This is a genomic window from Streptomyces sp. NPDC057697 (assembly GCF_042799335.1).
In the GTDB taxonomy this organism is placed as follows: domain Bacteria; phylum Actinomycetota; class Actinomycetes; order Streptomycetales; family Streptomycetaceae; genus Streptomyces.
Map to the genome: position 1 here is coordinate 283,060 of NZ_JBHVJA010000007.1, position 55,664 is coordinate 338,723.

General features: G+C 71.4%; 53 protein-coding genes and 1 pseudogene (1 of these 54 running past the window's edge). 31 read left to right on the forward strand and 23 right to left on the reverse strand.

The annotated features are described in order from the left end of the window. The first annotated feature begins 138 nt into the window (after positions 1–138). Together ACFVFH_RS20560 and ACFVFH_RS20565 are read left to right on the forward strand one after the other, a co-directional pair. Entirely contained in the window at positions 139–1,026 is an 888-nt protein-coding gene (locus tag ACFVFH_RS20560; protein WP_383770550.1) for a Bax inhibitor-1/YccA family protein, read from the forward strand. Positions 1,027–1,163: 137 nt separating this feature from the next. Next, on the forward strand, positions 1,164–1,481 hold the full coding sequence (locus ACFVFH_RS20565) for a hypothetical protein (protein WP_383770553.1): 318 nt from the start codon (positions 1,164–1,166) through the stop codon (positions 1,479–1,481). A 73-nt stretch (positions 1,482–1,554) separates the two neighbouring features. Here ACFVFH_RS20565 and ACFVFH_RS20570 read toward each other — a convergent pair whose 3' ends face one another. From ACFVFH_RS20570 to ACFVFH_RS20580, 3 genes are all read right to left on the reverse strand, one after another. Beyond that, a complete protein-coding gene (locus tag ACFVFH_RS20570; protein WP_383770555.1) occupies positions 1,555–2,400 on the reverse strand; it encodes a hypothetical protein in 846 nt (281 codons plus the stop codon). A gap of 272 nt (positions 2,401–2,672) precedes the next feature. Beyond that, positions 2,673–3,893 (reverse strand): acetyl-CoA C-acetyltransferase, encoded by a 1,221-nt coding sequence (locus ACFVFH_RS20575; RefSeq protein WP_383770558.1) that lies wholly within the window; start codon positions 3,891–3,893, stop codon positions 2,673–2,675. A 212-nt stretch (positions 3,894–4,105) separates the two neighbouring features. Beyond that, positions 4,106–5,221 carry an SGNH/GDSL hydrolase family protein gene (locus ACFVFH_RS20580; RefSeq protein ID WP_383770760.1) on the reverse strand — a complete coding sequence of 372 codons (1,116 nt, stop codon included), beginning with the start codon at positions 5,219–5,221 and terminating at the stop codon, positions 4,106–4,108. A 155-nt stretch (positions 5,222–5,376) separates the two neighbouring features. On the opposite strand from ACFVFH_RS20580, the gene ACFVFH_RS20585 reads away from it, so the two are divergent. Further along, positions 5,377–6,783 carry a cystathionine beta-synthase gene (locus ACFVFH_RS20585; RefSeq protein WP_383770561.1) on the forward strand — a complete coding sequence of 469 codons (1,407 nt, stop codon included), beginning with the start codon at positions 5,377–5,379 and terminating at the stop codon, positions 6,781–6,783. Between the two features lie 369 nt (positions 6,784–7,152). Here the strand turns inward: ACFVFH_RS20585 and ACFVFH_RS20590 are convergent, their stop codons facing one another. Next, on the reverse strand, positions 7,153–7,998 hold the full coding sequence (locus ACFVFH_RS20590; protein ID WP_383770564.1) for a helix-turn-helix transcriptional regulator: 846 nt from the start codon (positions 7,996–7,998) through the stop codon (positions 7,153–7,155). Between the two features lie 349 nt (positions 7,999–8,347). Between ACFVFH_RS20590 and ACFVFH_RS20595 the strand changes: the two genes are divergently transcribed. After that, the gene (locus tag ACFVFH_RS20595) at positions 8,348–9,109 is read left to right on the forward strand and encodes an SDR family oxidoreductase (RefSeq protein WP_383770566.1); all 762 of its coding nucleotides are present in this window, start codon (positions 8,348–8,350) and stop codon (positions 9,107–9,109) included. A 38-nt stretch (positions 9,110–9,147) separates the two neighbouring features. On the opposite strand, the gene ACFVFH_RS20600 is transcribed toward ACFVFH_RS20595, so the two are convergent. Then, positions 9,148–9,561, reverse strand: a complete 414-nt coding sequence (locus tag ACFVFH_RS20600; protein ID WP_383770569.1) for a hypothetical protein — start codon at positions 9,559–9,561, stop codon at positions 9,148–9,150. Positions 9,562–9,834: 273 nt separating this feature from the next. Between ACFVFH_RS20600 and ACFVFH_RS20605 the strand changes: the two genes are divergently transcribed. From ACFVFH_RS20605 to ACFVFH_RS20615, 3 genes are all read left to right on the forward strand, one after another. After that, entirely contained in the window at positions 9,835–10,653 is an 819-nt protein-coding gene (locus ACFVFH_RS20605; RefSeq protein ID WP_383770762.1) for a MurR/RpiR family transcriptional regulator, read from the forward strand. A 138-nt stretch (positions 10,654–10,791) separates the two neighbouring features. Then, positions 10,792–11,415: a hypothetical protein gene (locus tag ACFVFH_RS20610; protein WP_383770572.1), complete on the forward strand. Its 624-nt coding sequence runs from the start codon at positions 10,792–10,794 to the stop codon at positions 11,413–11,415. Positions 11,416–11,671: 256 nt separating this feature from the next. Next, on the forward strand, positions 11,672–12,208 hold the full coding sequence (locus ACFVFH_RS20615) for a hypothetical protein (protein ID WP_383770765.1): 537 nt from the start codon (positions 11,672–11,674) through the stop codon (positions 12,206–12,208). A gap of 23 nt (positions 12,209–12,231) precedes the next feature. Here the strand turns inward: ACFVFH_RS20615 and ACFVFH_RS20620 are convergent, their stop codons facing one another. Further along, positions 12,232–12,696 (reverse strand): roadblock/LC7 domain-containing protein, encoded by a 465-nt coding sequence (locus ACFVFH_RS20620; protein WP_383770768.1) that lies wholly within the window; start codon positions 12,694–12,696, stop codon positions 12,232–12,234. 348 nt (positions 12,697–13,044) lie between these two features. On the opposite strand from ACFVFH_RS20620, the gene hutU reads away from it, so the two are divergent. From hutU to hutI, 4 genes are all read left to right on the forward strand, one after another. After that, positions 13,045–14,706, forward strand: a complete 1,662-nt coding sequence (hutU, locus tag ACFVFH_RS20625) for a urocanate hydratase (protein WP_383770574.1) — start codon at positions 13,045–13,047, stop codon at positions 14,704–14,706. Between the two features lie 239 nt (positions 14,707–14,945). After that, positions 14,946–16,220, forward strand: a complete 1,275-nt coding sequence (locus tag ACFVFH_RS20630) for an allantoate amidohydrolase (protein WP_383770576.1) — start codon at positions 14,946–14,948, stop codon at positions 16,218–16,220. Further along, positions 16,211–17,596, forward strand: a complete 1,386-nt coding sequence (locus ACFVFH_RS20635; protein ID WP_383770579.1) for a formimidoylglutamate deiminase — start codon at positions 16,211–16,213, stop codon at positions 17,594–17,596. The genes ACFVFH_RS20630 and ACFVFH_RS20635 overlap by 10 nt, the downstream gene beginning before the upstream one ends. A gap of 32 nt (positions 17,597–17,628) precedes the next feature. Continuing rightward, a complete protein-coding gene (gene hutI / locus ACFVFH_RS20640) occupies positions 17,629–18,801 on the forward strand; it encodes an imidazolonepropionase (protein ID WP_383770582.1) in 1,173 nt (390 codons plus the stop codon). A gap of 189 nt (positions 18,802–18,990) precedes the next feature. Here hutI and ACFVFH_RS20645 read toward each other — a convergent pair whose 3' ends face one another. Then, positions 18,991–20,019 carry an RNA polymerase sigma factor SigF gene (locus ACFVFH_RS20645; RefSeq protein ID WP_383770771.1) on the reverse strand — a complete coding sequence of 343 codons (1,029 nt, stop codon included), beginning with the start codon at positions 20,017–20,019 and terminating at the stop codon, positions 18,991–18,993. Between the two features lie 283 nt (positions 20,020–20,302). On the opposite strand from ACFVFH_RS20645, the gene ACFVFH_RS20650 reads away from it, so the two are divergent. From ACFVFH_RS20650 to ACFVFH_RS20675, 6 genes are all read left to right on the forward strand, one after another. Further along, positions 20,303–20,671: an STAS domain-containing protein gene (locus ACFVFH_RS20650; protein WP_383770585.1), complete on the forward strand. Its 369-nt coding sequence runs from the start codon at positions 20,303–20,305 to the stop codon at positions 20,669–20,671. A gap of 201 nt (positions 20,672–20,872) precedes the next feature. After that, positions 20,873–21,382: an ATP-binding protein gene (locus ACFVFH_RS20655; protein WP_383770588.1), complete on the forward strand. Its 510-nt coding sequence runs from the start codon at positions 20,873–20,875 to the stop codon at positions 21,380–21,382. A gap of 190 nt (positions 21,383–21,572) precedes the next feature. Then, complete coding sequence (locus ACFVFH_RS20660; protein WP_383770774.1) at positions 21,573–22,244, forward strand: peptidase; 672 nt, start codon at positions 21,573–21,575, stop codon at positions 22,242–22,244. Positions 22,245–22,291: 47 nt separating this feature from the next. Beyond that, positions 22,292–23,530: a hypothetical protein gene (locus ACFVFH_RS20665; RefSeq protein WP_383770591.1), complete on the forward strand. Its 1,239-nt coding sequence runs from the start codon at positions 22,292–22,294 to the stop codon at positions 23,528–23,530. Then, complete coding sequence (locus ACFVFH_RS20670) at positions 23,527–24,690, forward strand: hypothetical protein (RefSeq protein WP_383770593.1); 1,164 nt, start codon at positions 23,527–23,529, stop codon at positions 24,688–24,690. Before ACFVFH_RS20665 ends, ACFVFH_RS20670 begins: the two co-directional genes overlap by 4 nt. 38 nt (positions 24,691–24,728) lie before the next feature. Beyond that, a complete protein-coding gene (locus ACFVFH_RS20675) occupies positions 24,729–26,066 on the forward strand; it encodes a hypothetical protein (RefSeq protein WP_383770777.1) in 1,338 nt (445 codons plus the stop codon). A gap of 117 nt (positions 26,067–26,183) precedes the next feature. On the opposite strand, the gene ACFVFH_RS20680 is transcribed toward ACFVFH_RS20675, so the two are convergent. The 3 genes from ACFVFH_RS20680 to ACFVFH_RS20690 all read right to left on the reverse strand — a co-directional run bounded on the left by ACFVFH_RS20680 (position 26,184) and on the right by ACFVFH_RS20690 (position 30,121). After that, a complete protein-coding gene (locus ACFVFH_RS20680) occupies positions 26,184–27,548 on the reverse strand; it encodes an MFS transporter (RefSeq protein ID WP_383770780.1) in 1,365 nt (454 codons plus the stop codon). Positions 27,549–27,811: 263 nt separating this feature from the next. Next, positions 27,812–28,486: an ArsR/SmtB family transcription factor gene (locus ACFVFH_RS20685; protein ID WP_383770596.1), complete on the reverse strand. Its 675-nt coding sequence runs from the start codon at positions 28,484–28,486 to the stop codon at positions 27,812–27,814. A gap of 135 nt (positions 28,487–28,621) precedes the next feature. Next, positions 28,622–30,121 carry a peptide MFS transporter gene (locus tag ACFVFH_RS20690; protein WP_383770598.1) on the reverse strand — a complete coding sequence of 500 codons (1,500 nt, stop codon included), beginning with the start codon at positions 30,119–30,121 and terminating at the stop codon, positions 28,622–28,624. Positions 30,122–30,611: 490 nt separating this feature from the next. Between ACFVFH_RS20690 and ACFVFH_RS20695 the strand changes: the two genes are divergently transcribed. Both ACFVFH_RS20695 and ACFVFH_RS20700 read left to right on the forward strand, forming a co-directional pair. Next, complete coding sequence (locus tag ACFVFH_RS20695) at positions 30,612–31,289, forward strand: response regulator transcription factor (RefSeq protein ID WP_072488330.1); 678 nt, start codon at positions 30,612–30,614, stop codon at positions 31,287–31,289. Between the two features lie 15 nt (positions 31,290–31,304). After that, entirely contained in the window at positions 31,305–32,570 is a 1,266-nt protein-coding gene (locus ACFVFH_RS20700; protein WP_383770601.1) for an ATP-binding protein, read from the forward strand. A 480-nt stretch (positions 32,571–33,050) separates the two neighbouring features. Here ACFVFH_RS20700 and ACFVFH_RS20705 read toward each other — a convergent pair whose 3' ends face one another. Further along, positions 33,051–33,608: a GtrA family protein gene (locus ACFVFH_RS20705; protein WP_383770604.1), complete on the reverse strand. Its 558-nt coding sequence runs from the start codon at positions 33,606–33,608 to the stop codon at positions 33,051–33,053. 174 nt (positions 33,609–33,782) lie between these two features. Here ACFVFH_RS20705 and ACFVFH_RS20710 point away from each other — a divergent pair, with 174 nt between their 5' ends. The 3 genes from ACFVFH_RS20710 to ACFVFH_RS20720 are packed head-to-tail and all read left to right on the forward strand — an operon-like array spanning position 33,783 to position 36,658. Next, positions 33,783–34,922, forward strand: coding sequence for a 5-(carboxyamino)imidazole ribonucleotide synthase (locus ACFVFH_RS20710; RefSeq protein ID WP_383770607.1), 1,140 nt, complete (start codon positions 33,783–33,785; stop codon positions 34,920–34,922). Next, entirely contained in the window at positions 34,919–35,458 is a 540-nt protein-coding gene (purE, locus tag ACFVFH_RS20715; RefSeq protein WP_383770609.1) for a 5-(carboxyamino)imidazole ribonucleotide mutase, read from the forward strand. The genes ACFVFH_RS20710 and purE overlap by 4 nt, the downstream gene beginning before the upstream one ends. A 6-nt stretch (positions 35,459–35,464) precedes the next feature. Beyond that, on the forward strand, positions 35,465–36,658 hold the full coding sequence (locus ACFVFH_RS20720; RefSeq protein ID WP_383770611.1) for a dipeptidase: 1,194 nt from the start codon (positions 35,465–35,467) through the stop codon (positions 36,656–36,658). A 58-nt stretch (positions 36,659–36,716) separates the two neighbouring features. Here ACFVFH_RS20720 and ACFVFH_RS20725 read toward each other — a convergent pair whose 3' ends face one another. Next, a complete protein-coding gene (locus tag ACFVFH_RS20725; RefSeq protein WP_383770613.1) occupies positions 36,717–37,079 on the reverse strand; it encodes a VOC family protein in 363 nt (120 codons plus the stop codon). A gap of 332 nt (positions 37,080–37,411) precedes the next feature. Here ACFVFH_RS20725 and ACFVFH_RS20730 point away from each other — a divergent pair, with 332 nt between their 5' ends. Continuing rightward, entirely contained in the window at positions 37,412–37,927 is a 516-nt protein-coding gene (locus ACFVFH_RS20730) for a CGNR zinc finger domain-containing protein (RefSeq protein WP_383770615.1), read from the forward strand. Positions 37,928–38,239: 312 nt separating this feature from the next. On the opposite strand, the gene ACFVFH_RS20735 is transcribed toward ACFVFH_RS20730, so the two are convergent. Then, complete coding sequence (locus ACFVFH_RS20735; RefSeq protein WP_383770618.1) at positions 38,240–39,583, reverse strand: UDP-glucose dehydrogenase family protein; 1,344 nt, start codon at positions 39,581–39,583, stop codon at positions 38,240–38,242. A 221-nt stretch (positions 39,584–39,804) separates the two neighbouring features. On the opposite strand from ACFVFH_RS20735, the gene ACFVFH_RS20740 reads away from it, so the two are divergent. Next, complete coding sequence (locus ACFVFH_RS20740; RefSeq protein WP_383770783.1) at positions 39,805–40,962, forward strand: acyl-CoA dehydrogenase; 1,158 nt, start codon at positions 39,805–39,807, stop codon at positions 40,960–40,962. 198 nt (positions 40,963–41,160) lie between these two features. Here the strand turns inward: ACFVFH_RS20740 and ACFVFH_RS20745 are convergent, their stop codons facing one another. Both ACFVFH_RS20745 and ACFVFH_RS20750 read right to left on the reverse strand, forming a co-directional pair. Then, positions 41,161–41,286: a hypothetical protein gene (locus tag ACFVFH_RS20745; RefSeq protein ID WP_383770621.1), complete on the reverse strand. Its 126-nt coding sequence runs from the start codon at positions 41,284–41,286 to the stop codon at positions 41,161–41,163. Next, positions 41,274–41,519 (reverse strand): hypothetical protein, encoded by a 246-nt coding sequence (locus tag ACFVFH_RS20750; protein WP_383770624.1) that lies wholly within the window; start codon positions 41,517–41,519, stop codon positions 41,274–41,276. The genes ACFVFH_RS20745 and ACFVFH_RS20750 overlap by 13 nt, the downstream gene beginning before the upstream one ends. Here ACFVFH_RS20750 and ACFVFH_RS20755 point away from each other — a divergent pair. Further along, positions 41,518–42,635 (forward strand): annotated as a pseudogene (locus ACFVFH_RS20755) (IS256 family transposase). The gene ACFVFH_RS20750 and the pseudogene ACFVFH_RS20755 overlap by 2 nt on opposite strands. A 42-nt stretch (positions 42,636–42,677) precedes the next feature. Then, positions 42,678–43,661: a GNAT family N-acetyltransferase gene (locus tag ACFVFH_RS20760; RefSeq protein WP_383770626.1), complete on the forward strand. Its 984-nt coding sequence runs from the start codon at positions 42,678–42,680 to the stop codon at positions 43,659–43,661. Positions 43,662–43,895: 234 nt separating this feature from the next. Here ACFVFH_RS20760 and ACFVFH_RS20765 read toward each other — a convergent pair whose 3' ends face one another. From ACFVFH_RS20765 to ACFVFH_RS20775, 3 genes are read right to left on the reverse strand one after another with little or no spacing between them, the layout of a single operon-like run. Next, positions 43,896–44,105, reverse strand: a complete 210-nt coding sequence (locus ACFVFH_RS20765) for a helix-turn-helix domain-containing protein (RefSeq protein ID WP_383770629.1) — start codon at positions 44,103–44,105, stop codon at positions 43,896–43,898. Next, positions 44,081–44,605, reverse strand: coding sequence for a DUF6879 family protein (locus ACFVFH_RS20770; RefSeq protein ID WP_383770632.1), 525 nt, complete (start codon positions 44,603–44,605; stop codon positions 44,081–44,083). Before ACFVFH_RS20770 ends, ACFVFH_RS20765 begins: the two co-directional genes overlap by 25 nt. Beyond that, a complete protein-coding gene (locus ACFVFH_RS20775; RefSeq protein WP_383770635.1) occupies positions 44,553–44,819 on the reverse strand; it encodes a hypothetical protein in 267 nt (88 codons plus the stop codon). The genes ACFVFH_RS20770 and ACFVFH_RS20775 overlap by 53 nt, the downstream gene beginning before the upstream one ends. A gap of 670 nt (positions 44,820–45,489) precedes the next feature. Between ACFVFH_RS20775 and ACFVFH_RS20780 the strand changes: the two genes are divergently transcribed. Next, positions 45,490–45,627 (forward strand): DUF397 domain-containing protein, encoded by a 138-nt coding sequence (locus ACFVFH_RS20780; RefSeq protein WP_383770638.1) that lies wholly within the window; start codon positions 45,490–45,492, stop codon positions 45,625–45,627. Between the two features lie 38 nt (positions 45,628–45,665). Here the strand turns inward: ACFVFH_RS20780 and ACFVFH_RS20785 are convergent, their stop codons facing one another. Beyond that, the gene (locus ACFVFH_RS20785) at positions 45,666–46,406 is read right to left on the reverse strand and encodes an SMI1/KNR4 family protein (RefSeq protein WP_383770640.1); all 741 of its coding nucleotides are present in this window, start codon (positions 46,404–46,406) and stop codon (positions 45,666–45,668) included. A gap of 199 nt (positions 46,407–46,605) precedes the next feature. Between ACFVFH_RS20785 and ACFVFH_RS20790 the strand changes: the two genes are divergently transcribed. Together ACFVFH_RS20790 and ACFVFH_RS20795 are read left to right on the forward strand one after the other, a co-directional pair. Beyond that, positions 46,606–47,616 carry a DUF5954 family protein gene (locus ACFVFH_RS20790; protein ID WP_383770643.1) on the forward strand — a complete coding sequence of 337 codons (1,011 nt, stop codon included), beginning with the start codon at positions 46,606–46,608 and terminating at the stop codon, positions 47,614–47,616. A gap of 233 nt (positions 47,617–47,849) precedes the next feature. Next, positions 47,850–48,842 carry a linear amide C-N hydrolase gene (locus tag ACFVFH_RS20795; protein WP_383770645.1) on the forward strand — a complete coding sequence of 331 codons (993 nt, stop codon included), beginning with the start codon at positions 47,850–47,852 and terminating at the stop codon, positions 48,840–48,842. 258 nt (positions 48,843–49,100) lie between these two features. Here the strand turns inward: ACFVFH_RS20795 and ACFVFH_RS20800 are convergent, their stop codons facing one another. Further along, positions 49,101–50,402 (reverse strand): LCP family protein, encoded by a 1,302-nt coding sequence (locus tag ACFVFH_RS20800; RefSeq protein ID WP_383770647.1) that lies wholly within the window; start codon positions 50,400–50,402, stop codon positions 49,101–49,103. A gap of 119 nt (positions 50,403–50,521) precedes the next feature. Here ACFVFH_RS20800 and ACFVFH_RS20805 point away from each other — a divergent pair, with 119 nt between their 5' ends. Then, positions 50,522–51,070, forward strand: a complete 549-nt coding sequence (locus ACFVFH_RS20805; RefSeq protein WP_383770649.1) for an acyl-CoA thioesterase — start codon at positions 50,522–50,524, stop codon at positions 51,068–51,070. Between the two features lie 24 nt (positions 51,071–51,094). Here ACFVFH_RS20805 and ACFVFH_RS20810 read toward each other — a convergent pair whose 3' ends face one another. After that, a complete protein-coding gene (locus ACFVFH_RS20810) occupies positions 51,095–52,501 on the reverse strand; it encodes an LCP family protein (protein WP_383770651.1) in 1,407 nt (468 codons plus the stop codon). A gap of 277 nt (positions 52,502–52,778) precedes the next feature. Here ACFVFH_RS20810 and ACFVFH_RS20815 point away from each other — a divergent pair, with 277 nt between their 5' ends. Next, positions 52,779–53,792: a glycosyltransferase family 2 protein gene (locus ACFVFH_RS20815; RefSeq protein WP_383770654.1), complete on the forward strand. Its 1,014-nt coding sequence runs from the start codon at positions 52,779–52,781 to the stop codon at positions 53,790–53,792. 76 nt (positions 53,793–53,868) lie between these two features. Here the strand turns inward: ACFVFH_RS20815 and ACFVFH_RS20820 are convergent, their stop codons facing one another. Both ACFVFH_RS20820 and ACFVFH_RS20825 read right to left on the reverse strand, forming a co-directional pair. Then, on the reverse strand, positions 53,869–55,539 hold the full coding sequence (locus tag ACFVFH_RS20820) for an LCP family protein (RefSeq protein WP_383770657.1): 1,671 nt from the start codon (positions 55,537–55,539) through the stop codon (positions 53,869–53,871). 49 nt (positions 55,540–55,588) lie between these two features. Beyond that, positions 55,589–55,664: the 3' portion of an LCP family protein gene (locus ACFVFH_RS20825; RefSeq protein ID WP_383770660.1), read on the reverse strand. The gene runs 1,724 nt beyond the window's last position; 76 of the gene's 1,800 nt are visible here — the last part of the coding sequence; its start codon lies off the right edge, out of view — the gene reads right to left on this strand; it ends in the stop codon at positions 55,589–55,591.

The following is a 55,664-nucleotide window of genomic DNA, read 5'->3' on the forward strand; positions in this document are numbered from 1 at the left end:
GGGGCGGACCGGTGGCCGACGCGCGGATGCCGTCCCGGACAGGTTTCCGCAAAGATCCTCCCCAAGCACTAGTCTGATTCTTTTGCCTACCCATTACTCTTGTGGGAAGGCCACGCAGGGTGGCCATGGAGGAGTGAGATGAGGAGCAGCAACCCGGTCTTCTCGCGACGGGGCTTCAGCCGCGACAACGGATACGCGGGCTTCAACACGGCGCCGCAGGCCGGGGCCCCCGCAGCGGGTGCCAACCCGTACGCGCAGGGCGCCGCCGCGAACCCGTACGCCACCAACCCCTACGCCCAGCCGGACGTCCAGCAGGGCGCCCCGCAGGCCCCGGCGCGCACCGGCGCGATGACGATCGACGACGTCGTCACCCGGACCGCGATCACGCTGGGCACCGTGGTGCTCGGTGCCGCGCTCGCCTGGGCGCTGCTGCCGGTCGACGAGGCCAACCTCGGCAAGTCGTACGGCATCGCGATCGGCGCCGCCCTGGTGGCGTTCGTCCTGTCGCTCGTCCAGTCCTTCAAGCGCAGGCCCGTGCCGGCGCTGATCGTCTCGTACGCGGCCTTCGAGGGCGTCTTCCTCGGAGTGATCTCCAGCGCGGTCAGCACGTACATCGGTCCGGGCGTCGTGATGCAGGCGGTGATGGGCACCATGTGTGTCTTCGCCGGTGTGCTGCTCGCGTACAAGATGCGCTGGATCCGTGTCACCCGCCGCTTCTACGGCTTCGTGATGGCCGCCGCCATGGGCTTCATGCTCCTGATGGTGGTCAACCTCCTGTTTGCCGTCTTCGGCGGCGGTGACGGCCTGGGCTTCCGCAGCGGCGGCCTCGGCATCCTCTTCGGCGTCATCGGGATCATCCTGGGCGCGTGCTTCCTGGCCCTGGACTTCAAGCAGGTCGAGGACGGCATCGCCTACGGCGCCCCCCGCGAGGAGTCCTGGCTGGCGGCCTTCGGCCTCACCATGACCCTGGTGTGGATCTACCTGGAGATGCTGCGTCTGCTCTCCATCCTGAGCGGCGACGACTGATCCCGCCCCGCACGACGGAAACGGCCCGCAGGCACTGCCTGCGGGCCGTTCCCGTCTCCCGGCCCGGCCCATCGTCGGACTGCCGTCTGCCGTCTGCCGTCTGCCGTCTGCCGTCCGGCGTCGCGTAGGGTCGCGGGGTGCTCGATACGACCCCGCTGATCATCGCCGTGGACCGATTCGCCGACCGGCTGCGCGCCGCCCCGCAGAGCCGCCTCCAGCGCGGTGCCGCCGCCGAAGGACTGGCCGCGGCCCGGGAACTGGCGCTGCGCGCCCAGCGGATCGAGGCACCGGACCGGGAGCCGCGCACCATGCCGGACGGGGGGATCTTCTCGGTCGGCGACCAGGTCGCCGTCGCGGGCCGCGATCTGGCGGTGGCACTGGAAACGGCCCCGTCGGCTGAGCTGGACGAGGCCGTGCGATACGTGGAGGAGGCGGCCGCGCGCGCGTTCGCGTAGCGGCGGGGGCGGCGGTCCGGGAGCCCTCGGGCGGGCGGCCGGCGAGGGCCGCTGCGTCCCGGACGCCGTGCGGTCAGAACGAGGCGATGACGCGGTCGGCGAGGATGTACACGTTCTCCTTGCCGCAGGAGAACGTCAGGGCGTAGGCACCGGACACACCGGAGCCGCCCAGCAGTACGGGATGCTCACCGGCGAGCAGCGAACCCGCCAGGCGCTCGGCCGTCTCGCGGTGGCCGGGGGTCATGCAGAGCGTGGTGCCGTCGGCGAAGACGTAGACATCGAGTGTGCCGAGCGGGCCGGGGCGCACATCGGCGAGCTCCGTACGGCTGTCGGCGAGCTCTTCGAGGCGGTTCACGGTCCGCTCGTGGTCGGTGACGACGGGGGTCTGCACCGGTACGAAGTCGGGGTGCGAGGGGTGCCTGCGGCGGGCGGCGGCCAGCTCGGGGGAGTCCTCGGCGTACTCCGCGGGGCCGGCCGGCTCGGTCAGCTCCGCGGTCTCCGTCAGCTCCACCAGCTCGTCCAGGGCCTCCGCGGCGTCGAGGTCCATCGCTTCGAGGCCCGCGAAGTCGGCCTGGCGGGGCATGAAGAACGGGATGTCCTCGGCCGCCCCGGTCAGCCCGCCCAGCAGGGACGGGGCGTCGGCGGCGTCCCGCGCTTCCTGGGTGGCCCAGAAGGCGCGGGCCTCGGCGAGCTCGCGCTCGCGCTCCTCGGCCAGCGCCTCGGCGACGGCCGCGCGTATCTCGGCGACCGGGGTGATGGTGCTGCGGCTCTGCGGGGGCACGACGGCACCGTGCGTACGGGCGTCGGCCAGCTCCGTACGAAGGGCCGTGACCTGCTTGCGCAGCCCGTGAGCGGCGTGCAGGGCAGCGGCGCCCACGGCCGTGGCGGCGGCGGTGGTCAGCAACAGGGCAAGAGACATGGCGCTCACTGACATACTCCCGGTTTCAATCGATCCCCCGACTTCCTACATCAGCTTGTGCCCTGCCTGCGCCCTGTGTCAGTGCATTACGTCACGAAATGGACAGGTCTTTGGGCCCGGGGTTTACCCCCGATGCCCGTGTGACCTGCGGGAATGACTCTCCCCCAGGACATAGGTCACATCCTGGGGGAGATTCGGTCACGGTCGGGGCTCGGAACCGGCCACTCGTGCGGCGCGGGTCCGCCGACGACTGTGCCGGGTCCGGCCCGGCCTCAGCTCAGCCGCTCGATGACCATCGCCATGCCCTGGCCACCGCCCACGCACATGGTCTCCAGGCCGAACTGCTTGTCGTGGAACTGGAGGCTGTTGATCAGCGTGCCGGTGATCCGGGCGCCCGTCATGCCGAAGGGGTGTCCGACGGCGATCGCGCCGCCGTTGACGTTGACCTTCTCCAGCGGCAGGCCGAGGTCGCGGTAGGAGGGGATCACCTGGGCGGCGAACGCCTCGTTGATCTCGGCCAGGTCGATGTCGTCGACGGTCAGCCCGGCCCGCTTCAGCGCCTGCTTGCTGGCCTCCACCGGTCCGTACCCCATGATCTCGGGGGAGAGGCCGCTGACGCCGGTGGAGACGATCCGCGCCAGCGGCGTCAGCCCCAGCTCGCGGGCCTTGGTGTCGGACATGATCACGAGGGCGGCGGCGCCGTCGTTGAGCGGGCAGCAGTTGCCCGCGGTGACCAGGCCGTCGGGGCGGAACACCGGCTTCAGGCCCTGCACGCCCTCCAGGGTGACGCCCGCGCGCGGTCCGTCGTCCTTCGAGACGACGGTGCCGTCCGGGGTGGTGACCGGGGTGATCTCGCGCTCCCAGAAGCCGTTCTTCAGGGCCTGCTCGGCGAGGTTCTGCGAGCGCACGCCGAACTCGTCCATGTCCTGGCGGGTGATGCCCTTGAGCCGGGCCAGGTTCTCCGCGGTCTGGCCCATCGCGATGTACGCGTCCGGGACCAGGCCGTCCTCGCGCGGGTCGTGCCAGTCGGCGCCCTCCTGCTCGGCGCGGGCCGCGGTGCGGGCCTCGGCGTCGGCGAACAGCGGGTTGTGCGTGTCCGGCCAGTTGTCGGAGTTGCCCTTCGCGAAGCGGGACACCATCTCGACACCGGCCGAGATGAAGACGTCGCCCTCGCCCGCCTTGATGGCGTGCAGCGCCATCCGGCTGGTCTGGAGGGAGGACGAGCAGTAGCGGGTGACCGTACAGCCCGGGAGGTGGTCCATGCCCAGCTGCACGGCGATGATGCGGCCCAGGTTGTTGCCCTGCTCGCCGCCGGGGAGGCCGCAGCCGAGCATCAGGTCGTCGATGTCCTTCGGATCCAGCTCGGGAACCTTCGCCAGGGCGGTCCGGATGATCGTGGCGGTCAGGTCGTCCGCGCGCAGCTCCTTCAGCGAGCCCTTGAAGGCCCGGCCGATCGGGGAACGGGCTGCAGAGACGATCACGGCTTCGGGCATCACGCGGCTCCATGAGGGCTGGAAGGCGGGTTCGGGCAGGTGCTGCTGACTTGGAAGTTACCTGTACGTAGGCGCTGGGTCACCGGGGAGCGCATGTGACGCCGACCTCTTTTCTAAGCGGTTGCTCAGGTCTCTCTCCGGGGGCCGCCCGGCCCTCTCCTCCGGGCGGCCGCCCGGCCGATGCGCTCTTGGCCGGACGGCCGCCCGGCCGCTCAGTTGGCCGGGAGATTGCGGGGCTTCCCGTGCGACTCCCCGGTCTCCCCGGTCTCTCCCGTCTTCGCCGCCGGGCCCGCCTCGGCGGTCTTCGTCCCGGTCTCCTGCCCCGCTGCCCCGGCCTCGTCGTGCGGCTCCGGGTGCGGGTGGGGATGGGGCTCCGTGGCCGCGGGCAGACGCCGCCGCCTGCGGTGCTTGAGGAGCGCCCAGGGGGCCCGCGCCCCAGTGACCTCCGTACCGGCCTCCCTGGCCGCCTGGGAGGCCGCCTTGGCCACCGGCAGCATGTCCTCGCGCCGGGCCCCGTCCAGACGGTCGGACTCCGGCCACAGGCCCAGCACCGCGCAGAGCGTGGGCAGCACCGCCATCGCCGCCGTGGCGTACCCCTCCGCCGACGGGTGGTAGTTGTCCGGGCCGAACAGCTCCCGCGGATTGGCCTCGAACTCCGGCCCGAGCAGATCGCCCAGCGACACCGTGCGCCCGCCCTGCTCCACCGAGCCGATCGTCTGGGCCGCGGCCAGCTGCCGGCTCACCCGCCGGGCCAGCCAGCGCAACGGCTGGTAGACCGGCTCGATCGTGCCCAGGTCCGGGCAGGTGCCGACCACGACCTCCGCACCCGCCGTACGCAGTCTGCGCACGGCGGTGGTCAGACAGCGCACCGACTGGGTCGCCGGCATCCGGTGCGTCACATCGTTCGCGCCGATCATGATCACGCAGACGTCGGGCGGTCGGGACGTGTCGGCGAGCAGCAGCGAGACCTGTCGCTCCAGATCGTCCGACCGGGCGCCCGGCTGTGCCACATTGCGCAGATCCACCGGCCGCTCGGAGACCGCGGCGAGCCCGGAGGCGAGCAGCGCCCCCGGGGTCTGACCGGCCCGGCGCACCCCCTGCCCGGCCGCCGTGGAGTCGCCCAGCAGCCCCAGCCGCAACGGGTCCGCGGGGCCGGCGAACGCCACCCCGTACCGCCCGTCCGCGCTCGGCGGAACCGGTGCGATCCCGCCGCCCACCTGCCGTTTCGCCAGCTGGACCTCCGCCAGCAGTACGCCCACCGCCGCGGCGCCGAGCAGCCCGATGCTGCCTCCGCCGTAGGCCGCGCCCGCTGCGATCCGCCGTGCCACCCTTGCTCTCGACACAGTCCGGTCCACCTCCTCGTCGCCGTACCGCCGTACTTACAGCTAACTGCCCCGCGGGAGCCGTCGCTCAATCGCTTCGCCCAATCCCGTGCCCGTACGCATACCCTTGCCGCACCATCTCGGAGACCCCGGAGTACACGGTGCAATTCCACGATTCGATGATCAGTCTCGTAGGCAATACCCCGCTGGTGAGGCTGCGCAGTGTGACGGCCGGCATCCAGGCGACGGTCCTGGCCAAGGTCGAGTACTTCAACCCCGGCGGTTCGGTCAAGGACCGCATCGCCCTGCGGATGATCGAGGCGGCCGAGCAGAGCGGCGAGCTCCGCCCCGGCGGCACGATCGTCGAGCCGACCAGCGGCAACACCGGCGTCGGTCTGGCGATCGTCGCCCAGCAGAAGGGGTACAAGTGCATCTTCGTCTGCCCGGACAAGGTGTCCACGGACAAGATCAATGTGCTGCGCGCCTACGGTGCCGAGGTCGTCGTCTGCCCGACGGCCGTTGACCCCGAGCATCCCGACTCCTACTACAACGTCTCCGACCGCCTGGTCCAGGAGACGCCGGGGGCCTGGAAGCCGGACCAGTACTCCAACCCCAACAACCCGCGTTCCCACTACGAGACCACCGGTCCCGAGCTGTGGGAGCAGACGGACGGGAAGATCACCCATTTCGTCGCGGGCGTCGGGACCGGCGGCACGATCAGCGGGACCGGCCGCTATCTGAAGGAGATCAGCGGCGGCTCGGTGAAGGTGATCGGCGCGGACCCGGAGGGCTCGGTCTACTCCGGCGGCTCCGGGCGCCCCTACCTCGTCGAGGGTGTCGGCGAGGACTTCTGGCCGAGCGCCTACGACCGTACGGTCACGGACGAGATCGTCGCCGTGTCCGACAAGGACTCCTTCCAGATGACCCGCCGCCTCGCCAAGGAGGAGGGCCTGCTGGTCGGCGGGTCCTGCGGGATGGCGGTGGTCGGCGCGCTGGAGGTCGCCAAGCGGCTCGGCCCGGACGACGTGGTCGTCGTCCTGCTGCCCGACAGCGGCCGCGGCTACCTGAGCAAGATCTTCAATGACGAGTGGATGGCCGACTACGGCTTCCTGGAGGACACCGGGCCGTCCGCACGCGTCGCCGATGTGCTCGACCACAAGGCCGGACCGATCCCGACGCTCGTCCACATGCACCCGGAGGAGACCGTCGGCGAGGCGATCGACGTGCTGCGCGAGTACGGCGTCTCGCAGATGCCGATCGTGAAGCCGGGCGCCGGGCACCCGGACGTGATGGCCGCCGAGGTCATCGGTTCGGTGGTGGAGCGGGAGCTGTTGAACGCGCTGTTCGCGCAGCGCGCCTCGCTCTCCGACCCGCTGGAGAAGCACATGTCGCCGCCGCTGCCGCAGGTCGGTTCGGGCGAGCCGGTCGAGGACCTGATGGCGGTGCTCGGCGGCACGAACGCCGCGGACGCGGCCATCGTGCTGGTGGAGGGCAAGCCCAAGGGCGTGGTCAGCCGCCAGGACCTGCTGGCGTTCCTCGCCAAGGACGCGGGGACCGGCAAGGCGTAGCCCGGGGGCCCGGCCTCGCGAAAAAGGCGCAGCCCGGGGCCCGGTTCCGCGAAAAAGGCGTAGCCCGGGGGCCCGGTTTCGCGAAAACGGTACGAGCGCGACACGTCCGCGCAGCACCGGCTTAACACGAGTCCGGCAGATTGACGGGTGTCGGCGGGGAGACCCACCGGCACCCGATACGGCGACACGGACTACGGAGCGGCTCCCGGACCTCCGACGTCGCCAGGACGCGGCGACCGGCCCTGACCCGGACCGTGTCCCTCGCGGGGACCGCCGCCGTCCCGCCCCCCGGGCGACCGGGGGTGCGGCGGCCCCCGCGACATGTCCCGGCCCCGCGGGCGCCGGACCGTTCGCCAGGCCGGGGCCGGCTCAGGAGGCCGGGGCCGGAGCCGGTGAGACGGACGCCCGTTCCTCCAGCAGCGCGATGCGTTCGGCGGTCTCGCTGCCGGGCTCCGGGGTGTAGACCACCAGGCACTGATCGGGATCACCGGCCGCGCCGAGCGTCTCGTAGGGGAGCACGAGCCCGCCCACGAGCGGATGATCCACGCGCTTGACGCCGTAGGTCTTCGACTTCACCTGGTGATCCGCCCACAGCCTGCGGAAGTCCTCGCTCTTCCGGGACAGCTCATCGACCAGCGTCGTCAGTCTCCGGTCATCGGGGTGCAGCCCCGCGTCCAGACGCAGATGCGCCACGGTCTCCGCCGCCACCGCCGCCCAGTCCGGGTACAGCTCGCGTGCGGCCGGTTCCAGGAACACCTGGCGCGGCATGTTCCGTTCGGCGGCGGGCATCCGGGAGAAGCCGACGAGGGCGTCCCCCAGCGCGTTCCAGGCCAGCACGTCCATCCGTCGGCCCAGGACGAACGCCGGGGCCGCGGCGAGCGAGTCCAGCACCCGGAGCAGACCGGGCCGGACCCGCTGGGCGGAGGCCGGGGCGGAGGCGCGCGACCGGGGGCGGGCCACGGTACGCAGATACGCGTGCTCCGTCTCGTCCAGCCGCAGCACCCGGGCGATCGAGTCGAGCACCGCGTCCGAGACGCTCGGGCCGCGTCCCTGCTCCAGCCGGATGTAGTAGTCGACGCTCACCCCCGCGAGCTGAGCGACCTCCTCGCGGCGGAGTCCGGGCACCCGCCGTCGGCCGTATGCCCGGAGCCCCACTTCCCCGGGCTGGATGCGGGCCCGCCGCGAGCGGAGGAAGTCACCGAGGTCAGCGTCCATGGCACTGATCGTAGAAGATCGCCGAAGAGGGCCGATGGCGCCGACCGCGTGGACAGGGCCCCTGGCGCCGACCAGAAAAGACCGTCCACAAGGACCGTCCACAAGGACCGTCCACAAGGACCCACCACGAAGGCCGACCAGAAAACGCCGACCAATAAAAGAAGGAGCGGGCGCGGAAGAGCGGCAGGGAGGTCATGGCGCCGGCCAGGAAAGAAAGAAGGACGGGCCTCGAACCTGGTACTGGCGGACCCAGGAACAGCGTCGCCCTGGCTGGGCCCCGGGCAGCCGCGGAGAGTGGAACCGGGCCCGGGGAAGCGCTCCGGCCCGCGACCGCCCAAGGAGCACGGACATGTCGTACGAGACCCTCGCGGGCCGCACCGCCGTCATCACCGGAGCCGCCAGCGGCATGGGTGGCGCGACCGCCCGGCTGCTCGCCGCACAGGGGGTCGGGGTCGCCCTGCTGGCCCGGCGCGCGGAGCGGCTGGAGGAGCTGGCCGCCGAGATCGGGGCGGCGGGCGGCCAGGCGCTCGCCGTCCCCACCGACATCACCGACCAGACGTCCGTCGACGCCGCCGTCGAGCGGGTGCACCGCGCCTTCGGCCCGGTGGACCTTGTGGTCAACGCGGCCGGTGTGATGCTGCCGAATCCGGTGGACGCGGGCCGGACGGACGAGTGGCAGCGGATGATCGACACCAATGTGACGGGCGCCCTGCGGATCATCCGGGCGTTCACGGCCGACCTGGTGGCGGCGGCCGCCGAGGGGCGCACCGCGGACCTGGTGAACATCTCGTCCATCGGCGCGCACGTCACGTTCCCCCATTACGCGGTCTACGGGGCGACGAAGGCCGCGCTGACGTACCTGTCGGCATCGCTGCGCACCGAGTTCGGGCCGCGCGACGTCCGGGTCACCAACATCGAGCCGGGCCTCACCGACACGGAGCTGGCCGGGCACATCGACAACGCCGAGCTGAGCGGGCAGATCGACGGCATGTTCGAAGCGCTGGGCGGGCTCTCCGCCGACGAGATCGCCGATCTGATCGCCTACGCCACCAGCAGGGCGCGCCACATCAACCTGCGCCAGCTGATCGTGCAGCCCACCCGCCAGGCGTAGGGCCGCGCCGCCCGGGACCGGGGCGGGGCTCGGCTCCGTCAGTCCTCCCAGTCGGACTCCGTACGCGCGGCGCGGCGCGTGAAGCGCGGCCGGGCGGCGTACACGGCGTTGACCGCGACGATGCCGAGCCAGGCGACGACCAGGCCCGCCGTGTGGGCGGTCGAGGCGCCGATCGCCGACAGCGGGACGGCCAGGACCAGCGAGATGATCCCGAAGCCGTAGCGCTCGCCGAAGTTCCCCAGGGGGTGCGGCGGGTGCGGGTCCCGGACGAGGCTCACCCGCTGCTCGGCGAGATGGCGCCGGACGCGGCGGTCGAGCGTGGTGTCGAGCCGCTGCTCGACCTTCTCCAGAAAGGACTCGACGAGAGCGGGCTCGTACTCCGACCCCAGCTCGCTACGGGCCTGCAGGGCAGCATCGAGCTCGTTCCTGAGCTCGGGGTCACGGGCTTTCATAGCCTTTACGGTACGAATCGAGGCGGTCCCGGGCAGTGGGGCTAACCCCCCTCTTCGGCCCCCGGGTGCCCCGGCCTCCCGGCCGCGTACGGACGCCCCGGGCACCGGCCCGCGTACCGGCCGACGCGGACCGGCTACAGCACCGGCCGACGCGGACCGGCTGCATATGGACATGCAGACGGCTTGCTGGCTGAATGGATTGGTCGGCGCCGGATCGCGGCGCGACGGATCTACCGAGGGGACAGCATGAGCGGGAGCAGCCCGGCCGCGCGGTTGCAGCAGCTCTTCGAGGGGCGCCGGCTCACACCCACCCAGCGGCGCATCGCGCACTCGATGGTGCGCCGGGCCGGGGACGTCCCGTTCCTGTCGAGCGTGGAGCTGGCAGAGCTCGCCGGGGTCAGCCAGCCGTCCGTCACCCGCTTCGCCGTGGCGCTCGGCTTCGACGGCTATCCGGCGCTCCGCAGACACCTGCGGGAGGTCGCCCCGGCCGGTCCCGACGCGGCGGGCGGGGGCGACGCGTACAACGAGTACCAGCAGGCCGTACTCGGCGAGATCGAGAACCTGCGGCATCTGGCCGAACTGCTCGCCGACCCCGGGCCCGTCGAGCGGGCGGGCAGGCTGCTGGCGGCCTCGCGCCCGCTGCCGGTGCTCGGGCTGCGCGCCGCCTCCTCGCAGGCGCGGGGATTCGGTTACTTCGCGGCCAAGGTCCACCCCGACGTCCGGGTGCTCGACGAGGGCGGCAGCATGCTGCGCGACCGGATCGACGCCGCACGGCGGGCCGGTGCCACCGCGCTCATCTGCTTCGCGCTGCCCCGGCACCCCAAGGAGATGGTGGACGCCCTCGCCTACGCGCAGGGGCAGGGGCTCGCCGTGGTGTCGGTGGCGGACTCCGCCTTCGCGCCCGTCGCCAGGCACAGCGACCTGCTGATCCCGGCCGCCGTAGGCACCGGGCTTGCCTTCGACACGGCGTGCGCGCCCATGCTGCTGGGGCGGGTGCTGCTGGAGGCGATGTGCGACGACCTGCCCGACGCACAGGCGCGGCTGGAGGAGTTCGACGCGAGGGCGGCGGCGCGGGGACTCTTCGTGGAGTGACGGGCCCGGGGCGCCCACCAGGCCGGGGCGGCGGAAGGGGCGGAAGCAACGGAAGTGGCGGAGATGACGGACCGGACGGGGCCGCCCGTGCGGAGCGGTGGGCCGACGGGACCGGGAGGGCCGGGCCCCGGGCGGCCGGTGGACAAGGGCACGGTGCTGGAGCTGCTGCCGGGAACCGGCGTACTGCTACCGGACGGGGCCGGGGTGCTGCGGTTCGGGACGGGGGCCGAGGCCACCCGTGACCTGCTGACCGCGACGGCGTCCAGGGTCCACCCGGGGATGCGGTGCGGGTCCCTGACCCTCAAGGAGTACTCCGAACTCCGCCACGCCCATGACGCCTGGCTCGGTGGCTACCTCTTCCAGCCCGACTGGAACACCGTGGCCCATTTCGACGGGCTCCGGCTGCTGTCGGCCGGTGGAGGCCCGGACGCGGCGGACGCGCTCGCGCGTATCGAGGTGTGGCGCGAGCCCCCGTCGTCGGAGGCGGCCGGGACCGCCGTGGTGTGGGACGGCGTCGACCTGTTCGGGCACCCGGCCGAGGAGACCCTCCGGGTGCTCCCGGAGGCGGTACGGCTGCCGGGGCCGCGGACCGACGCGACCGTGCCCGCGCTCGGGCTGCGCCTGGAGGGGGACGGGGCAGCGGGCACCCCGTGGCGGCGGCTGTCGATGGCCGGCCCGGAGCCCGACGGCTGGGGGCGCTGCTGCGGCGGCCGCTCCCGCTGTGCCCGGGGCGGCGACGGGATGGTGGGGCTCATGCGTTGAGTGAGGCGCGGGGCGCGGCGGCCACGCGACGGGATGGTGGGGCTCATGCGCTGAGGGAGGCGCTGGGCGCGGCGGCCACGCGACGGGATGGTGGGGCTCATGCGCTGAGGGAGGCGCTGGGCGCGGCGGCCACCGCGACTTCGCCGATTCTCAGGCGCCCCTCATCTGCGGCCACTAATCTCCGGGCCGGAAAGGCTCACCAGGAGCTGCGGAGAGGGGTACGGACGTGGGGCGCGGAGCGCAGTCGTTGGCGAGGGTGGCCGTGGTCGTACGGGCCGGAGCCGCACCGATGTGGTGGCCGGGGCTGCTGGCCGCGGCGATCGGCGCGCTGGTGCCGGGGCTCACCGGACGCCGGATCGGTCTGCTGTCCGGGGCCGCGCTGTTCCTGGTCACCGCGGCCGTGGTGGCGCTCGTCCGCAGCCGGAGGTACGCCGCGCTGGCCGGGGGCGCGACGCGTGCCGGGCGCTCCGACTTCCTCCAGGACCGGGCCGTGACCGTACGCGGCTGGCGGTGCGCGCACCGGTGGTGGCTGCTCGGCGCGTTCCTCGTGGCGGTGGCGAGCGCGTTCCTGCTGCCCGGGGCCGGCGGGATGGTGCTCGCCGGGGCGGGCGCCGGGCTCTGGATCAAGGCCGTCCGGATCGGGCGGCGCGAGCAGCGGGACGACGTCCTGTACTGGGTGCGGACCGACTGGGTGGAGCGCGGACGGCCCGCGGGCAAGCGTGTGAAGGGATACCGGACGACCGGCCCGATGGCGGGGGACGCCGCGCCCGGCGGGGCGCGGCGCAGGCGCTGAGCCGCCCGTCGTGCCTCCGGCCGTCAGGGACGGGGCGGCAGCGGTCCGGACTGCGGGGGCAGCTGCCTGGGGGAGGGGACCGAGGGGGCGGAGCAGGTGGCGCGGCGGTGCGCGGCGTCCAGCAGCTCGCCGATCAGGGCACCTGCCCGGCGGCCTTCGAAGTGGAGGTCGTCGATGTCGATCCGGTCCTCGGCGAGCAGGGTGAGCACGGCCGAGTGGCCCGCCGTGTACGAGGCGATGCAGCCGGACTCGCACCGTACGAGCAGTTCGCCGAAGCCGCCCCGGCCGGTGGCCTCCGTCATCCTGACCGCGACCCCGAGCGCGGTCGCGGTCAGTGCGGCGAAGCGCTCGGTCTCCAGGCCCGGCGCGTCATGGGCCAGGACGAGCCCGTCGGTACCGGCGACCAGGGTGCCGGACAGGAGCGGGACCCCGGCCCGTAATCGCCGGAGTTCGGCCAGGACGTCGGGCGCCCCGGCCTCGGGTGCCATCGGCTGCTTCGTCCCGGCGCGCAGTCGGAGTGCTCGGATCACAGGGGCCTCCCATGAATCTCGTGGCCGGGACGGCGGAGCGGACCCGTGCCCGCTCCGCCGTCCCGGCTGGGTGTGACCATGAGGCTACGCAACGTGCCCGCCTCCGGAAGGGGTTCAGAACTTTCCCCCGGCACATGCCGGAGGCGTACGGGGGTGCGCGGAGGGCGCGCGAGCTGCGCGTGGGCCGAGCTGTGCGCGGGGTGGGCGCAAACGCTGCCCCCGTGCGACGGCGCAGAGCTGTTGACTACGAGTATTCAGACATCCAGGATGTGAATAGGAGACTTACAGTCGCGAGGAGGCACCGCCATGTCAGGACCCCGCCCCGTACGGGCACCGCGCGGTACGGAACTGAGCGCCCTGGGATGGCAGCAGGAGGCCGCCCTGCGCATGCTGCAGAACAACCTCGACCCCGAGGTCGCCGAGCACCCCGACAAGCTCGTCGTCTACGGCGGCACCGGCAAGGCGGCCCGCGACTGGCGCTCGTTCGACGCGATGGTGCGCACGCTGCGGACGCTCAAGCAGGACGAGACGATGCTTGTCCAGTCCGGCCGCCCGGTCGGCGTGATGCAGACCCACGAATGGGCGCCGCGCGTCCTGATCGCCAATTCCAACCTGGTCGGCGACTGGGCGAACTGGGAGGAGTTCCGCCGCCTGGAGGCGCTCGGGCTCACCATGTACGGCCAGATGACCGCCGGGTCGTGGATCTACATCGGCACGCAGGGCATCCTCCAGGGCACGTACGAGACGTTCGCCGCCGTCGCGGCGAAGAAGTTCGGCGGGACGCTGGCCGGCACGATCACCCTGACCGCCGGGCTCGGCGGCATGGGCGGCGCCCAGCCGCTCGCCGTGACCATGAACGACGGCGTCGTGATCTGTATCGACTGCGACCCGCGTGCCATCGAGCGCCGGATCGAGCACCGGTACCTGGATGTGCGCGCCGACTCCCTGGAGCACGCGCTCCAGCTGGCCACCGAGGCCCGGGACGCCCGCCGTCCGCTCTCCATCGGTCTGCTGGGCAACGCGGCGGAGCTGCTGCCGCGGATGCTCGCCGAGGGCGCCCCGATCGACATCGTCACCGACCAGACCAGCGCGCACGACCCGCTGTCCTACCTCCCGCTCGGCGTCGACTTCGACGACATGGCCGCGTACGCCACCGAGAAGCCCGCCGACTTCACCCGGCGCGCACGGGAGTCGATGGCCAGGCACGTCGAGGCGATGGTCGGCTTCATGGACGCCGGGGCCGAGGTCTTCGACTACGGCAACTCCATCCGCGGCGAGGCCCGACTCGCCGGGTACGAGCGGGCCTTCGACTTCCCCGGCTTCGTGCCCGCCTACATCCGGCCGCTCTTCTGCGAGGGCAAGGGGCCGTTCCGCTGGGCGGCGCTCTCCGGCGAGGCGTCGGACATCCACAAGACCGACAAGGCGATGCTCGAACTCTTCCCGGAGAACGAGTCGCTCCACCGCTGGATCAGGATGGCCGGCGAGCGCGTCCACTTCCAGGGGCTGCCCGCCCGCATCTGCTGGCTCGGCTACGGCGAGCGCGACCGGGCCGGGGAGCGGTTCAACGACATGGTGGCCAGTGGTGAGCTGGCCGCGCCGCTGGCCATCGGGCGCGACCACCTGGACTGCGGCTCCGTGGCCTCCCCGTACCGGGAGACCGAGGCCATGCTCGACGGGTCCGACGCGATCGCCGACTGGCCGCTGCTGAACGCCATGGTCAACGTGGCGTCCGGGGCCTCCTGGGTCTCCATCCACCACGGCGGCGGCGTCGGGATGGGGCGCTCCATCCACGCCGGGCAGGTGACCGTCGCCGACGGCACGAAGCTCGCGGGCGAGAAGATCCGCCGGGTGCTCACCAACGACCCCGGCATGGGCGTCATCCGGCACGTCGACGCCGGGTACGACATCGCGGAGTCGGTCGCCGAGGACAAGAACGTGCGGGTGCCGATGCGGGAGGACGGACAGTGAGCCTGCCTCCCGGGGGCGCGCACGGGCGCAAGGCCGGGGCCGGGGGCGCGCACGGGCCCGAGGCCGCGCGCGGGCGCGGTGCCGGTGCCGGTGCCGGGGACGAAGCCATGGTCCGAAACGGGAACACCGCAGCGAACGCCACCGGCACCGCAGGCGCGCCTGGAAGCCTTGCCCCGAGCGCGCCCGGAGCCGCCGCCCCGGACACCGCCGGAAGCGGGGCCGTGGCCGGGAGCAGGGCCATGGCCGGGGGCGCCGCCGGGAGCGGGTCCGCGGGCGACGGGGGCTCGTCGTTCCTGGCCATGTGGCGGGAGCTGCTGCCGGTCGGCCGGAACCCGGAGAGCGGGGGCTACCGCCGCTACGCCTGGACCGGGGCCGACGCCGACTGCCGCGCCTGGTTCCAGGCACAGGCCGAGGCGCGCGGCCTCGTCCACGAGGTCGACCGGAACGGCAACCAGTGGGCCTGGCTCGGCGACCCGCTGGCCGGGGACGCCGTCGTCGCCGGGTCCCATCTCGACTCCGTACCGGACGGCGGCGCCTTCGACGGTCCGCTCGGCGTGGTCTCCTCCTTCGCCGCGCTCGATGAACTCCGCCGCAGGGGAGTGGAGTTCACCCGGCCGCTGGCCATCAGCAACTTCGGCGACGAGGAGGGGGCCCGCTTCGGGCTCGCCTGCGTGGGCTCCCGGCTCGCCGCCGGACAGCTGACCGCGGAGGCCGCCCACCGGCTCCGCGACGGCGACGGCATCACACTGCCGCAGGCGATGGAGGCGGCCGGACACGACCCCGACGCCATCGGCCCGGACCCCGAACGGCTCGCCCGCATCGGCGCGTTCGTCGAGCTCCACGTCGAACAGGGGCGCGCCCTCGACCTGACCGGAGACCCGGTCGGCATCGCCTCCGCGATCTGGCCCCACGGACGCTGGCGGTTCGACTTCCGGGGCGAGGCCAACCACGCGGGCACCACCCGGCTGGCCGACCGGCGCGACCCGATGCTCACCTACGCCGAGACCGTGCTCGCCGCCCGCCGCGAGGCGGAACTCGCAGGCGCCCTCGCCACCTTCGGCAAGATCTCCGTCGAGCCGAACGGGGTCAACGCCATCCCCTCCCTCGTCCGGGGCTGGCTCGACTCCCGCGCCGCCGACCAGGCCGGTCTCGACGCCGTGGTCACCGGCATCGAACGGGCCGCCAGGGAACACGCCGAGCGGGCCGGGATCGACCTGGACGTCGTACGGGAGTCCTTCACACCCGTCGTCGAGTTCGAGCACGCGCTCCGCGACGAGCTCGGCAAGATCCTCGCGGGCCGGGACGGCGGCGGCGCCGACCGGGCGGTGCCCGTCCTGGGCACGGGCGCCGGACACGACGCGGGTATTTTGTCCGCTTCGGTCCCTACCGCCATGCTGTTCGTACGGAACCCCACCGGGATCTCGCACTCCCCGGCCGAGCACGCGGGCGAGGACGACTGCGTGGCCGGGGTGATCGCACTCGCCGACGTACTGGAAGGTCTCGCGTGCAGCTGACAACGCAACCGACGGGCAGGCCCGCCACCACGACGTACTGGCTGTCCCACGCCTGGCTCGGCACCCATGCCGAGCCGGGCGTCGCCCTGGACGTCTCCGACGGGCTGATCGCGGGCGTCCGCACCGGCGTCGCCACCCCGCCCCCGGGCGCCACCGTGCTGCGCGGGCTCACCCTCCCCGGGCTCGCCAACACCCATTCGCACGCCTTCCACCGCGCCCTGCGCTCCACCGTCCAGGTGGGCTCCGGCACCTTCTGGACCTGGCGCGAGACCATGTACCAGATCGCCTCCCGGCTCACCCCCGACTCGTACTACGACCTCGCCCGCGCCGTGTACGCCGAGATGGCGCTGGCCGGCATCACCGCGGTCGGCGAATTCCACTATCTGCACCACGCGCCGGGCGGCACCCCGTACGACAACCCGAACGCGATGGGGGAGGCCCTGATCGCGGCGGCGGGAGAGGCCGGCATCCGGATCACCCTGCTGGACACCGCCTACCTCTCCGCCGGATTCGGCAAGCGCCCCACCCAGTACCAGCAGCCCGACCGGCACCAGCTGCGCTTCTCCGACACCACCGCGGACGCCTGGGCCGAACGCGCCTCCCTCCTCAAGGGCGGCGACCACGCCCTGATCGGCGCGGCCATCCACTCCGTGCGCGCCGTGCCCGCGGCCCAGCTGGCGACCGTGGCCGCCTGGGCCGAGGAGCGAGGCGCCCCGCTCCACGTCCACCTCTCCGAGCAGACCGCGGAGAACGACGCCTGCCTCGCCGCCCACGGCCGCACCCCCACCCGGCTCCTCGCCGACCACGGGGTCCTCGGCCCACGCACCACCGGCATTCACAACACCCACCTCACCGCCGAGGACATCGCACTTCTGGGCTCCTCGGCCACCGGCACCTGCATGTGCCCCACCACGGAACGCGACCTCGCCGACGGGATCGGCCCCGCCGTCGCCCTCCAGCACGCCGGCTCGCCGCTCTCCCTCGGCAGCGACAGCCACGCCGTGATCGACCTCTTCGAGGAGGCGCGCGCCATGGAGCTGAACGAGCGCCTGCGCACCCGGGCGCGAGGGCACTGGACGGCGGCCGCCCTGCTGCGCGCCGCGACCGCCGACGGACACGCGGCACTCGGCCGGCCCGAGGCGGGCGTCATCGAACCCGGGGCGCCCGCCGATCTGGCGACCGTCGCCCTGGACTCGGTCAGAACAGCGGGGCCGGTGCCCCGACTCGCCGCGGAAGCGGCCGTATTCGCCGCCTCCGCGGCCGATGTGCGGCACACGGTCGTGGCGGGGCGGCACATCGTCCGCGACGGGCTGCACGCGCACATCGAGGACGTACCCGCGGCACTCGCCTCGGCCATCGCCGCCCTGCACCGCTGAGACCGGACCCCCGCAAGGAGAGCAGCCCCCCGATGACGACGACCGCCATCACCAACATCGCCAGTCTGGTCACCAACGACCCCTCCCGCCGTGCGGATTCCCCCCTGGGCCTGGTCCGGGACGCGGCCGTCGTCATCGAGGACGACCGGGTCGTCTGGACCGGTGAATCAAGCAAAGCACCCGCCACTGACAACGCCGTCGACGCGGGCGGCCGGGCGATGATCCCCGGCTTCGTCGACTCCCATTCCCACCTCGTGTTCGCGGGCGACCGCACCGAGGAGTTCAACGCCCGGATGTCCGGCCGCGCCTACAGCGCGGGCGGCATCAGGACCACGGTCGCCGCCACCCGCGCCGCCACCGACGAACAGCTCGCCGCCAACGTCGCCCGCTACCTCGCCGAGGCGCTGCGCCAGGGCACCACCACCTGCGAGACCAAGTCCGGCTACGGGCTCACCGTCGAGGACGAGGCCCGTGCCCTGCGCATCGCCGCCCGGCACACCGAGGAGGTCACCTACCTCGGCGCCCACATCGTCTCCCCGGACTACGCGGACGACCCGGCCGGCTACGTCGACCTGGTCACCGGGCCGATGCTGGACGCCTGCGCCCCGTACGCCCGCTGGATCGACGTCTTCTGCGAGAAGGGCGCCTTCGACGGCGACCAGGCCCGCGCCGTCCTGACCGCGGGCCTGGCGAAGGGGCTGCACCCCCGCGTCCACGCCAACCAGCTGGGCCACGGCCCCGGCGTCCAGCTCGCCGTCGAGCTCGACGCCGCGTCCGCCGACCACTGCACCCACCTCACCGACGCCGACGTGGACGCCCTGGCCCAGGGCGGCACCGTCGCCACCCTGCTCCCCGGCGCCGAGTTCTCCACCCGCGCCACCTGGCCCGACGCCCGCCGCCTCCTCGACGCGGGCGCCACCGTCGCGCTCTCCACGGACTGCAACCCCGGTTCGTCGTTCACCTCCTCCATGCCCTTCTGCATCGCGCTCGCCGTACGCGACATGGGCATGACGCCGGACGAGGCGCTCTGGTCCGCCACCGCGGGCGGCGCCGCGGCCCTGCGCCGTACGGACGTCGGCCGCATCGCCCCCGGCGCCCGCGCCGACCTGGTGCTGCTGGACGCGCCCAGCCATGTCCACCTCGCCTACCGGCCGGGCGTACCACTGGTCCACACGGTCTGGCGGCAGGGCGAACGCGTCGCCTGAGCCCGCGGGCGCCCCCACGACACGAGGCGCCCCGAGGCGGCCGGGCGCCGCGTGGGACCAGGCCCCGCCCGAGCCGGTCCGGCGCCCCGTGGCGCGGTGTCGGAGACGCGGAAGGACCCGCCCCCTTGCCGGGGCGGGTCCTTCCGCGTGTCCGAGCGGCGGCCGGACGGTCGGGCGGCGCGCGCCCGTTCACTCCTCCAGGGTCAGGCCCTTGCGGAGTTTGACCAGCGTGCGCGAGAGCAGCCGTGACACATGCATCTGGGAGATGCCCAGTTCCTCACCGATCTCCGACTGCGTCATGTTGGCGACGAACCGGAGCGAGAGGATCGTGCGGTCGCGGCGTGGCAGCGAGGCGATCAGCGGCTTCAGGGACTCCACGTACTCGATGCCTTCGAGCCCGTGGTCCTCGTAGCCGATGCGGTCCGCCAGCGCCCCCTCGTGCTCGTCCTCCTCGGGCTTGGCATCCAGCGAACTCGCGGTGTACGCGTTGCTCGCGGCCATGCCCTCGACGACCTCGTCGTGGGTGATGCCGAGGCGGTCGGCGAGCTCGCCCACGGTGGGCGAGCGGTCCAGCTGCTGGGCGAGCTCGTCGCCCGCCTTGGCCAGGTCGAGCCGCAGCTCCTGCAGTCGGCGCGGGACGCGCACGGACCAGCTGGTGTCGCGGAAGAAGCGCTTTATCTCACCGACGATGGTCGGCATCGCGAACGTGGGGAACTCCACGCCCCGGCTGAGCTCGAAGCGGTCGATCGCCTTGATCAGGCCGATGGTGCCGACCTGGACGATGTCCTCCATCGGCTCGCTGCGGGAGCGGAACCGGGAAGCGGCGAACCTGACCAGGGCCAGGTTCAGTTCGACGAGAGTGTTGCGGACGTACGCGTACTCGTGGGTGCCCTCTTCGAGGGATTCGAGCCGCGCGAAGAGCGTCTTCGAGAGCGCCCTGGCGTCCAGCGGACCCACCTCGTCGAAGGGCGGGATCTCGGGAAGTCCTTCGAGACCGTCGCTCGCGCCGCGGCCGTCGGCGCCGACGTGGTCCAAGTCACCGGTGTGCTCGGGGTCTCCGACGGTGACCGTGGTGCTGGTGGTACTGATCGTGCTGGTGGTGCTGCTGCTGCGGGTGCCGTCCTCGGCGATCGCGGCAGGGGAGTCTGAGTGGGTCAGTCCCTGAGGACATGCTGACGTCGCGTTGTGGGGACGCGGTCCGTCGAGCCGGGGTGACATGGTCTCCTCCATCGTTCTCGGCATATGGCTGCCGATGCCCATACGTGTTCCTGCGGTGAAGCGGCGCCTCCGAAGCCGGTCGTGTTTTGGGTGTCCCCCTACCCTTACCCGGTTCGGACGGACAGTTACAAGCGCCAATTGACGCTATATGTCCGGTTTGTTGAGGTCTTCGGGTATCGCGTCGCGCACAGACCGCGTACTGTTTCAAGAACGTCAGAGGCAGCACATACGCATCTGCGCACGCAGCGACGCAGACGGTGACGAACGGCGAAGAGGGACGGGCATGGACCGCGGGACGGTCGGCAGTGCGAACCGGGGTCGACTTCATGTCGATGTCCGGACCGAAGGGCTCAGCGAGATCGTGACGCCGGTGGGTGAGCTGGATCACCACACGGCGGATCTCTTGCGGGAGCCTCTGGAGCGCGCGGTCGAGCAGGGGCGAGTGCGCCTGGTGGTCGACTGCTCGGGACTCGAATTCTGTGATTCCACCGGGCTCAATGTGCTGCTCGGTGCCCGCCTGAAGGCGGAAGCGGCCGGGGGAGGGGTCCATTTGGCCGGAATGCTGCCGGTGGTGGCGAGGGTCTTCGAGATCACGGGGGCGGAGGCGGTCTTCACCGTCCACGACTCCCTCGAAGCGGCCCTGGACACCTGACCGCGGCGCGTGTCGCGGCCCCGGGCGTCCCTTCTGTTGCCCGCGTCACGCGATCCGCGCAGACGAAGTGGGTGTTGTCACGATTCGGCCGGGCAGGAGACAACCGGCGGGGCCGTGGGCGACCCGCACACTCTGTATCTGTAACTGCAACTGTCAGATCGTTTTGATGGCGACATGGTGAATCGGTGAGGTGAAGCGCTGATGAGCACCACCCGGCAGCATCCGCCGGGCGACCTCGGCCGCGAGTCGCAGGGCGCCGGCGAGGACGCGGGTGCCGGTGCGGCCTCGCCCGGACCGGCCGAGCGGCAGTGGCACACCCTGTCGCTGCGGGGCACCCCCGGCATCGTGCCGACCGCCCGCGACTTCGCCCGGCAGGCCCTGCACGAATGGGGCTGGCTCCCCGCGTCGAGCGCCGACGGCCGGGCCGCCGCCGAGGACGTCCTGCTGGTCGTCTCCGAGCTGGTCACCAACGCCTGTCTGCACGCCGACGGCCCCGAGGAGATCCGTATCGCCTGCACCGCGAAGGTGCTGCGGGTGGAGGTCGTCGACTCGGGCGCGGGGCAGCCCGCGCCGCGCACCCCGCACCGGGCCGGGCGGCCCGGCGGGCACGGCATGTTCATCGTGCAGCGGCTCTGCCTGGACTGGGGCGTCCTGCGGGTGCCCGGCCGGTCCGGCAAGACCGTCTGGGCGGAGCTGGCCGCCCCCGCATAGGCCGGGGCCCGGCCCCGGGGGCGTACCGCCCCGTTGTTCGCACCACCGAAGAGCGCGCCGGATCGGCGCGCTCTTTGTCTTCCCTCCACAAGGTGCCGGGCGTACCTTGAGCGCCCGATCTGATGTGTCGTCAGTAATTTGCGTCGGTCAGCACCGGCGTGCGGCGACTTCCGGCATGAGGGGAACTCAGGTGTCCTACCAGAAGCGAACAGCTCTCGCGCTGGCGTCCGCGCTGGCGGGCACGGTGGTGCTGATGGCCGCGCCCGCCGCCCACGCCACGGTCGTGGACGTCGACTACAAGTGCAAGACCCCGATCGGCGACAAGAGCGCCGTGTCTCCCATCGACATCAAGAGCGTCAAGAGCGGCAGCGGCTACCGGCTCACGATGTCCTTCCAGAAAGGCGTCTCCTCCAGCCCCGTCGAGCTGGGCAAGGGGGCGATGAACCCCAGCGCGGTCATCGAGGTGGGCGGCGCCGACGCGGGCCGGGTACAGGTCTCCGGCCCGCCGAACTCCGCCGCCATACCCGCCAACACCCCCATCAAGATCAGCGATCTGTCGGGTACGTACACCCCGAAGAAGAGCGGCAAGGTCGACTTCACCGCCGGAGTGCTCACCATCAAGGCGCTCGGCACGACCACGACCTGCACTCCCGCCAACAACCCGGGACCCTCGCTCCAGCTCGATGTGACGGCCGCGGGCAACGCCGGGAGCCCCCCGGACGACGGCGGCGGACAGCTGCCGAAGACCGGCCCGCTCGACTCGGCGGTGGCACTCGGCACCCTGGGCGGCACGGTGCTGCTCACCGGGGCGGCCGGAGTGCTCTGGCTGACCAGGCGCGGGCAGGGGGCCGTGGGCCGATAGGGCGCCGCCGGAACCAGCCGCCGCCGTCACGCACCAGGGAGCCGCCCATGTCGTCGCCGACCGGCCACGCCGCCCGACTCGTCCTCGCCGTACTGCTGTGCGCCCTCGCCATGACCCCGGTGGCCGGCGCCGCGCCGCCGCCCGGCCCGGACCAGGGCGCCGCTCCGTGGACGGCGCGGCCCGCGGTGGGCGGTTCCGGTACGGGTGGCAGACCGTACTTCTACCTGGAGGGCCCGCCCGGCACCGTGCTGCGGGACCGCCTCTCGGTCACCAACCCCGGCCGGACCCCGGTGACCGTGCGGCTGAGCGGCTCCGGCGTACGCGTGGACGATGCGGGCGGCGCGGGCGGCCGGGCCGTCACGGGGGCCGGGGCCGGGAGCTGGCTGCGGACCGCCGCCGAGAGGGTGACCGTCCCGGCCCGCACCCGGGCCGATGTGCCGTTCACCGTCACGGTGCCGGACGCGGCGACACCCGGCGACCACCCCGGCATGATCGTCGTGCGCGACGGCGACCGCACGGTGGACGTGCCCGTCCGGCTGCGGGTCGACGGGCCGACGCTGGCCGCGCTCACCGTCGAGAACGTCACCGTCTCCGGGCGGACCATCCACTACACACTGGTCAACCGGGGCAACGCGGTCCTCGCCCCACGGGTCGCCGTACGCGCCGACGGGGTGTTCGGGACGCTGCTGCGACGCGAGGCCCGCACCCTGCCGGTACGGGTGCGGCCGGGACAGCGCGTCGGCCTCACCGAGCCCTGGCGGGACGCCCCCGCGCTCGACTCGGCGACGGTACGGCTGCGCGTCACGGCGGCGGGCGGTGCGCACGGCGAGGCGACGGCGCGCGCCGTCTTCGTCCCATGGGCGCCGCTGACCGCCGGCGCGCTGCTGGTCCTGGGCGCCGCCGGCGCGGCTACGTACGCCTACCGGCGCAGGCGCAGGGGCTCGCGCGCCCGGCGACCGGGAGGCGAAGAGCGGCCCGGCGAGACCCCGGGAGATGGGGCACGACCCGGCTCTTCCCTGGGCGATGAGGAGCGACCCAGCCGGTCTCCGGGCGACGGGGCACGACCCGGCTCCCCGCCGGACGGCGAAGAGCGACCCACCCGTTCCCCGGGAGACGAGGCACGACCTACCCGTTCCCCGGGTGACGAGGCACGACCTACCCGTTCCCCGGGCGACGAGGGGCGGGCCGGCCGGGTTTCCGGCGGCGAAGAGCGGCCCGGCCCGGTGCCGGGCGACCGACAGCACTCCAGGAGCAGGCACGTGGCGAAGGCGGGAGCGGAATCGTGACTGGACAGGCCGGACCGGCAGCACACCGCAGCGGCAGCCACCGGTGGGCCGCGGCGCTGTTCGTCGCGCTGCTCATGGCCCTGCTGCCCGCACTGCCGGTGCTCCCCGCGACCGGGGCCCGCGCGGCGGTCACCCGGGCCGCGGACACGAAGCCCGTGGTCACCCTCTCCACGCAGCAGGCGGGCAAGGGCGGTGAGATCACCGTGAAAGGCGGCGGCTGGCGGCCGAAAGCCCTGCTGATGATCCTGATCTGCGGGCGTTCCACGACGGACCGGGGCGTGATCGGCGGCACCAACTCCTGCGCCAACGCGGAGGGCCGGGCCGTCACGACCGACGCCCGGGGAGCCTTCCGCAAGAAGCTGCCGGTCGCCGAACCGCCCGTGCCCTGCCCCTGCGTGGTGCACGTCGCCACCGTCACCGGCGAACAGGCCGCCGCCGACGCCGTGTTCGTCGTCGCGGGCCATCCGATCGCCCCACTGCCCAAGGAGACCGGGGGCGGCAGGCTCGCGGTGCTCGCCACCACCAGGCTGGAGGGCGACAGCGGGGTCCTCACCTGGTTCGGCGCCCCGCCCGCCCGGCGCCTGGTCTTCACCGTGGGCAACCTCGGTTCCGCTTCCGTCAAGGACCCAGTCTTCGAGATCGGCACCGCGCACGGCGTCTTCGCCCCCCAGTGGGAGGAGCAGCAGTGGCGCGGCACCATCGGGTCCGGCCGCAAGGCGAGAATCGAGCTGCCGGTCGAGCTGGCGGCGGGCGCCCACGGCGACTACCAGGTCTCGCTCCGGTACGGCGGCAAGGTACTGGCCGAACAGCCCTGGGGGGTCGGCCGCCCCTGGGGCGTCACGCTCTTCTGGATCCTGCTGTGCCTGGTCGTACCGGCCGCCGTGTTCCGGATCGGCATGGCGGTGGTCGACAAGGTACGGCCCCGCTCCTCGCGCGCCCCGGGCCGCGCCGGACGCCACCGCCCCCCGGGACCTGCCGACGCCACCGCGAAGATCCCGGGGGCCGTGAGGATTCCGGGGCGCCGCCGCGCCCGGGGGCCCGCCGCGGACCCCGTGGCCGGGGCCACCGACGGCCCGGCCGCCACCACAGCCGTACTGCCGTGGTTCACACCCGATTCCGCACCGTCAGAGAACAGACCGACGACGAAGGGACATTCGTGAGTACGCAACGCAGGACCGTCGCGGCGGGAGTCGCGATGATGCTCGGCGGCGCGGGCATGCTGCTGGCCGCGAGTCCGGCCCAGGCCGCCGACGTCTCGTACGCGACGGAGTGCATCCCGCCGCCCATCTCCGGGCTCCCGGCCGTGCAGGGCACCACCCAGGTGCAGCTGACCGCGCCCGCCGAGGCGAAGGTCGGGGACACCGTCGAGGTGGTGTGGAAGACGGTCCAGGCCGCCTCCAAGAACCCCGACGTGCTCGACCTGGGCAAGGACACGGTCAAGCCGACCGGCACCCTCAAGGTGGGCGGCGCCGCCACGGGCACCGTACAGATGGAAGGGCCCCGGCAGAATCCGCCGATCCCCAAGAACAGCGCCATGGTGCTGTCCGACATGAAGGGCACGCTGAAGCTGGAGAAGGCGGGCGAGATCACGCTCACGCCGGACGCGTACAGCATCAACGTCTCCAAGCCCATCTCCACGGACACCAAGTGCACCCCGAAGGAGGCCGTCCAGCCGGGCGCGACCATCAAGGTCACGGACGGCGGCGGCTCCACCACGACCGGCGGTACGACGACCGCGGGCGGCACCACCTCCGGCTCCACGACCGCGGGCGGCACCACCGAAGGCGGCACCACCGCAGGGGGTACCACCGCGGGCGGGGCGGCCACGGGCGGCGACTCCGGCTCCACCACCTCCGGGACCGGCGGCGGCGACGGGCGGACCGACTTCCCCGGCAAGGAGGTCGCGGTCCACTTCACCTGTACGTCCCCGGGACCGGCCGACATCTCCTCCAAGGTGACGATCAACGCCAAGAAGAGCGGCGGCAGTTACGCCCTGACGGTCAAGACGGCCAAGGGCGTGATGGACAGCCCGGCCGCACTCCCGGCCGGTGCGCTCAAGCCGTCCATGGACATCACCCTCGGCGGTGCCGACAAGGGCTCGGTGAAGGTCACCGGCCCCGCCAACGCCGCACCGCTGGAGCAGGGCAAGCCGGTCGACCTGTCGGACATGACCGGCACCTACAAGCCCGGCGCCTCCGGCAAGTCCACGCTCAGTCCCGGCACCCTGACGATCGACGTCACCCTGGGCGCCTCGAAGATCAACATCCCGTGCAAGGTCAAGGGCTCCGTGACGCCTTCGCTGGAGCTCGACACCACGGCCCAGCAGGGCGGCGCCTCCGGCTCCGCCACCACGGGCTCCACGGGCGCCGCCGGCTCCACGGCGGGCGGTACGGCCTCCGGCGGCGGACTGGCCGCCACCGGGGCCGAGGACAACGGCACCCTGCGCGCCCTCGGCCTGGTCGCGGGCACCGCGATCCTGCTCGGCGGCGCGGTGTTCACCTTCACCCCGTGGCGCAGGCTGCGCGGTACGCGCTGAGTCTCCGACGAACGGGGGGCGTCGCACCGGACCACGGGTGCGGCGCCCCTCGGCCGTGGGCGGGAGCGCGGCGCGCGTGGCACGTCGCGTCCGCGCGCGGAGGAGGCCCGCGCCGGGTCAGCGGGGCGCCGGGCGCCGTTCCGGACCGGCGTCGTCGCGGGGAGCCGCCCCGTCGCCCAGGGGCATGTCCTGCGGGGGCGCACCGTCCTGGGCCCCGTCGTGCCGGGCCCCGTCGTGCCGGGCCCCGTCGTCCGGGGTCAGGGAGCGGAGGCGCGGTATCGGCGAGGCCAGCAGCCAGAGCAGCGACAGCGTTCCCCCCGCGGCCCCGACCAGCAGGGTCGCCCGCAGACCGAACCCGGTGGCGATCAGGCCGCCGACGACGGCCCCGAGAGGCCGTACGCCGTAGTTGACGCTGCTGAACGCGCCCGCCACGCGGCTGCGCATGCCGTCGGGGATGACGCTGGTCTGCAAGGAGTTGAGGTTGACGTCGAAGAGCATGACGCCGACCCCGGAGAGGAATTCCGCCGCGGCCAGCACTCCGGCACGCACCCAGAGCGGGCCTCCCGCGAGGGTCGCGAGCGCGAGGGGCGCCGGGAACAGCACGGCCCCCACGGCGATGCTGCGCCCCACCCCGATGCGCCGGGAGACCCACGGAGCGAGGACGGCACCGAGGAGAGCGCCGGTCGAGCCGATGCCCAGGGCCAGCCCGATGGCTCCGGCCGACAGTTCCAGGACGCGGCTGGCGAACAGCACCAGCAGCCCGCTGCCCGCGACGAAGGTGAAGAAGTTGACGGTGGTCGCACTGGCGAGCGCGGCACGCAGCACCGGGTGCCGCCAGACGAACGCCATCCCCTCACGGGCGCGCCGCAGCAGGGAGGGCGGCGCCGTCCCGTCGGCCCCGGTGGGCGACTCGTCGAGCGGGATACGCCCGATCAGGATCGCGGACGCCAGGTACGACAGGGCGTCGACGACCACGGCGACAGGCGCGGTCAGCGCCTGGACGAGCGCGCCGCCCGCCGCGGGGCCGATCACGTGCGAAGCCGAACGGCTGGCGCTGAGCCTGCTGTTCGCCTCGACGTAGGACGAACGGGGCACGAGCCGTACGAAGAAGGGCGGATAGGCGGTGTTGAAGAGCACCGCCGCGGCGCCGGTCACCAGCGCCACGGCGTACAGCTGACCGAGGCTCACCGCGTCGAGCAGATGCGCCACCGGAAGGCTCAGCAGCACCGCACCGCGCACCAGATCGGCGAACACCAGCAGGGGTCGCTTGCGGACCCGGCGATCGACCCAGGCCCCCAGAACGACGGCGAGCAGGTTCGGGGCCCAGACGAGTGCGGTCAGCCACGCCACCTGGTTGGCGGACGCGCTCAGCGCCGTCACGGCGATCAGCGGCAGTGCCAGTTCGGTGATCCGGTCGCCGAACTGCGAGATCGACTGCCCCGCCCAGAACCGACGGAAGCGCCGATTGCTCCGGAGCGATATCGGACCGCCGACGGGAGGACCGTCGGCGGGATGGCCGTCCGCCGGAGGGACCTCCGCCTGGGGGCCGCCTGGCGGAGGGCCGTCTGCCTGGCGGCCGTCCGCCGGAGGGACCTTCGCCGGAGAACCGTCTCCCTGGGGGCCACCCGCCGGAGAACCGCCCGCCGGAGAACCGCCCGCCTGAGGGCAACCTGCCGGAGAACCGCCCACTTGAGAACCATCCGCTTCAGGGGCCCGTGCCCGAGCCCCGCCCACCTCCCCGGCGCTCACCGGTCCGCGCCGGTCCCGTCCGCGCCGGTCCGGCCCTCGGTCTGCTCCTCGACCCTGCCCTCGGTCTGCTCCTCGGCCCAGTCCCCGTCCCGGTCCTCGTCCGGCTCCGGCAGGACGTAACGCAGCAGCCGGACGCCGCGGCTGCCGGCCGGGCGCTCGGCGGTTCCGCGTGTCACGTAGGGCGCGAGCACCCGCTCGATGCCGTCCTGGATCGCCGCGAGTTCCTCCACCGAGACCACCACACGGGTGTCGGCCAGACCGGCGGCCCCCTGCCACTCCGGTGCCAGGCCGGGTTCGACCTCGGCCGACCACCTGTCGGGCAGCTCTCCGTAGCGCGCGAACATCTCCCGGGACAGCGCCCGCGCGGCCGACCTGCCCTCCTCGTCCTCCGGCGCCCGGAACCGGAAGCCGCGCCCCGCCGCCTCCCACCGCCGCTGCCGCCGGTCCGTCCCGGCCTCGGCGTCCCGGACCAGCCCGAAGCCCGCCAGGTGCCGCAAATGCCAGCTGGTCACCGAGGGGGTCGCCCCCACATCGGGCGAGAGCTGGGTGGCCGTCGCCGGTCCGTACCGGTGGAGGCGGTCGAGGATCGCCAGCCTCACCGGATGTGCCAGCGCCCGCATCGCCTGCGGATCGGTGATCTCGATGTCGCCCAGCCGGTTCTCGGAGTCCATGACGTGAGAGTGTCCTCTCATATAATGTGAGAGTCAACTCTCACATCTGGCCGCTCCGTGGAACCCCGGAAACCACAGGGCCCCGCACCGCCGGGAAGCGGTGCGGGGCCCTGCGTCGTACGGCGAGGGGGCGCGTCAGTGCACGCCGCCCATCAGGGGCTGGATCTTCCTGCGGTACATGAGGATCGCCACACCGGCGATGACGGCCAGCGCGCCCTGGCTGGCGAACCAGCCCTGCGTGGTCGTCGGGACGCCGGCCAGCTGGAGCAGGGCTATGACGGAGTCGCCCGCCGTCACGGCCAGGAACCAGACGCCCATCATCTGCGAGGCGTACTTCTGCGGGGCCAGCTTGGTGGTCACCGACAGGCCGACCGGGGAGAGCGTCAGCTCACCGACGGTCTGGATGAGGTAGACCATGACCAGCCACATCGGGGAGACGCGCGTGCCGTCCGTCGCGATGCCCTGGGCGATCATCATGATGCCGAAGGAAGCACCGATCAGCACCAGGCCGAACGAGAACTTCGTCAGGGTGGTCGGCTCCTTGTGGCGCTTGGCGAGCGCCACCCAGATCCAGGCGAACACCGGCGCCAGCGCCATGATGTACAGCGGGTTCAGCGACTGGAACCAGCTCTCCGGGAAGCTGAAGCCGAGCAGCGAGGACGACGTGGAGTCCGAGGCGAAGACGGTCAGCGTCGAGCCGGTCTGGTCGTAGATGCCCCAGAAGACGGCGGCGGCGACGAAGAGCCAGATGTACGCGGACATCTTCGACCGGTCGGCCGGGGCCAGCTCCTTGTCCCGCTTGATCCGGGCCAGGTAGTACACGGGCAGGACCAGGCCGAGGACGGTCAGCGGCCACAGCGCCCAGTTGATCGTGAAGTGACCGGAGAGGCCGATCACGCCGTAGGCGACGACGGCGACCAGCGCCCAGATCAGCGCCTTCCTGATGACCGAGGCGCGCTCGGCCTCGGACATCGGGCTCGGGACGACATCGCTCTGCGCGTCGAAGTGGCGCGTGCCGAGGAGGAAGAACGCGAGGCCGATCGCCATTCCGACACCGGCCATGGCGAAGCCGAGGTGCCAGTTGACCTTCTGGCCGATCGTGCCGATGGTCAGCGGGGCGACGAAGGCACCGATGTTGATGCCCATGTAGAAGATCGTGAAGCCACCGTCACGGCGGGGGTCGTTCACGCCCTTGTACAGATGGCCGACCATCGTCGAGATGTTGGCCTTCAGCAGCCCGGAGCCGACGGCGATGAACGCCAGCCCGATGAAGAAGGAGAACTCGGGCGGCAGCGCCAGCAGGAAGTGGCCGGTCATGATGATCGCGCCGCCGATGGCGACGGTCTTGCGGGCGCCCCAGGCGCGGTCGGCGATCCAGCCGCCCGGGAGGGCGAGGAGGTACACCATCGCGTTGTACACGCTGTAGATGGCGGTGGCCGTGGCCACCTTCATGCCCAGTCCGCCCTGCGCCACATCGGCGGTCAGGTAGAGGACGAGGAGGGCCCGCATGCCGTAGAAGCTGTAGCGCTCCCACATCTCCGTCATGAACAGATTGGTCAGGCCGCGGGGGTGGCCGAGGAAGGTCCGCTCGGTGCCAGTGCTACTGGCCGGGTCCTTCGTCAGGCTGGACGCCATGGTCGATCCTTGTGTGCTCGGGACGCGACGCCTTGTGAGCGTGGTGCGCCCGGTGGGGGGAGGCCGGCACCGGCACGGACGGACCCCACCCCTCACGCCTGAGAGGGATTCGTCCCGGCCGCCGGGCTCACGAAGGAGCAGGCTGAAGGGGACGGGGGCCGACCGCATCGGGATCCACGCCCGGTGCGCATCCTCGCGCTCCGGGCCCGGCCGCAGGTCATTGACTGTGTCCGCGACTGGCGGGTACCAGTCGGCCAACAAAAGAGACCCTTGGCGCTAAAAGCTGCCCAAGGGTCCTTGAGTCGTGCAACAGGCGTCGAGCCACCATACGACACGACAGAGGTGGATATGAATGGACTTGAGAGATGGATCACAGGTTCTGGTGGAACCGTTCTCCCATATTCAAAGGTGCTCGCCTGTTTATTTCGCAGACCCGCAGGGCTTTTGGATCACCTCACTGCATCCCCTCCGCGCGGACTACCATCACTCCATGACCCGTGTACTGCTCGCCGAGGACGATGCGTCCATCTCGGAGCCGCTGGCCCGTGCCCTGCGTCGGGAGGGATACGAGGTCGAGGTCCGCGAGGACGGTCCGACCGCGCTCGACGCCGGCCTCCAGGGCGGAATCGACCTGGTCGTGCTCGACCTGGGTCTGCCCGGGATGGACGGCCTCGAAGTGGCCCGCAGGCTCCGTGCCGAGGGTCACACCGTGCCGATCCTGGTGCTGACCGCCCGCGCCGACGAGGTGGACACCGTCGTCGGCCTCGACGCGGGCGCCGACGACTACGTCACCAAGCCCTTCCGCCTCGCCGAACTGCTCGCCCGCGTCCGGGCCCTGCTGCGCCGCGGCGCCACCGAGCCCGCTCCGCAGCCCGCGACGCACGGCGTCCGGATCGACGTCGAGTCGCACCGCGCCTGGATGGGCGAGGAGGAACTCCAGCTCACCGCCAAGGAGTTCGACCTGCTGCGGGTCCTGGTCCGCGACGCCGGCCGGGTCGTCACCCGGGACCAGCTGATGCGCGAGGTCTGGGACACCACCTGGTGGTCGTCGACGAAGACCCTCGACATGCACATCTCCTGGCTCCGCAAGAAGCTGGGCGACGACGCCGCCAACCCCCGCTACATCGCGACCGTGCGGGGCGTCGGCTTCCGCTTCGAGAAGAGCTGACGTGCGGAAGCGCCCGTGCGCCGCAGGCTGATCAACTCCACCCTCGCCGTGGTGCTCGTGGTGATCGCCGTCTTCGGTGTGTCCCTCGTCATCGTCGAGACCCGCACCATCAGCAACAGTGCCCAGGAGAGCGTCGACTCCGAGGCGCTGCGGCTGATCGGCGTCGTCGAGAGCCGGTTGCTGGAGGACGAGCGGATCACCTCGGTGATGCTCGCCCAGCAGATCGCCGGCAAGCGCTACGCGCTGGTCAAGATCCCCGGCCGCGCCCCGCTGGAAGTCGGCAAGCGCCCCACCGGGAGCGTGATCAGAAGCACGGCCCAGGGGGAGCGGGGCGAGCGGGTCACCGTCGAGGAGTCCAGCTCCGCGGTCACCCGCGAGGTCGGCCGCACCCTGATGATCATCGGTGCGGTGGCGCTGTTGGCCATCGTCTCCGCCGTGCTCCTGGCCGTACGCCAGGCGAACAAACTGACCTCGCCGCTGACCGACCTGGCCGAGACCGCCGAACGCCTGGGCTCCGGCGACCCGCGCCCGCGCCACAAGCGGTACGGGGTGCCGGAGCTGGACCGGGTCGCCGATGTGCTGGACGCCTCCGCCGAGCGGATCGCCCGGATGCTGACCGCGGAACGCAGGCTGGCCGCCGACGCCTCGCACCAGCTCCGCACCCCGCTCACCGCGCTCTCCATGCGGATCGAGGAGATCTCGGTCACCGACGACCCGGACACGGTGAAGGAAGAGGCGAACATCGCCCTCACCCAGGTCGAGCGGCTCACCGACGTGGTGGAGCGGCTGCTGACCAACGCCCGTGATCCGCGTACCGGCTCCGCCGTCGTCTTCGACCTCGACGAGGTCGTCAAGCAGCAGATCGAGGAGTGGCGCCCCGCCTACCGGAGCGCGGGCCGCGCCATCGTCCGCTCCGGCAAGCAGGGGCTGCGGGCCGTCGGCACCCCGGGCGCGGTCGCCCAGGTGCTGGCCGCGCTGATCGAGAACTCACTGATGCACGGCGGCGGCACGGTCGCGCTGCGCACCCGGGTCACCGGGAACCAGGCGGTCATCGAGGTCACGGACGAGGGCCCGGGGGTCCCGCCCGACCTGGGCGCCCGGATCTTCGAGCGGACGATCAGCGGCCGCAACTCCACGGGCATCGGCCTCGCGGTGGCCAGGGACCTCGCGGAGGCGGACGGCGGACGCCTCGAACTGCTCCAGCAGCAGCCGGCGGTCTTCGCCCTGTTCCTCAGCCGAGTGGCCCTGAAGAGGCAGGAACCGGAACGCCCGGTGCGCTGAGCCGCGCCGGGCGTACGGGGTCGGCTGCGGGCGTGCGAGGTCGGGCGCGGGTGTACGAGGTCGGGCGCGGGTGTACGGGGTCGGGCACGGGCGTACGCGATCGGCCACGGGTGTACGAGGCCAGCCGCGGGCGTACGAGCCGCGCCGGGTGTACGAAGCCGACCGCGGGCGTACGCGGTCGGCCACGGCGCCCGATGACGGTCACGGGCGTGCACGGTTTACCACCGCCGTATGTGTTTCGCGCCCCCAGCGACCCCCAGCGGCCCTCAGCGCCCCAGCACCCCGGCGCGCGTCCGTGGCCGCCGTGCGCGGTTCACCACCCCGGCGCCCGTCCGCAGCCCGCCGCACGGAAGTCACCGCCGCCATACCCCGCTACCGCAGCCGTACGCGCCCCGCTGCGGCCCCCGCCGTACGTGCCCCGCTACCGCAAGCCGTACGCGCCGCGCTACCGCTACCGCGCTACCGCCGCCGCGCGCCGCGCTACCGCCGTACGGAATCCGCCTCGACCCGCGGCACCGGCTCCGTACGTCCCTGCTTCAGGAACCCCCCGGCGCCGGGGGCGGCCCCGTCCGGTGCGGCCCCGTCCGAGGGGACGGCGCTTTCGATGGGGAGCGCCTTGAACACCCAGGTCCGGTAGGACCAGAAGCGGAACAGGGTCGCGATGCCGATCCCGAGGATCTTGAAGACATTGCTCTGGACCGGGCTGTTCCAGCCGAAGCCGTACGTCGCCGTGTACAGCACACCCGTCTCGATGACCGCGCCCACCGCGCTGAACAGCAGGAACAGCGTCAGCTCGCGGGTCCGGCCGCTCTTGTCGCGGTCCCGGTAGGTCCAGTAGCGGAAGCCGATGTAGTTGCCGAGGATGGCGACGACGGTGGCCAGCAGACCGGCCCGCACCGTCGGGATGTCGGTGTAGCGCCAGAGCAGGTTGGACACCACGATGTTGACCACCAGGCCGACCGCGCCGACCACGCCGAACTTGGCGACTTCCCGGGCCAGCAGCTCCAGCCGCGCCCGCAGTGCGCCCCGTTCGCTCATAGTGATCGCTCAGCCTGTCTGTCGGATACATCAACCCGGTCATGCTAACCAGCCCGTCCCCGCGCCGCTCCCGGATGCGCCGAGGAGTGTGGCGATGCCGTGACACGGCCGCCCCCGGCCGGGGCGGTCCGGAGGGCGTCGGGAGCTTCCCGGAGCGGCGGATACCCTGGAGGAGTGACGTTCCCGGTAGTCGGCATGGTCGGTGGCGGTCAGCTCGCCCGTATGACCCACGAGGCGGGCATCCCCCTCGGCATCAAGTTCAAGCTCCTCAGCGACACCCCCCAGGACTCGGCGGCCCAGGTGGTGAGCGAAGTCGTCGTCGGCGACTATCGCGACCTGGACACGCTGCGTGCCTTCGCGCGCGGCTGCGACGTGATCACCTTCGATCACGAGCACGTACCGACCGAGCACCTGCGGGCCCTGGAGGCGGACGGCATCCCCGTGCGCCCCGGCCCCGACGCGCTGGTGCACGCCCAGGACAAGGGGGTGATGCGCGCGAAGCTCACCGAGATCGGCGCGCCCTGCCCCCGCCACCGCATCGTGAAGGACCCGGCCGACGCGGCCGCCTTCGCCGAGGAGACCGGGGGCTTCCCCGTCATCCTCAAGACGGTCCGCGGCGGCTACGACGGCAAGGGCGTCTGGGTGGTCCGCTCCGAGGCGGACGCGGCGGAGCCCTTCCGGGCCGGCGTCGCCGTCCTGGCCGAGGAGAAGGTCGACTTCGTACGGGAGCTGGCGGCCAACATCGTCCGCTCGCCGCACGGCCAGGCCGTCGCCTACCCGGTCGTCGAGTCGATCCAGGTCGACGGGGTCTGCGACACGGTGATCGCCCCGGCCCCCGAGCTGGACGAGCGGCTCGCCGGCGAGGCCCAGCAGCTGGCCCTCCGCATCGCCTCCGAGCTCGGTGTCGTCGGCCACCTCGCGGTCGAACTCTTCGAGACCCGGGACGGACGCATCCTGGTCAACGAACTGGCGATGCGCCCGCACAACTCCGGCCACTGGACCCAGGACGGCGCGATCACCTCGCAGTTCGCCAACCACGTCCGCGCCGTGCTCGACCTCCCGCTCGGCGACCCGCGCCCGCGCGCCGACTGGACGGTCATGTGCAACGTCCTCGGCGGCGACTTCCCGGACATGTACCAGGCGTACCTGCACTGCATGGCCCGCGACCCGCAGCTCAAGATCCACATGTACGGCAAGGACGTGAAGCCCGGCCGCAAGGTCGGACACGTCAACACCTACGGCGACGACCTGGCGGACGTGCGGGAGCGCGCCCGGCACGCGGCCGACTACCTGCGAGGAACGATCACCGAATGACCTCTCCCGGCACCGCCGCGCCGCTCGTCGGCATCGTCATGGGTTCGGACTCCGACTGGCCCGTCATGGAAGCGGCGGCCAAGGCCCTCGACGAGTTCGAGATCCCCTACGAGATCGATGTCGTCTCCGCCCACCGCATGCCGCGCGAGATGATCGCGTACGGCGAGCACGCGGCGGACCGCGGTCTCAAGGCGATCATCGCGGGCGCGGGCGGCGCGGCCCACCTGCCCGGCATGCTCGCCTCCGTCACCCCGCTGCCGGTCATCGGCGTACCGGTCCCGCTGAAGTACCTCGACGGCATGGACAGCCTGCTCTCCATCGTGCAGATGCCCGCCGGTGTGCCGGTCGCGACCGTCTCGGTCGGCGGCGCGCGCAACGCGGGCCTGCTCGCCGCCCGCATCCTCGCCGCCCACGACGGCGAGCTGCTGGCCCGGATGCGGGACTTCCAGCAGGAGCTGAACGACCAGGCGACGGAGAAGGGCAAGCGTCTGCGCAGCAAGGTCCAGGGCGCCGACTCCTTCGGCTTCGGGAAGTAGGCGGCCGTGCAGCAGCTGGAGCGGGCGAGGGAACTCCTCGCCGCGTACCCCGTCGTCGACGGTCACAACGACCTGCCGTGGGCGCTGCGCGAACAGGTCGGCTACGACCTCGACGCCCGTGACATCGCCACCGACCAGTCCGCCCATCTGCACACCGACATCCCCCGGCTGCGCGCGGGTGGCGTCGGCGCCCAGTTCTGGTCCGTCTACGTACGGACCGACATGGCGGGCGACGAGGCCGTCAGCGCGACGCTGGAGCAGATCGACGTGGTCGCCGAGCTGATCGGCCGCCACCCCGCCGACCTGCGGCGCGCCCGGACCGCCGACGACATGGAGGCGGCCCGCGCCGAGGGCCGGATCGCCTCCCTGATGGGCGCCGAGGGCGGCCACTCCATCAACAACTCGCTGGGCACCCTGCGCGCCCTGCACACCCTGGGCGTCCGCTACATGACGCTCACGCACAACGACAACATCGCGTGGGCGGACTCGGCGACCGACAGGCCGGGGGTCGGCGGTCTCTCGCCGTTCGGCCACGAGGTCGTACGGGAGATGAACCGCACCGGCATGCTGGTCGACCTCTCCCACGTGGCGGCCACCACGATGCGCGACGCGCTCGACACCTCCACGGCGCCGGTGATCTTCTCGCACTCGTCGTCGCGGGCGATCTGCGACCACCCGCGCAACATCCCGGACGACGTCCTCGGCCGGCTCCCGGCCAACGGCGGCGTCGCCATGGCGACCTTCGTGCCGAAGTTCGTCCTGCCGGAGGCCGTCGCCTGGACCCGGGCCGCGGACGAGAACCTGCGCGCGCACGGGATGCACCACCTGGACACCACCGCGCAGGCCATGAGGGTCCACGCCGACTTCGAGGCGGCCTACCCGCGCCCGATGGCAACCGTGGCGACCATCGCCGACCACCTCGACCACATGCGCGAGGTCGCCGGCGTCGACCACATCGGCATCGGCGGCGACTACGACGGAACCGCCTTCCTCCCGGCGGGCCTCCAGGACGTCTCCGGCTATCCCAACCTGATCGCGGAGCTGCTCGGCCGCGGCTGGTCCGCCACCGATCTGGCCAAGCTCACCTGGCGCAACGCCGTACGCGTGCTGCGCGACGCCGAGGACGTGGCGCGCGAGCTGCGCACCCGCCGCGCCCCGTCGCACGCCACGATCGAACAGCTGGACGGCCCGGCCGTCTGAGCCGTGACACGTGTGGGGCGCCCCTTCCGCGAGGAGGGGGCGCCCCACACGTCGTTCACTACGCCGCGCAGAGACAGAACGGGTGACCCGCCGGGTCCGCGTAGACCCGGAAGCTCCGCTCCCGGTCGTCCGCCTCCAGCACGGTGGCGCCCAGCGCCAGCGCCTCCTTCTCCGCCGCGTCCAGATCCGCCACGGTCAGATCCAGATGGAACTGCTGCGAGGCATCCGCACGCGGCCACCGCGGCGGTACGAAACCGGGGGCGGCCTGGAACGCGATGATCGCGCCCCCGGACCCCGTCAGCTCCACCCAGTCCTCCCCGCCGGGCGCGATCTCCCCGCCGAGCAGCCCCGCGTAGAAACCGGCGAGCGCGGCCGGGTCGGGGCAGTCCAGAACGATCGATCCCAGGGTGGCGACAGCCATGACAAGTCCTCTCGGGCAGACGGATGCAACGGGTTACTGGTACAAGGCTTCAACCGGTAACCGTTACTGCATGCTGCCGCAAAGGAAGTAACGTCGCAACCATGAAATCGCCCATCTGAAGCGGACTGCCCGCAACGACGCGTCCGAAGCGGCCACCCGAGCGGCCACCCGAGCCAGCCGCCTGAAGAAGCCCGCCGGAGCCACCGGCCGGGAGTCACCGACTCGTAGTCACCGGCCCGAGACCGCCACCCGATGCGGCCGATCCGAGGTCGCCGACATGAGCAGAACGACGTAAGTGGAACGACATGAGCAGAACGACATGAGTGAGCACCATGAGTGAAAGCGGGAAGGAGTCCGCGCCCGGGGAACTCGCCCTGATCGAGGCCCTGGTCAACACGCTGGACGTCGAGACGGGCGCGGACACCCTCGATACGGCGGACGGCCGCGCCGCCTTCGGCCTCACCGAGCCCGAGGTCGCGGACGCGCGCGCCCTGCGCGAGGCGCTCCGTACCGCCTGTCTCGCCCACGCCGGTCACCGCCCGCCGGACGGCGCCGCGGTCCCGCTCGACCGGCTGCTCGCCGGGGCGGCCCTGCGCGTCACCGTGGACGCGGCGGGCGCCGCCGCCCTGCGCCCCGCCACCGAACCGGCCGGGCTCACCGCGCGCGTGGCGGCGGCCATCGCCACCGCGGCCGCCGAGGGCACCTGGGCCCGGCTCAAGGCGTGCGAGGCGGAGGATTGCCGCTGGGCCTATTACGACCGCAGCCCGGCGGGGCGGCGCCGCTGGTGCTCCATGGCGGTGTGCGGCGCCCGCGCCAAGATGCGCACATACCGCGCGAAGCGCGCCTGAGGCGGTCCCTCCGGGCGGAGGGCCGACCGGAAAGCCGGGCGGAGGGCCGACCGGAAAGCCGGGCGGAGGGCCGACCGGAAAGCCGCCCTCCGGGGCAAGGGCGGTCTCGTTCTCCCGGCTCAGGTGGTCGGACGGGAGAAGAGGCTGCCGCCCTCCGGGCAAGGGCCGGCTCGTTTTCCCGGCTCAGGCGGTCGGACGGAAGAAGAGGCTGCCGCCCTCCGGGCAAGGGCCGCCTCGTTTTCCCGGCTCAGGCGGTCGGACGGGAGAAGAGGCCAGCCGCCCTCCCGGCAAGGGCCGCCTCGTTTTCCCGGCTCAGGCGGTCGGACGGCCCATCGCCCGGTACGTCCAGCCGGCCGCGCGCCACAGCTCGCTGTCGAGCGCGTTGCGGCCGTCGAGGATGATCCGGCGGGACGCGGCCTCGCCGAGTGCCGCCGGGTCCAGCTCACGGAACTCGCGCCACTCCGTCAGATGCAGCACCACATCGGCACCGCGCACCGCGTCCAGCGCCGTGTCCGCGTACCCGAGGGTCGGGAAGAGCCGCCGCGCGTTGTCCATGCCCTTCGGGTCGAAGACCGTGACCTGGCCGCCCTGGAGGTGGATCTGCCCGGCCACGTTCAGCGCGGGCGAGTCCCGTACGTCGTCCGAGTCCGGCTTGAACGTCGCGCCCAGCACCGCCACCCGCTTGCCGAGGAACGAGTCGCCGCCCACGGCCTCCCGGGCCAGCTCCACCATGTGGCCCCGGCGCCGCATGTTGATCGAGTCGACCTCGCGGAGGAAGGTCAGCGCCTGGTCCGCGCCCAGCTCACCGGCGCGTGCCATGAAGGCCCGGATGTCCTTCGGCAGACAGCCGCCGCCGAAGCCGATCCCGGCCCGCAGGAACTTCGAGCCGATCCGCTCGTCGTGCCCGATCGCCTCGGCCAGCTTCTTCACGTCGCCGTCGGCGGCTTCGCAGACCTCCGCCATGGCGTTGATGAACGAGATCTTCGTGGCCAGGAAGGAATTGGCCGCGGTCTTCACCAGTTCGGCGGTCGGGAAGTCCGTCACGACGAACGGGGACCCCTCGGCGAGCGGCACCGCGTACACCTCGCGCAGCAGCTTCTCGGCCCGCTCGCTCGCCACCCCGACGACGATCCGGTCGGGGTGCAGGGTGTCGTCGACGGCGAAGCCCTCGCGCAGGAACTCCGGGTTCCAGGCCAGCTCCGCGTCGGCGCCCACCGGCGCCAGCTCCGCCAGCCGCGCCGCGAGCCGGGCCGCCGAGCCCACCGGCACGGTCGACTTCCCGACGACCAGGGCCGGCCGGGTCAGATGCGGTGCCAGCGATTCGAACGCGGTGTCCACGTAGCTCATGTCGCAGGCGTACTCGCCGTGCTTCTGCGGAGTGTTCACGCAGACGAAGTGCACATCGCCGAAGGCCGCCACCTCCTCGGGGGAGGTGGTGAACCGCAGCCGCCCCGTGGACCCCTCGATCCCCTCGACGTGCTTGCGCAGCAGCTCCTCCAGCCCCGGCTCGTACATCGGGACCCGGCCGGTGCTCAGCATCTCGACCTTCTCGGGCACGACATCGAGGCCGAGCACTTCGAAGCCCAGTTCCGCCATGGCCGCGGCGTGGGTGGCGCCGAGGTAGCCGGTGCCGATCACAGTGATCCTGAGGGCCATGAAGTGCTCCTGGGAGATGCGGACAGACGTGCGGTGAACGAGCATAGTCGTGCGTCTGAAGCCCAGCTTTTCCCCCCGCCCGGACCCCTTCGCACCCCTTCCGTTTCCTTCCTTTCCACCCCTGTCGCGAAGCTCACGCGGGCATTGCATAGGCCATTGCGGGCGCGGAGCCCTAAAATTGGGTTACTTAACGGTAGTTAGCTTCTTGGGGAGTGAGCGTCTTGGCGGGTTCGACCGATTTCGACCTTTACCGTCCGGCCGAAGAACACGAGATGCTTCGGGAGACGGTGCGTGCGCTCGCGGAGGCGAAGATCGCCCCGCACGCGGCTGCGGTCGATGAGGAGGCGCGCTTCCCGCAGGAGGCGCTGGACGCCCTGACCGCCGCGGACCTGCACGCGGTGCACGTCCCGGAGGAGTACGGCGGTGCGGGCGCCGACGCCCTCGCCACGGTCATCGTGATCGAGGAGGTGGCCCGTGTCTGCGCCTCCTCCTCCCTCATCCCGGCCGTGAACAAGCTCGGCTCCCTCCCGGTGGTCCTCTCCGGCTCCGAGGCCCTGAAGAAGAAGTACCTGGGCCCGCTGGCCAAGGGCGACGGCATGTTCTCGTACTGCCTCTCCGAGCCCGACGCCGGTTCCGACGCGGCGGGCATGAAGACCAAGGCCGTCCGAGACGGCGACTTCTGGGTCCTCAACGGCGTGAAGCGCTGGATCACCAACGCGGGCGTCTCCGAGTACTACACGGTCATGGCCGTCACCGACCCGACCAAGCGCTCCAAGGGCATCTCGGCCTTCGTCGTCGAGAAGTCGGACGAGGGCGTCTCCTTCGGCGCCCCGGAGAAGAAGCTCGGTATCAAGGGCTCGCCGACCCGCGAGGTCTACTTCGACAACGTCCGCATCCCCGCCGACCGCATGATCGGCGAGGAGGGCACCGGCTTCGCCACCGCGATGAAGACCCTGGACCACACCCGCATCACCATCGCGGCCCAGGCCCTCGGCATCGCCCAGGGCGCCCTCGACTACGCCAAGGGCTACGTCCAGGAGCGCAAGCAGTTCGGCAAGCCGATCGCCGACTTCCAGGGCATCCAGTTCATGCTCGCCGACATGGCCATGAAGCTGGAGGCGGCCCGCCAGCTCACCTACTCGGCCGCCGCCAAGTCCGAACGCCTCGACGGCGACCTCACCTTCTTCGGCGCCGCGGCCAAGTGCTTCGCCTCCGACGTGGCGATGGAGATCACCACGGACGCGGTCCAGCTTCTCGGCGGCTACGGCTACACGCGTGACTACCCGGTGGAACGGATGATGCGCGACGCGAAGATCACCCAGATCTACGAGGGCACGAACCAGGTCCAGCGCATCGTGATGGCGAGGAACCTTCCCTAGCCGGGTTTTTGCAGGTCAGGGGCTGTTTTGAGGCTCCGCAGAGGCGTCCTTGGCTTTCTGCCTGCTGCGGCCTGATCAGGACCGATCCTGGGCGTCATGCTGGGGAATCCTGGGCAGATGCCAGGCCGGAAACGGCCACTGACCTGCACAAACAATTCAGCCCCTGGCGTAACGCCGGGGGCTGTTGTCGTAAGTGGATCACGCGACCCCTGACGTCTCCGTGGAGTCGTCGGCGCCGGGCGTCAGCATCGTTGCGATGGCGGCCCGCCCACGCTGCTCGGCCCCTTCGAATATGTAGTGGCAGTGCTCCCTCAGTACGTCCATAGAAGCTGTTCCGGCCCCCATGCGCCGTGGTTCTTGATGTGCCGCCGAAGCTCGGAGGCGACGTTCGGCGGGAGGGGGACGGTACGCCCTGGCTCGCCCTCGTCACGAGCCTTGATGTGCCGGCGTTGGATCGCGCTGTTCTTCCCGGACTCGGTGTCTCCGTCCTCCGCGATCTGGAAGTCGACGCGAAGCGTCTCGGGCTTGAAGTCGATCTGATCGCGGGATACCGCCATGGCCTCACCCAGCCGCAGGCCGCACCCGGCCATGAGCCACGGCATCGTCCGTGAGGGCGCGAGGCGGATGCCGGCCGCCGCCCTGAAGGCTGAAGTCAACTCCTACATAGCCGAGTTGGCCGACCAGCGCGACGAGAACGGGCGCCGCCTGGTGGTCCGCAACGGCTACCACCAGCCCCGGAAGGTCACCACCGCGGCCGGGGTGATCGAGGTGAAGGCTCCACGCATCAACGACAAGCGCATCAACGAGGCAACCGGCGAGCGCAAACGGTTCTCCTCTGCGATCCTGCCCCGGCCACCGTCACCCGGCTGACCACTCAGTGGCAGGCCGACCATCAGGCGTTCAGCGAGCGCGACCTGTCGGCCACGGACTACGTCTACGTCTGGGCCGACGGTATCCACCTGCGCATCCGGCTGGAGGAGACGAAGGCAGCGGTCCTGGTCGTCATGGGCGTGCGCGCGGACGGAACCAAGGAGCTGATCGCGATGACCGACGGCTACCGCGAATCGGCGGAGTCCTGGGCCGGCCTGCTGCGGGACTGTCAGAGGCGCGGCATGCACGCTCCCGTCCTCGCCGTCGGCGACGGCGCCCTCGGCTTCTGGAACGCGCTGAACGAAGTCTTCCCCGAAACCCGCCACCAAAGGTGCTGGGTTCACAAAACGGCCAACTGCCTCGACAGCCTCCCGAAGTCAGCTCAACCCGCGGCGAAGGAGGCCATCCAGGACATCTACAACGCCGAGGACCGCGAGCACGCGGCCGCCGCGGTCAAGACGTTCGCCAAGCAGTACAGCGCGAAGTTCCCCAAGGCCGTCAAGAAGATCGTCGATGACGAGGACGAACTGTTGGCGTTCTACGACTTCCCCGCCGAGCACTGGATCCACCTGCGGACAACCAACCCCGTCGAGTCGACCTTCGCGACCGTCCGTCTGCGGACCGAGGTCACCAAGGGTGCCGGATCCCGGGCCGCCGCCCTGGCGATGGTCTTCAAGCTCGTCGAGGCCGCCCAGGCCCGCTGGCGAGCCGTGAATGCACCCCTCCTCGTTGCCCTCGTCCGCGCCGGGGCCTGTTTCGAACGCGGCCAGCTCGTTGAACGGCCGCAGACGACCGCGGCGTGAATAGGGTGGCGGGCCTGCCTCGAAGTTCGAGATCATCCGGTCATGTTGGATGGCACGGCAGGACAGGACCTTCCGGTCGGCTTCGGGTTCCGGCCGTATCGCGGCGACGAAGACCACGGCGCCATGGCTGCGGTGCGGCGCGGGTGTGCTGAACGGGACCGGGTCGATGCCCAGTCGGTTGTGGAAGGGCTCCCGACAGCAGCCGAGATCGCGGAAGCTTCTGCCAAGTCGGAGGAGCCGTCCAAGAACCAGATCCTGGTGATGTGCGATGGGAGCGTCGTCGGCTACTCGACGATCCGGTGGTGGCAGGAGCGGGACGATACGTGGCTGTACCTGCACCGCGGCTACCTCTTGCCCGAGCATCGCGGCCAGGGCATCGGTTCAGAGATGCTGAGCTGGGCCGAAGAGCGGATCCGCCGGCTCGTCGAACAGCATGGAACGGCGCGGACGGCAGTGATCGGCGCGAACGCCATGACCTCCGAGCAGGATGCCACGGCACTTCTGCGCGCGGCCGGCTACCGACGTGTCTTCAGTCTGGTCGAGCTGGAGCTGGGCGATCTGCAGCAGATGCCCGAGCCGGGCGACGAACTGCCGGCCGGGATACGGACGGGGCCGATCGGGACAAGCCACTACCGTGCAGCCTGGAGGACGGTCGTCGATTCGTACGAGGACAGCGGCTTCACTCAGAGATGGCCGTTCCAGGACTTCGTCGACACCGCCGACCCGGCATGCTGGAGGGCTGCCTGGAACGGGCAGGACATGGTCGGCGTCGCCCTCTGCTCCATCCGCCGTCACGACCACACCGTGGGCGAGGTGGAAGAGCTGAGTGTCCGGACGGATCAGCGACGCCTCGGAATCGGCCGGGCCCTGCTGCTGGACGGGCTGCAAAGCCTTCGCGAACAGGGTGCAACGATCGCCCGGCTGTTCACGGGCACGGCAAATCCACACCGGTCCTACGACCTCTACGAGAGCGTGGGGTTCCGGCGGCAGAACGAATACGTCCGCTACCGCAAGCCGCTTGCTTGATCGACCGGCCATCGGGCTGTCCGGTCATCCACAGGATTTGACAATAGCTCGCGCCAGCGTTGCTGAGGTAAAGGCACTGCCGGAAATCGCCGTGACGGTCGAGCGGTCGGGCAAGACCGGCCGACCAGCCACAGTCTTCACACTTCGTGGGAACACTTCCCAGCACGAGGAGTCAGCGCCGGCCCAGCGGACCGTAAAGGAAAGCAACGGAACCAAGGCCGTCCGTCTCGACGCCTACCGTCCGATCCTCACAGCACCGGAGCCCGCGCCCGAACCGACACGTCCGGAACCGCTCGCAGACTCCAATTCGATCTTGGATAGCTTGGACGGAGACATGAGGGCGCTGCGGGCCACTGCTTTGGCTTCCTTGCCGGATGCCACTCGCAGGGCCCGCAGCGCGGCCCCAAGCTGTGCCCTGTTCACGTCCCGTGCTTGGCCCACCATTCGGTGAACGGCTCCGCGTGCGCCAGCACCAGGTCACGGTGCCCGACGAATTCCGGCGCGTGTTCCGGTGGCAGGACTTCCGAACCCAGGTACTTTCCGGTGCCGTCGTAGTTCATGACGGCCACGGACTCGGAGTCGAAGAGCCAGAAATCGGGCACGTCCTCCAGGATGCTCGGCCTATCGGTGATGTCGAGAATGAAGAACTCCTCACCCCCGGACATGTTCTTCTGGTACCCCCACCCGAGTTCGAACCTGAGATAGTCCGTGAGTGGGCGGCGCAGAATGTGAACCCGGTAGACGCGTTTTCCTTTTCCGGTGTGAGAGCGGAGTTCTTCGACCCAGCCCGCGTTGTAGTCGTCCGGCTGCGGCTCCCCGGCCAGGAACGCGTGATAGGCATCGACGTTCCCCGACTTGCTGTAGTCGTCAAGGGTTTCGAGTCGGAACGCCTCACGCTGGAACCTGTCGAAGAGGTCGCCGAGGGTCCTGGACGAGGTTGTCACGGATGGCCTTTTCGATCAGTTCCATCGGGATCTCGACCAGGGTTTCGTGAGCGGGAATCTGAAGACCGTGGTCGATCGGAGTCTCCCCCTGAACCAAGAGCGTGCCACGATCCGTCGCGTAGATCGTCGGGCAGTCCTTGATGTCGCACGTGCTGACCAGCTTGGTGACCTTCGTGGTCGGGTTCCCCTCTCCCGTGCTGCCAGTACCCCGCATCTGGGTTGATGCTCCCGAGGCCAGGGCGCGCGGGTCAAGCGATCACGGTTGACGGAACGGGAAACCGCATAACCTCCCCGGAGCCTGCCGCTCCTCCGACTGGTCGGGGAGGCTGCCGTCAGTACGGCGCCGACCTGGTCAGACTCCTGACGATCACGGGGAAATGCTGGGGAGGGCTCCGCTAAGAGGGGTGTCCGTGCAGGTCAGCGCCGTATGACCTGTGAAGCACCCAGATCTACGAGGGCGCGGACCAGATCCAGCGCATCGTGATGGTCAGAACCTGCCGTAGCGGGACCGGCCGTACGCCCGCGCCTCCGGATGCCTGTCGCAGCAGGCCGTACGGAAACGCGGCTCGGCCCCCATTGCGGACACGGTGGCACCCCTTGGGGCCCCGGCGCCATGCCGGGGAAGTTCCTGATTGGTTCTGGGAAGTCCTGGAGACGACACGGTCGTGTCTGTCTGCCCTGGAGTCGCAGCGCTGGGAAGTTCTTGAGGACTTCGTGCTCGCCTACCTGGATGCGGCAGAAACGCTGGGCGGCGATCGCCGCATCCGGCCGCGCCGCCAGGGGCCCTGCATGCCGAGCCGAGCGCGGCGATCACCGACTCCCAGTCGCCACGGGCCGCCGAGACGGCCGGTGCGGCCGGCCGGGGCTGTGACACGGGCAAGAAGGTGAACGACACCAGGCGGCGCATCGCGGCGGCCCCAGGCTCGGTGCATGTACGCGACTCCAAGAACACGCAGGGCGCCCGTCTCGCCTTCACCTCCGCCGCCTGGACCGGTTTCGTCTCCTACGCCGCCGAGCGCTGATCCCGCTCGGCCGCCGGACCCGGGCGGGGCGGTCTCCGTCAGTCCTCCTCGTCGAAGCGGTCGAAGGCCGCCTCCGTGCGGGCACGGAACATCGCGGTCCCGTGGTCGTCGCGGAGGACGATCTCGTCGTGTGCGTACCAGCGTGAGCCCGGCTGCTGGCCGATCGGGTACTCCGGGAACGGCAGGCGCAGGAAGGTGGCGGCAATGTCCTCGGGGAGACCGGACTCGTCGTCGGGGGACACCCAGCCCATCAGGTCATCGTCGGCGCACAGGGCCTCGGAGAGGACGATCTCGACGAACGCGACGCTGACCCGGCCCAGCCACGGGACCCAGTCGTCGGCGGTGGGGTGGACGAGGTCGGCGCGGACCACGACGGGCGGGTCCTCCTGGTCCAGGTCCGCGACGCGTATGCCCCAGTAGGCGCAGGACTGGTTCTCGACGCGGAAGACCAGGACGCCGCGGTCCGCGTCCAGGTAGAGATCCCGCGGAGCGAGCAGGGTGTCTTGGTTGTCCGTCAGATCCGGTCGTCGGCCCAGCAGTTGGTGGGCATCGCGCAGTGCGGCGGGCAGGGGCAGGCCGAGGCGGGCCTGTGCCGCGTCGAGTTCGGCGGGGGTGTGGCCATCGGCCTCGTCCAAGGGGCGTCCGCTCCAGTCGCGGGCGAAGGCGCGGATGAAGCGCCACGCCGCCTGTCTGTCGGCCGGTTCGCCGGTGGCCGCGCCGAGCGCGTCGAGATCGAGTGCGAGGTTGGAGCGCTGCTGCTGCTCCTGCTCTTGCGTCATGCCTGCGACTGTAGGCGTCACCACTGACAACGCCCCGTGCCGTCCCTCACCCGGCGGGGTGTCACCACCGGCAACGCCCCGCGCCGTCCCCCGTCGGCAAGGTGCCGCCGTCGGTGAAGTGCCGTTCCCTCAGGCCCTATTCCGGCCCCCTTCCCCCATTCCGCCCACCTTCCGCACTCGATCTCGGCACACTGGGTGCATGACCGATCACCAACAGGCACCACCGGATCATCTCGTCATCAATGTGCAGCGCCGGGACGACCCGGTCTCCCTGGTCACCGAGGCGGACGCGCTCGTCGCGTCCCGGACGTACGGGAGGGTCGTGGTCCGGGGGCCGCTCTTCGGTATCGCCGAGCAGCGCCGGGGCGAGCGGCCGCGGTGGCGGCTGCTGACCGACATGGAAACCGGCTACCCCCAGGACGCTCGCGACGAGCTGAACTCCCATCTCTGGTTCAAGGCCAAGGACGAGACCGACGACCGCCGGGAGCGGCGCGCCCTGCTGGAAGCGGTGGCCAGGCTGGAGACCGAGCCGCTGAACGAGCTGACCGTCGGTGACACGCGCTACCGCGTGGTGCGTGCCGACGAGTTCGCCCGGACCGGTCAGGGGCGGCTGGAGCCGCCCAGGGCCACGGACGCCGACTCGGAGGGCTGGGACTCCCTGGAGCGTACGCCCTCGAACACCAAGGGGTTCGTGGTCGATCACGCGGCGGCGGTGGGGCTGACGGAGGGCCTGGACCGGATGGGGCTGGTATCGCTCGCGTACACCTCGGACCGTTTCCCGCCCGATGTGCTGGCCGACTCGCGGCGGGCGTTGCGGACCCATCCGGGCCTCGTGCTGCTGCCGGTCGTCTTCCGGGTGATGGAGCACAAGGAGAATTCCTGGTCGATGGCGTCGAGCCAGCACCCGACCCCGCAGGACGCGCGGCGTGCGCTGATCTACTACCTGAAGACGTACCTGCCGATGACCGGCGAGGTCGACGAGCGGGAAGCGGCCGTGTACGCGCGTGCGGCGGATTCGTTCATGCGGCGCGTGCGGTCCAACGAGCTGAAGGTAAGGGGGCGTTCCTTCCAGATCGCCCGGATCGAACGGATGATGCGCATCGGTCCCGCCGGGCCGGAAGGGCCGCGGCGCTCGGACGTCGACGACCAGGGCCCCTCGCAGATCCACCCCAGGATGGACGAGTGGGGAAACGTCGAGCGGAACGCCTAGACCCCGTCCGCCCGAACATGTGACCGTCCCGCCTCCAGGCCGTTGACGCGGGGCGGGGCGATCCGCTGGATGCCGAGTGGGAACGGCTGCGGTCGTTCCCGCCGGTCGGCGGCAGGCGTTGCGGCGGCGCCGGCCCCGTACCCCGCGTCCGCGTCCGTGGGCCCTGAGGCGACGGAGTGAACACTGGCCGAGTCGACCAGCCGATCCGATACGCATTGCCCACAATTCAAACCATGTGTACACGAATCCTGTGGTCGTCGCAGGGGCATTCCTGTAGGGCCCAGGGCGGTCCCGCCCAGGGCAACGTGCTGGTCGGCCGGAGCATGGACTGGTACCAGGACACGGACACGGTCCTGGCGGTGCGTCCGCGCGGCATGGAGCGCCGGAGCATGCCCACCACGCCCTCGGCCCCGGGCGACTTCACCTGGACCTCGCGGTTCGGCAGTGTCGTCGCGCTCATGTACCGCGAGGCCGCCGTCGACGGGGTCAACGAGGCGGGGCTCCAGGTCAGCGGGCTGTACCTCTCCGAATCGGAGTACGGCGACCGTGACCCCTCGCGCCCTGGACTTGAGCTGTACTGGGCGATCCAGTGCCTGCTCGACTGCTTCGACAACGTGGACGACGCGGTGGCGAAGATCGAAGGGGAGAACGTACAGCTCATCCCCAAGGATCTCGGTGGCAAGCCGGGGACCGGCCACCTCGCGCTCGCGGACAAGGACGGCAACTCGGCCATCATCGAGTTCCGCGACGGCAAGGCCGTCGTGCACAAGGGCAAGCAGTACACCGTGATGGCGAACTCGCCCTGGTACGAGGAGCAGTTGGAGCTGAAGGAGCGTTACGAAGGGCTCGGCGGCGATCAGCCGCTGCCGGGCGGCGTCGACTCGCCGGACCGCTTCGCCCGCGCCGCGTACTACTCCGCCCAGCTTCCGAGCACCTCGGATCCGCGCGAAGCCGCGGCGTACATGTTCAGCGTGATCCGGAACGCCTCCGCTCCGTTCGGTACGGCGGACGAGGTGCGGCCGAACATCTCGACCACGCGGTGGCGTACCGTCGCCGACCTCACCGAGGGCCGGTACTTCTACGAGTCCACCACGAGCCCCAATGTGGTGTGGGTCGAGCTGTCGCAGCTGGACTTCTCCGAGGGCAACCCGGAGCTGCGCCTCGACGTGGCCAAGGAGACCGGCCACGTCGGCAACGTGACCGGCGAGTTCGTCCCGGTGCACTAGGCGGACCGGGTGGGACAGGTGGGGCAGGGCGTGTCCCGGGCGATCGCGCTGATGGCCGGATGGCGAGGGCTTCCGCCGTCGCGGTGCCGAGGACGGCGTGGCCGCGCCTGTCGTCCCGCTGCTCCGGCTGGTCGGCCCGCGCGGTGGTGGGGGCCGGCCGGGACGTCCCGGCCGGCCTCGCCTTCCGCGTCGGCGGCGGTCCGGCCCCGGTGGAGCAGGCGCTCCCCGCTCTCGTCCGCCGACCGCGGCCGTCCGCCGTCAGTTCTCGGTGACGGTGACCTTCTCGTCGTTCTTGAGCTGCTCCACCAGCTGCTTGACCTTGGTCTTGTCCCAGACCACATTGCCGCCCGAGAAACCGGAGATCGGCATGTTCATCGACTTGCCGTCACCGCCCGTGACGTCCTTCATGGCGAAGAACATCTGGCCCAGGGACCAGAGCGACATGTCCTTGTCCACGACCAGGGTGTCCAGGCCCGCCCCCATGGTCGGGTACAGCTTGAACGGGTTGAGGATCGTGGACGCCGTCGCGGTCTGGCTCGCCAGCGCCGCGAGGAACTTCTGCTGGTTCTTCGTACGGGCCAGGTCGGCCTGGGCGAAGGCGTACCGGGTGCGGACGAAGGCCAGCGACTGTTCGCCGTTGAGCGTCTGCTTGCCCGCCTTGAAGTCGGCGCCGGACTTCTTGTCCTTGAAGCCCTTGGGGATGTCCAGCTCCACGCCGCCGATCGCGTCCACGATCTTGGCGAAGCCGCCGAAGCCGATCTCGCAGTAGTGGTCGATGCGCAGACCGGTGTTGAACTCGATGGTGCGGACGAGGAGTTCGGGGCCGTCCATGGCGTACGCGGCGTTCAGCTTGGTGAAGCGGCCGCGGCCGGGGTAGAGCTTGCCGGAGTCGGAGCCCTTGAACGACGGGATCTCGACGTTCGAGTCACGCGGCAGGGAGATCAGCGTCGGCCCGTTGGATCCGTCGTGCAGGATCATCATCGAGTCGGTCCGCTTGCCTTCCGCGGAGCCGGTGTGGAGCTTCTTCTTGTCCTCGGCCGTCATGCCCTCGCGGCTGTCGGAACCGACGATCAGGTAGTTGGTGCCGTCGCCCGCCGACGGGCGCTCGATGACCTTGGAGAGGTCCACCTCGCGCTTGAGCTTGGAGTCGGCCCAGAAGTACGTGCCTATGGAGACCGCGAGGATCACGACCACCAGGGACAGCGAACCTATCTTGATCCGGCGGCGCCAGTCGGGCGCCGGACGCCCCTGCGCGTAGCCGCCGGGCCCCTGGCCGCCGCCCTGACCGCCGTGGCCGTTGCCCCGGCCGCCGCCCTGGCCGTAGACCGCGCCCGTGTTGTAACCGCTGTCGTACCCCGCGCCGTCGTCGTAGCCGCCGGAGTGCTGCTGCGACTGCCCCTGGCGCTGCCGGGGCGGGGCGGGGCGCTGCCGCGGCGGGGCGGGAGGGCGCTGGACGTGCCGCATCACGCGGGCGCCCTCGGGCCGCTCACCGGCGCTGCCCTGCCCGTAGCGGTTGCCGCCCCGGTTGTCGTCGGACCATCCCTCGGGCCAATCGTTCATGCGGTCCAGTGTGCAGGGCAGGTGCGCTGGTATTACAGGGGGTGCGGGAAATCGCATCAGGGCTGTTGCGAAGCTGATGCAATGCGGACGGCGAAGGGCCCCCGCATAAGGTGGACGGTATGACAGATCAGGCCCCACGCCCGGAGGGCGACATTCCGGGCAAGGTGACCGCCGCTTCCCGGACCACCCTCAGCCACATCATGACCGGCAGCGACACCAATCTGCTGGGTACGGTGCACGGTGGCGTGATCATGAAACTGGTCGACGACGCGGCCGGTGCCGTGGCGGGCCGGCACTCCGGCGGGCCCGCCGTGACGGCCTCGATGGACGAGATGGTCTTCCTGGAGCCGGTCCGCGTCGGCGACCTCGTGCACGTCCGCGCCCAGGTGAACTGGACGGGCCGCTCCTCGATGGAGGTCGGCGTCCGGGTCATGGCCGAGCGGTGGAACGAATCCACCCCCGCCCAGCAGGTCGGCAGCGCCTATCTGGTGTTCGCCGCCGTCGACGCGGACGGCAGGCCGCGCCCCGTACCGCAGGTGATCCCGGAGACGGAGCGCGACAAGCGGCGCTACCAGGAGGCGCAGATCCGGCGCACCCACCGCCTCGCCCGCCGCCGCGCGATCAAGGAGCTGCGCGAGAAGCGCGCGGCGGAGGGCATCGAGGACTGAGGGCGCCGGCCGACGGGCCCGTGGTCACGGGCAGGCCACCTCGTCGCCCGTGACCGCGCCGTACTCGCCGTTGTTCTTCTCCTCGGCCCGCACCCGCTGCACGGTGTCGAAGTCGGCGCCCGCCGTCACCCGCATCGTGGAGCCCTGGCCCCGCACCGCCCGCAGCTCGGCGCCGGGCAGCGCGGCGGCCAGCGACCTGGCGGAACGGTCCCAGCGCGGGTCGTAGGTGACCAGGGTCCGCTTCAGGCCGTCCGGCTCGTCCTCGTCGTCCCGGCGCTGTTCCCTGTTCTCGTGCGGCTCCCTGTTGAGCGGGGCGCGGGTGGTGTCGAAGCCGGTGGCGCGCAGCGCGTCGTCGACCGTCCGGCCGAGGCCGTCCTTCGGCGTCCCGTTGTAGACCTGGACCCGGATCTGCGCGGGGGCGACGTCGACCTGTACCGCCTTCGGCCGCTCGGGCCGGGCGGGGGCGAGCGGCTCGTCCTCGCGCAGGGCCCGGAAGAGCTTCTTCGACTTGGCCGCGTCCCAGGTGACGGTCGCGCCGATGCCCTTGACCCGGTAGGAGACGTTGCCCAGCGGGACGGAGGCGAACTCGGACGAGGCGGGGGAGAAGCCGCGCATCGCCTGGCCGAGCTCCAGCATCTGTTCCGTACCGAACCCCTCGTCGGCCCGGACCGAATTCAGCATCGTCGAGGCGACGTCCCGGAACTTGACCGGGTTCAGCAGCACCCCGCTGCTGGTCGCCCGTGCGACCAGCGAGGCGAGGAACTTCTGCTGGCGCTCCATCCGCCCCAGGTCGGCGGCCCCGTCGATGTGCCGGGAACGTACGTACTGGAGGGCCTGTCCGCCGTTGAGCTCATGGGCGCCCGCGGCGAGGTCGAGGCCGGTGTACGCGTCCTTCATCGGCCGGGTCGTGCAGATCTTCACCCCGCCCAGGGCGTCCACCGTCTTCATGAAGCTGGTGAAGTCGACCTCCAGATAGTGGTCGACCTTGACGCCGGTCATGTGTTCGACGGTCCGCACGGTCAGATTCGGGCCGCCCTCGGCATAGGCCGCGTTCAGCTTCGACGGGTGCGCGGCGCGCGTCGCACCGGAGACCCGGTCCCGGTACTCGGGGACCTCGGCGTAGCTGTCGCGGGGCAGCGAGACGACGCTGGCGCGCTTCTTGTCCGCCGACAGGTGGACCAGCATGACGGTGTCGGTGCAGTGGCAGGGGGCGCCGCCCAGCCGGTACTTCTTCTTCTCCTCGGCGGTGATCCGGTCGCGGCCGTCGGTGCCCACGAGCAGCAGATTGGTGCCGGTGCCCGCGGGCGGCCGGTTCTTCATGTCCCTGAACGGATCGATCCGGTCGATCCCGGTCCCCAGGTCCGTCACCAGCGCGTGACCGATCCCGCCGGCCCCCAGGACCAGCACGGAGACGCCGGTCACCATCCGCATGCCCCAGCGTGGTCGCTCGTCCTGTTTTCTGGGCCTGCGCTGCGGCGGGACCGCGCGGGAACGGGACGGACTGGGGGAGCGGTGCAGGGTGGACACTGGCGGACCTCCAGGGTGCGAGGGCGACCGTTCGCACAGTAGGTCCATATGATCAACAGTCCGGGGTGTGCTCCGGCGGGGCGCGCCCGTGTCCCCCATTCGCGGTAACGTGGCGGCCGAATACCGCCGCCTGGTGGGGTGCGAGACCCCCGGCGCCCCCGAGGACCACCCGAGGACCACCATGTCTGCCGCGCAGCACCCCGCCGTCTCCGTGATCATGCCGGTGCTCAATGAGGAACGCCACCTCAGGAACTCCGTCCGGCACATCCTGGAGCAGGAGTACGCAGGGGAGATGGAGGTGGTCATCGCACTGGGCCCCTCCACGGACCGTACGGACGAGATCGCCGCGGAGCTGGTGCGCGAGGATCCCCGGGTCCACACCGTCCCGAACCCCACCGGCCGCACCCCGGCCGCCCTCAACGCCGCGATCAAGGCCTCCAGCCACCCGATAGTCGTCCGGGTCGACGGCCACGGCATGCTCTCGCCGAACTACATCGCCACCGCCGTCCGCCTCCTGGAGGAGACCGGCGCACAGAACGTGGGCGGCATCATGCACGCCGAGGGGGAGAACGCCTGGGAGGACGCCGTCGCCGCGGCCATGACCTCGAAGATCGGCGTCGGCAACGCCGCCTTCCACACCGGCGGCCAGGCCGGCCCGGCGGAGACCGTCTACCTCGGCGTCTTCCGCCGCGAGGCGCTGGAGAAGGCGGACGGCTACAACGTCGAGTTCATCCGGGCCCAGGACTGGGAGCTGAACTTCCGCATCCGCGAGGCCGGCGGCCTGATCTGGTTCTCGCCGGAACTGAAGGTGCAGTACCGGCCGCGCCCCTCCGTGCGGGCCCTGGCCAAGCAGTACAAGGACTACGGCCGCTGGCGGCACGTGGTCGCCCGCTACCACTCCGGATCGATCAACCTGCGCTATCTGGCGCCGCCCACCGCCGTCTGCGCGATCGCGGCGGGCATCGTGGTCGGCGCCGCCGTCACCCCGTGGGCCTTCGTCGTCCCCGCCGGGTACGTCGCGGCGATCGTCGCCGGGTCCGTACCGGCGGGCAAGGGCCTGCCGCTGAAGGCGCGGGTGCGGATCCCGGTGGCCCTCGCGACCATGCACATGTCGTGGGGGTACGGCTTCCTGACCAGCCCGCGCTCGCTGGCGAGGAAGGTCATCGCCAGCCGTCGGCCGGCCGTCACCGCGTAGCGCGCCGAACGAACGACACAGCGGGGGCCTTCCGACGTTCCGGAAGGCCCCCGCTGTGCACTGTGCCGGTGCGGCGCTACCAGGTGAAGCCCGGCTGGATGTCCATGCAGGCCGACTCGTCGTCGCCGTTCAGCGCCCGTGCGCTCTCCGGGGTCTTCTCCTCGGCGGAGGGCGCGTGGTAGGGCCCGTCCTCGCGCCAGTCGGAACCCACGGTCAGGGTGATGCCCGAGACGTCGGCCGACTTCTTCACCGCCGTCAGCGGGATGCCGAGCGCCTTGGCGACCGCCTGGGCGTCGCCCTCCATGTCCACGGTGGGGTAGCGGATCTCGGTCCGCTTGGTGGACGCGGTGCTCTGCCCGTCGATCGTGGCCCGGCCGAAGCCCTTCCCGGCCAGCAGCTCCTGGACCGCCGTGGCGCGGCCCTTGGCCGCGTACTGGGTCTCCGTGCCCGAACCGTTGCGAACGGTCACCGGGATGTCGGCCGGGGCCGACGAAGGCTTCTTGGCGGCCGGTGCCTTGCGCTTGGACGCCTTGCCGTCGAGCGGGATGTCGTCGCGGACCATCTGGAAGAGCTGGTCGGCCTCGCCGGGCTTGGGGAGCACCCGCTCCTTGAGCGTGCCCGTCCCGTAGACGTTCGGCATCGTCGTCATGGTGATGCGCTTGGTCGGCACCCTCTTGAGGTCCTCCGCGAGGTCGTAGAGGTCCTTGACCGTGTCGATGGACTTGTCGACGGTGAGCGCGTTGATCACCGCCTCGGCGAGGTCGGTCAGCTTGCCCGGGTCGGTGAGCTTGGTGCCCTTGCGCAGTTCACGGACCATCGAGTTCATGTACATGTGCTGGGCGTGGGTGCGGCCGAGGTCGGTGCCGTCCTCGAAGCCGTAGCGGGTGCGCAGCCACTGGAGGGCCTGCTTGCCCTTGATCTTCGTGGTGCCCTTCTTCAGCTTCAGCCCGGAGCCATGGCCCTTGCTGTCGCGCGAGTAGACATTGTTCTTCACGCAGACCGGGACGCCGCCGATGGCGTCGGCCATCGAGACCACACCCGAGAAGTCGATCATCATGAAGTGGTCGATGGTGATGCCGGTCAGCTCGTACCAGGTGGCCACGGAGCATCCGGGACCGCCGCGGTCGAGCGTCTCGTTGGTCATCTTCAGACCGACGGACGCGGGGTAGACGCGCTTCGTCTTCGGATCGGTGCACTTCGGGATCTTCAGCATGGTGTCGCGCGGCATGCTGATCACCGACATGTTGCTGCGGTCGGCGGAGACGTGCAGCAGCATCTGTACGTCGGCCAGGGGCGGTGCCCCGAAGGTCTCCTTCGCCCCGCCGAGCTTCTGGTTCTCCGCGTTGTCCCGCGCGTCCGAACCGATGAGCAGGATGTTCAACGGCGTCTGACCGGCGGCATTGGCCTTGTGGTCGGCCATCTTCTTGTCGCCGAGGGTCAGATCGGCCTTCTTGATGTTGCTGTTGAGGTGTTCGTAGTAGAGGTATCCGGCCCCCGCGCCGCCGATTATGAGCAGCGCGAGAACGGACGCGCTCCAGCGCAGCACCCGGTGCTTGCGCTTCTTGCCGCGCCGTTTCGTGCCACCGCGCCGGTGACCGCTCTCTCCGGAAGCGGTTCCCTGCTCCCCGCTGCCGGAGTCCGCGGCGCTCTCCGGCTCCTCCTCGTACAGCTTGTCGTCCCAGCCGAGTTGGCCGGCGTGCCGGACGCGTGGTCGCGTCCCCTCCCCGGGTGTGCTGCTTCGTGCCACCAGGTCCCCCCTGCTGCTCCGACTCGTGGGTAAGTGCGGTGACCTGGTGTCACTTGGCGCACTCTGCCTTGTCTGCGTTTGCTTGCTGGATGTCGGCCGGCACCTTCGCCGGACCGGTGATGGGA

What these genes read in the sequence shown, in the direction of transcription:
- ACFVFH_RS20560 (WP_383770550.1), top strand. Translation starts at nt 139, where the DNA reads ATGAGGAGCAGCAACCCGGTCTTCTCGCGACGGGGCTTCAGCCGCGAC.
- ACFVFH_RS20570 (WP_383770555.1), bottom strand. Translation starts at nt 2,400, where the DNA reads ATGTCTCTTGCCCTGTTGCTGACCACCGCCGCCGCCACGGCCGTGGGC.
- ACFVFH_RS20575 (WP_383770558.1), bottom strand. Translation starts at nt 3,893, where the DNA reads ATGCCCGAAGCCGTGATCGTCTCTGCAGCCCGTTCCCCGATCGGCCGG.
- ACFVFH_RS20590 (WP_383770564.1), bottom strand. Translation starts at nt 7,998, where the DNA reads ATGGACGCTGACCTCGGTGACTTCCTCCGCTCGCGGCGGGCCCGCATC.
- ACFVFH_RS20595 (WP_383770566.1), top strand. Translation starts at nt 8,348, where the DNA reads ATGTCGTACGAGACCCTCGCGGGCCGCACCGCCGTCATCACCGGAGCC.
- ACFVFH_RS20600 (WP_383770569.1), bottom strand. Translation starts at nt 9,561, where the DNA reads ATGAAAGCCCGTGACCCCGAGCTCAGGAACGAGCTCGATGCTGCCCTG.
- ACFVFH_RS20620 (WP_383770768.1), bottom strand. Translation starts at nt 12,696, where the DNA reads ATGGCACCCGAGGCCGGGGCGCCCGACGTCCTGGCCGAACTCCGGCGA.
- hutU (WP_383770574.1), top strand. Translation starts at nt 13,045, where the DNA reads ATGTCAGGACCCCGCCCCGTACGGGCACCGCGCGGTACGGAACTGAGC.
- ACFVFH_RS20630 (WP_383770576.1), top strand. Translation starts at nt 14,946, where the DNA reads ATGGCCGGGGGCGCCGCCGGGAGCGGGTCCGCGGGCGACGGGGGCTCG.
- hutI (WP_383770582.1), top strand. Translation starts at nt 17,629, where the DNA reads ATGACGACGACCGCCATCACCAACATCGCCAGTCTGGTCACCAACGAC.
- ACFVFH_RS20645 (WP_383770771.1), bottom strand. Translation starts at nt 20,019, where the DNA reads ATGTCACCCCGGCTCGACGGACCGCGTCCCCACAACGCGACGTCAGCA.
- ACFVFH_RS20650 (WP_383770585.1), top strand. Translation starts at nt 20,303, where the DNA reads ATGGACCGCGGGACGGTCGGCAGTGCGAACCGGGGTCGACTTCATGTC.
- ACFVFH_RS20655 (WP_383770588.1), top strand. Translation starts at nt 20,873, where the DNA reads ATGAGCACCACCCGGCAGCATCCGCCGGGCGACCTCGGCCGCGAGTCG.
- ACFVFH_RS20665 (WP_383770591.1), top strand. Translation starts at nt 22,292, where the DNA reads ATGTCGTCGCCGACCGGCCACGCCGCCCGACTCGTCCTCGCCGTACTG.
- ACFVFH_RS20675 (WP_383770777.1), top strand. Translation starts at nt 24,729, where the DNA reads ATGCTCGGCGGCGCGGGCATGCTGCTGGCCGCGAGTCCGGCCCAGGCC.
- ACFVFH_RS20685 (WP_383770596.1), bottom strand. Translation starts at nt 28,486, where the DNA reads ATGGACTCCGAGAACCGGCTGGGCGACATCGAGATCACCGATCCGCAG.
- ACFVFH_RS20690 (WP_383770598.1), bottom strand. Translation starts at nt 30,121, where the DNA reads ATGGCGTCCAGCCTGACGAAGGACCCGGCCAGTAGCACTGGCACCGAG.
- ACFVFH_RS20695 (WP_072488330.1), top strand. Translation starts at nt 30,612, where the DNA reads ATGACCCGTGTACTGCTCGCCGAGGACGATGCGTCCATCTCGGAGCCG.
- ACFVFH_RS20705 (WP_383770604.1), bottom strand. Translation starts at nt 33,608, where the DNA reads ATGAGCGAACGGGGCGCACTGCGGGCGCGGCTGGAGCTGCTGGCCCGG.
- purE (WP_383770609.1), top strand. Translation starts at nt 34,919, where the DNA reads ATGACCTCTCCCGGCACCGCCGCGCCGCTCGTCGGCATCGTCATGGGT.
- ACFVFH_RS20725 (WP_383770613.1), bottom strand. Translation starts at nt 37,079, where the DNA reads ATGGCTGTCGCCACCCTGGGATCGATCGTTCTGGACTGCCCCGACCCG.
- ACFVFH_RS20730 (WP_383770615.1), top strand. Translation starts at nt 37,412, where the DNA reads ATGAGTGAAAGCGGGAAGGAGTCCGCGCCCGGGGAACTCGCCCTGATC.
- ACFVFH_RS20735 (WP_383770618.1), bottom strand. Translation starts at nt 39,583, where the DNA reads ATGGCCCTCAGGATCACTGTGATCGGCACCGGCTACCTCGGCGCCACC.
- ACFVFH_RS20745 (WP_383770621.1), bottom strand. Translation starts at nt 41,286, where the DNA reads ATGGACGTACTGAGGGAGCACTGCCACTACATATTCGAAGGGGCCGAG.
- ACFVFH_RS20750 (WP_383770624.1), bottom strand. Translation starts at nt 41,519, where the DNA reads ATGGCGGTATCCCGCGATCAGATCGACTTCAAGCCCGAGACGCTTCGC.
- ACFVFH_RS20760 (WP_383770626.1), top strand. Translation starts at nt 42,678, where the DNA reads ATGTTGGATGGCACGGCAGGACAGGACCTTCCGGTCGGCTTCGGGTTC.
- ACFVFH_RS20765 (WP_383770629.1), bottom strand. Translation starts at nt 44,105, where the DNA reads ATGGTGGGCCAAGCACGGGACGTGAACAGGGCACAGCTTGGGGCCGCG.
- ACFVFH_RS20775 (WP_383770635.1), bottom strand. Translation starts at nt 44,819, where the DNA reads ATGCGGGGTACTGGCAGCACGGGAGAGGGGAACCCGACCACGAAGGTC.
- ACFVFH_RS20785 (WP_383770640.1), bottom strand. Translation starts at nt 46,406, where the DNA reads ATGACGCAAGAGCAGGAGCAGCAGCAGCGCTCCAACCTCGCACTCGAT.
- ACFVFH_RS20790 (WP_383770643.1), top strand. Translation starts at nt 46,606, where the DNA reads ATGACCGATCACCAACAGGCACCACCGGATCATCTCGTCATCAATGTG.
- ACFVFH_RS20795 (WP_383770645.1), top strand. Translation starts at nt 47,850, where the DNA reads ATGTGTACACGAATCCTGTGGTCGTCGCAGGGGCATTCCTGTAGGGCC.
- ACFVFH_RS20800 (WP_383770647.1), bottom strand. Translation starts at nt 50,402, where the DNA reads ATGAACGATTGGCCCGAGGGATGGTCCGACGACAACCGGGGCGGCAAC.
- ACFVFH_RS20805 (WP_383770649.1), top strand. Translation starts at nt 50,522, where the DNA reads ATGACAGATCAGGCCCCACGCCCGGAGGGCGACATTCCGGGCAAGGTG.
- ACFVFH_RS20810 (WP_383770651.1), bottom strand. Translation starts at nt 52,501, where the DNA reads ATGCGGATGGTGACCGGCGTCTCCGTGCTGGTCCTGGGGGCCGGCGGG.
- ACFVFH_RS20815 (WP_383770654.1), top strand. Translation starts at nt 52,779, where the DNA reads ATGTCTGCCGCGCAGCACCCCGCCGTCTCCGTGATCATGCCGGTGCTC.